We start from the raw sequence: 57,329 nt of genomic DNA on the forward strand, positions 1-57,329 counted from the left end.
GTGGGAGTGGGGACGAACTTCCGGCTACAAGTTCGGCATTGGAAACTCTCCTTTCCGTAATGCACTAAGAGAGAGCGACTTTCAGGTCGCACTAGCTGAAGAAGACGACACCGTGACTTGGCGACCCGTACAACCTTTCGATCCCACCGCCGGTCTCCTGTTCGCCGACCCCACCCGTCACCCAGGACAACTGCCGGTGAACGGCGCGGCGGCCCCACGCACCACCTGGCCAGGCACCCCGCTTCGGCGCCCAGATCACCGACTGACCCCAGCGCCTCCGTTTCTTCTCTCTCGCCGCCCCTCGATCGACTCACAAGGAACGCCAACACTCATGCGCATCCGCACAACGGCCCCGCTCGCCGCCCTCCTGGTTGCGGGCCTCACCCCCCTCGCCCTGCCCGCCACGGCTGCGAGCGCCGCGCCCGCGAAGCACGGCGACGACTTCAACGGCGACGGCTACCGCGACTACGCGTACTCGAGCTTCAGCGCCAGAGGGGGCGGCGGCGTCACCGTGGTCTTCGGGACCGCCACCGGGCCCGGCTCCAGACAGCAGCGCATCACCCAGGCGAGCCCCGGCGTGCCCGGCGCCGACGAGGCCGACGACATGTTCGGCGAGGTACGGGCTGCCGCGGACTTCGACGGCGACGGATACGGCGACCTCGCCGTGGCGGCGACCGGCGAGAACGGCTCCCACGGCACCGACCAGGGTGGCGTGACGGTCCTGTGGGGCTCCGCCTCCGGCCTGTCCAAGGGCACGACCCTCCCGAACAAGAACCCGGGCCGCAACAACTACATGGGCAAGGACCTGGCGACCGGCGATTTCAATGGGGACGGCAAGCAGGACCTGGCCGTCATCAACGAATCCATGACCTACGTCTACCGCGGCCCGCTCAAGCGCTCCGGCACCACCGGCACCGTGACCAAGCTCGACAAGACGACGTCCTTCTACGCCTCGGCCCTGATCTCCGGCAAGGTCAACGGCGACAAGAAGACCGACCTCGCGATCATCGGCGACGTGGTCAGCTCCGCGAACATCGCGTCCGACGCCTGGTTCATCAAGGGTGGCGCGAGCTCGCTCACCCCGGGCAAGAGCCTGCGCCTGGAGTCCCAGTCCGGCAACGGCGGCAGCTCCGAGCGCGGCGGCGACGGTGTCATCGCCGACTTCGACAAGGACGGCTACGGCGACATCGCCATCGGCACCTCCCTCTACTCGAAGCACAAGGGCCGCGTCAGCGTCTGGTACGGCGCCTCCGGCGGCCCGTCACGAAGCGCCCGCCTCACCCAGTCGACGAGCGGCGTCGCCGGATCCCCGGAGAATGACGACGAGTTCGGCTCATCCGTCTCGGCGGGCGACGTCAACGGCGACGGCTACGCGGATCTCGCGGTCGGCGTGCGGGGCGAGGAGATCAACGGCCAGGGCCACGCGGGCGGCGTGCACGTCTTCAAGGGGCGGGCAAGCGGCCTGCCCGGTGCCGGTTCGCAGTGGTTCGCCCGCAACACCCCCGGCGTGCCGGGCCCGTTGGAGGCCGACGACCAGTTCGGTGGCCTGGTACGACTGCGCGACACGAACGGTGACGGAAAAGCCGACCTGCATGTGAGCGCCTTCGACTCTCTGCGGCTGCCCGGCTCAGCCGGCGGCATCACCACGGCGGGCGCGACGGAATACGACGCGGCGCCCATCGACAGCTTCTTGGAATAACCGACACGCCGAGCGTCAGAAACGCGCCGGTCCGCCGTTCGCCGCGACGGCATCACGCACCGCCCGGACGAACTCCTGGAGGCGCGGGGTGCCCGCGGCGGCCGTACGCGAGATGAGCGCGACATCGGCCGACGGAACGTCGTCCAGGGGTACGAAGACGATGTCCGGCCGTGAGTAGTACTTCTCCACGGACGCGACGACCGGCGACACCCCCTGCCCCGTGGCGACCAGCGTCATCATCTCCTGGAATCCGGCGACGGACCGGCCGCGGCGGATCGGGAGGCCGCTGGGTGTGCGGGGCGGGACGTGGAAGTCCCACCAGTAGGCGGGCGCGCCGTTGACGACGCCGAAGAAGGTCTCGCCCGCGCACTCTTCGAGGGACACGCTGCCGCGACCGGCGAAACGGTGGCCGAGGGGCACGGCGAGCATGCGGGCTTCGTTGATGACGACGGGCCCGACGGTGAGGTCCGGCTCCTCGACGGGCAGGCAGGTGAACAGCGCGTCGGCCTCGCCGCTCCGGAGCGCGCCGAGCGGATCGCCGAACTGGGTCTCCCGCATCCGGACGTCGCAGCGCGGGCAGCGCGCTCGGAACGTCTCCAGGATCGCGGAGGTCAGCGAGCCCGCGCCCGACCCGAGGAAGGCGACGGTCAGCTCGCCGTCGACACCGCGCGCCATGTCCTTGGCGCGGGCGACCGCGGCCTCCATCCTCAGGTGCAGCGGCGCCAGATCGTCGTACAGCTGACGGCCCAGCGGGGACATCTCCACCTTGCGGCTCGTGCGCTCGAAGAGCGGGGCGCCGATCTTGCGCTCCAGCTTCTTCACGGTCTGGCTGACGCGCGCCTGGGAGAGGAGGAGGCGCTCGGCGGTGCGGCCGAAGTGGAGTTCTTCGGCGAGCGTCAGAAAGGTCTCAAGCTCTTGCCGTTCCATTCTCCCCCGCCACCCACCCATCTCTGACCTGCATCTATAAGCCTGAGCGTGCCGATCGTTTCATGGATCGTCGTTGATCGGGGGGTGGTGGGGGCGGATCTTGGAGGAGTCCGGTCCACGGACGTCGTCACCTCTCTCCACTTCCTTCAACTCCCCGGAGATCCAGATGCTTTCGCGCACTCACACGCGTACTCACACGCGTACTCGTACTTCCGCTGTCACCGCCGCCGCTGCCGCTGTCGCGCTCGCCCTGACGGCCGGTCTCGCCGTCACGGGAGCCCACGCATCGGGCTCGAAGCCATCGCCGGGACCCGCCTGGACCGCCGCCTGGGCGGCTTCGCCGCAGCGGCCGAGTACCGGATTCAAGCCGAACTGGTCGGAGGACGGATTCTCGGGCCAGACCCTGCGACAGGTCGTACGCGTCACGCAGGGCGGCGACAGAGCCCGCATACGGCTCTCCAACGCGTACGGCACATCGCCGCTGCACATCGCGGGCGCGACCCTCGCGCGTACGAAGAAGGGGGCCGCCGTCGAGGAGGGCTCGGTGCGGCGGCTCACGTTCGGGGGAAGACGGTCGGTATCGATCCCGGCGCACGGCCAACTCTCCAGCGACGAGGCGGGGTTGAATCTCAAGCCCTTCGAGTCGGTCACCGTCACCCTGCACCTCGCCCGCACCACGGGCCCGGCCACGTTCCACGCGCAGTCCTTCGCGACGAGCTACCGGGCGGAGGGTGACCATGTCGGGGACGCCGGGGCGGGGGCGTTCGACGCGTCGACGGAGTCCTGGTACTTCCTGTCGGGCGTGGACGTGAGTTCCGTGCGTGAGGTGAGTGGTGACCGCAGTTCCGTGCGTGATGAGAGTGGTGGCCGCGCTCGCCGGAACGACGGTGTCGTCCTCTTCGGCGACTCCATCACCGACGGTTTCGCCTCCTCCACCGACCTCGACCGCCGCTGGTCCGACGCCCTCGCCGAACGCCTCGCGAAGGCGGGCACGCCCCGCCCGGTGCTCAACGCCGGTATCGGCGGGAACCTCGTCCTCAACGACTCGGCCTGGTACGGCGAGAGGGGTACGGCCCGGTTCGGGCGGGACGCGTTGGACCTGCCGGGCGTGGGGACGGTCGTCGTCCTTGAGGGCCTGAACGACATCGGCTTCAGCGAGAGCGATACGCCCACGTACAAGCCCGCGCCGAAGGTGAGCGCGGCCGAACTCATCGCGGGTCACAGGAAGTTGATCCGGGCCGCACATGCGAAGGGGGTCAAGGTGGTGGGGGCCACGTTGCTGCCGTTGGGGGGCTCTGATCACTATGGGGAGCGGGCGGCGAAGGTGAGCGACGAGTTCAACGAGTGGGTGCGGAACTCTGGGGAGTACGACGGGTACGTGGACTTCGACCGGGCTCTGGCGGACCCGGCCGACGGGGAGCGGATCGCGCCGGAGTTCGACAGCGGGGATCACCTGCATCCGAACGATGCGGGGTATCGGGCGATGGCCCGCGCGGTGGACCTCGAAACGCTTTGATCCTCAACCCCAGCCCCGCAGGGAACGCCTGAACCTCACACCCTCGGCGAGGCAATCGCCCGCGCAGCGACCACCTCCTGACGGAGCGGCTCCAGGACGCTCTCCTGGGGCCCGGTGGTGAACGAGGCCGGGACCTCCTCCAGGGTCTCCGAGTCCCGCAAGCCGTCCGCCAACTCCCGCAGTTGGCGGGCGATCTCCCCGACCTCCGTCAGCGTCGGCTCCCCCGCCCCGTGCCCGATCCGCACCCGCGCAGCGGTAGTCGCGTCCACGATCCGCTCCACCGCGATCACCAGAGGCCACCACGCCGCTGCCCGCGCCCCCATCGGCGGCGGTTCGGTCAGGGCACGCTGGAACTCCGTCCGGATGACGGACATGTCCCGGTACAGACCCCGCCGCATCCGCGCCCGCTCACCCGCGTCCACGGCCGTGCCGAACGCGCTCTCGACGTACGACGCCGTATCGGCGACCGCGTCCGCGAGCCGGTCACCGATCCGCGTGTGCCAGCTCTCCGGCCAGAGCAGGTACCCCGCCACCAGCGAGATCCCGCAGCCGATCAGGCTGTCGACCAGGCGCGGCACGACGAGTCCGAAGCCCTGGTGGTTCAGGACGTCGGAGAGGAGCAGGATCACCGGGGTGATCGCGGCCGTCTGGTAGCCGTAGCCCCGCGGTGTGAACGCCGGGATCAGCGCCGCGAGGACCATCATCACCGGCACGTCCCACCAGCCCCGGGGCACCTGCGACAGCACGGCCGCCGCCACCACGAGCCCGGCGGCCGTGCCGAGCGCCCGCAGCACCGCCCGCGAGAAGACCGAGCCGAAATCCGGCTTGAGGACGAACGTGACGGTGAGCGCCACCCAGTACGAGCGGGGCACGTCGATCAGAGATACCAGCGACTGCGCGATGCCGATGCAGAGCGCCAGCCGCAGGCCGTAGCGCCAGGACGCGCTCGACAGGATGACGTTGCGGGCCGCCCTGCGGGCCCGGACGCGCAGGGCGGCGGGTCGGCCCAGGCCGTCGTCGACATGCACGATGCCGTGCGGGTCGGAGTCGTTGAGGAGCTCGGCGACGTGCCGCAGGGCGTGGTCAACGGCGTCGGCCGAAGGGTCGGGGGGCGGGGGCAGGTCGGGGTCGGCGATCGGGGTCGCCGCGCGGCCCGCCACCGCGTCCGCGAGTCGCCGCACCTCCGCGGGGAACTCCGGCGGCATCGGAACTCCGCACTGGTGCGCGGCGGGCGCGGCCTCGATGACCGGCGTGATCGCGTTCAACTGGGCGACCAGGCGCACCAGATCGGGGTTGCGGCCGTGCGCGCGGGTGCGCCGGGCGAGGACGAGGTCGTACGACTGGTTCAGGGCTGTGGTGACGGCCGCGCGCGCGTCGTCGTACCGCTCGGTGCCCGCGGCTTCGAGCAGCGCGGCCACGCTGCGGTAGGTCGCCGCGACGGCGGCCCGCTCCGGGATGCCGGACCGCAGCGGCCAGGCGAGGAGGGCGAGGGTGAGGACGAGGAGGCCGCCGCCGGTCATCAGGGCGGGGGCCAGCCACCACGCGCCCGGCATCGGAAGCCCCGCACCCACCACGGAGTTGAGCAGCAGGAGCAGCCCTGACACGGACGCCACGGCGCCGATCGTGGACATCATCCCGGAGACGAGGGCGACGAGCGTGACCACGCCGACCGCGACCCAGCCGTGCCCGAAGACGAGCGAGCCGATGGTGACGCCGATCGCGCCGAAGAGCTGCGGGACCGCGATGTTGAGGATCCGCATGCGGTACGCGTCGGCGGTGTCGCCGATGACTCCGGAGAGGGCACCCATGGAGGCGAGCGCGCCGTACGCGGGCTGCCCCGCCGCGAGTCCCACGAGGAGGGGCAGCGCCAGGGCGATGGACGCGCGCGCCACCGCGGCCCACGGGATCGGCGCGGGCTGCGGCTTGAGTGTCCTGACCAGCCAGGGGGGTGGGGCGAGGGCGCTCAGGGAGCGAGGGCCCGGTGGTGCGGGTGAGTCGCGGCGGCGCATGCGGCCATTTTTACCGGTCCCCTCCGTGCAGCGTCAGATCCACCACCAGGGCCCGGTGGTCCGTGTCGCCGATCTCCAGGAAGCGGGCGTCGCGCGCCGAGAAGTCCGGGGTGGCGAGGACGTGGTCGATCTGGGTGCCCAGCGGTGACATCAGGTCGGCGGGCCAGCTGGGGGTGCGGGCGGACCCGGCGAGGCGGGCGGCGTCGCGTACGCCGCCGGTGTCCAGGATGTCGCGGAACGCCGCGTGGTCCTGGGTGGCGTTGAAGTCGCCCGCGATGATGGTGGACCGGTGCGCGCGCTTGCCCTTGGCGGCGTAGTCGCGGAGTTCGGCGAGTTCGGTGCGCCAGGTGCCGAGTTGCTTGGGCAGCGGCGGCATCGGGTGGGCGAGCTGGATGCGGACCTGGTGGCCGTCCTCAAGCTCGGCCACGGCGCCGGGCATGCCGAGCGTGCCCGCGAGGCCGCTCGCCTTCTTCAGGGGCAGCTTGCTGACGATCACCGAGCCCTCGGCGCCGCCTGCCTCGCTCGCGGTGCGGTACGGGTAGTCGGCGCGGGGCAGTTCGTCGCGCAGGGTGTCCGAGCAGGTGTAGTCGCACTCCGGGACGAAGAGGAGGTCGGGTTTCTCCTTGCGGACCGCCTTGAGCAGGCCGTGGGTGGCCTGGCCGAACTGCACGTTCGACGCCATGACGCGGATCTCGGCGACGGCGGGGCCTTCCGGGTCGTCCGTCTTGCCGTACGGCTCCAGGAACCAGGCGACGCCGCCGAGCACGATGACGCCCCAGACGAGGCCGACGCGCCAGCGGGCGAGCGCCGCGAGCAGAAGAGCGGCGACCGCCGGGGCGAGGAGGAACGGCAGGAAGGCGAGGATCTGCGGTACGGGGGTGAAGCCGTCGGAGTCGGCGACGCGGAAGCCGAGGATGGCGGACACGCCTGCAAGGAGGAGGGCGGCAAGCCATGCGGCGGGCCGTCGCCGGGGTCGCCTCTTCGCCTGCGGCTCGGGCCAGTCGTCCTGGGAGGCCGTCCTCGCTGCCGTTGCGCTGTCCAAGGCCGGCCTCTCCGCTCTGGGGTCTCTCCGTCTGGGGTCCGTGCGCGAATCTTCCCTCAGAGACGGCTTGAGCGGGGGGCAGGTTGCATTCCCCCTCGGCTTCCTCGACTTCCCACCCCGCAGTTCTCCTCAGTCCTCCTCAGTCCTCCTCAGACACCTCAGGCCCTCTAGTCCTCCTCAGACCCCTCAGTCCCCTCAGGCGCCGGACGCACCGGGGTTTTCGGCCGAAGTCGATGATGCCGGAGCCGGTGACGCCGAAGCCGGTGATCCGCGGCGTCCCAGCAGCCACGCGGCGAGCGCGACCGCGATCCCCACCCCCAGAATCACCCACGCAGCCACACTCAGCGACGACGTCAGCGCGTCGTACACCGCCTCGGCCGCCGGGCGGGAGACATCCTTCGGCAGATCGTCCAGGGTCAGGCCCCGGCCCACCGCGATCGCGACGGCGAGTACCGCACCGCCGAGGGCCGCACCGAGCGCCGTGCAGATGATCGCGCGGCGGCGGCGCACCGCCAGGAAGATGCCGGCCACGGCGAGGAGTACCGCGGCGACCGGGAGCCAGAGGCCCGCCACCTGGAGCATGTGGAATCCCTTCCCGAAGGGACCGAGGTCCGAGGACTGCATGAGCGTCACTTCGGTGTGCTCGACCGGGATGCGGTTCGCGAACGGCACGCCGTCGTCGGCCAGTTGCTTCTTGACCTGCTCGGTGATCGGCGCGAGGTCGATGGTGACGGCGCCCCCGTCGGCCTGGTCGGTGAGAGCGTCCTGCACCGCGGCGTGCGCCTCGCGGTTCGCCGACTTCCAGGCCGTCCTGAACGCCGCTGTCCCGGTGAAGGACCGCACCGCGTCCCGTACGAACGACTCGACCGTGCCCTGCAGCGGCCCGACGTCGATCTCCTTCATCACCCCGTCCGTGACCGCGTCGGCCACCGCGTCCCGCACCGCGGAGTCGGAGGCGAGCGGCGCCATCGTGGCGACGTACTGATCGGCGTCCTGGATCTCGTACTTCGCCCAGGTGGAGAGCGCGCCGAGCGGCACAAGGACGCAGGCGAGCACGAGCAGCAGGGCGGACAGCGGACGTCTGAGCATGAGCACGTCTCAAGCCGAAGCCCCGGTCACGCCGGGCGCGACCGGGACGAGTGCATATGGGGCAAGAAACTCCTACCTGCGGTTGAGGAACTCCAGCCTGCGGTTGAGGAGCCTCGTGGCTACTCGCGGCTGTAGAGCCGCACCGCTGCTTGCAGCCCTAGCTACTTGCGGTTGTAGAGCCGCATCGTCACCGGCCCGAACACCGCCACGAGCAGCACCACCCAGGCCAGCGCCCACGCGAGCGACGACCCCGGCGCCGTGCCCGCCATCAGCTCGCGGACCGCCGACGCGAGATGCGTGATGGGGTTGTTGTTGACGAAAGCTTGCAGCCAGCCCGGCATCGTCTCGGGCTTCACGAAGATGTCGCTCAGGAACGTCAGCGGGAAGATCACCATCATGCTGACCCCCATCACCGACTTCTCGGTGCGCAGCAGCAGACCGAACATCGTCCACACCCAGGAGAAGGCGAAGGAGAAGACGAGCAGGAGCAGTACGCCGCCCACCACGCCGAGTACGCCGCCGTCGGGGCGGAAGCCCAGGATGATGCCGACGGTCAGCATGACCACGGACGCGATCGCGTAGCGCAGGGCGTCGCCCAGGAGATAGCCGACCATCACCGACGGGCGCCAGATCGGCAGCGTACGGAAGCGGTCGAAGACGCCCTTCTCGATGTCGGTGTTGACCGAGACGCCCGTGTACATCGTGATCATGACGACGGACATCACGAGGATGCCGGGCAGCAGATACTGGATGTACTCGCGCGGCGATCCGGCGAGCGCGCCCCCGAAGAGGTACGTGTACATCAGCACCATCATGATCGGGAACGCCGTCACGTCGAAGAGCTGCTCCGGCACATGCTTGATCTTGAGCATGGCCCGCCAGCCGAACGTCAGGGACGCGGAGACCGCGCTGGGGCGCGGCGGCCGGTCACCGGCGATGAGCAGTTCGGCGAGGGACTCGGTCCTTACGGGCGCCAGGTCCTGGGCCTCGGATGTGGTGGTCGCGGTGCTCATGCCTCTGCCTCTTCCTTCGCCGTGTCCGCCGTGTCCGCCGTGTCCGTCGCGTCCGTCGCGTCCGTCGCGTCCGTCGCGTCCGTCGCGTCCGTCGCGTCCGTCGTGTCATGGGCCGGGGCGCCGGTCAGGGCGAGGAAGACCTCGTCCAGGCTGGGCTGGCCCAGGGAGAAGTTGTCGACGGTGATCCCGGCGCGGGCCAGCTCCGCCAGGGCCCGGGACGCCTTCTCGGCGGCGCCCACGCCGTCGCCCTCGCCCTCACCAACGCGCTCGCCGTTGCGCTCGCCGTTGCCGACGCGGGCGGTGAGAGCGACCGGATCGGGCTCCAGCTGGACCTCCGCGTCGAGCGCGAGCCGCAGCAGCGACGCGGCGTCGGCCCGCTGCCCCGGGTCCCGGAGCCGCACGTGCACCGAGCCCGCGCCGACCGACGACTTCAGCTCGCCCTTGGTGCCCTCGGCGATGACCTTGCCGTCGTCGATGACGGCGATGCGGGACGCGAGGTGGTCGGCCTCGTCCAGGTACTGCGTGGTCAACAGGACCGTCGTGCCGTGGGCGACGACCGCGCGGACGATGTCCCAGACCTGGTTGCGGCTGCGCGGGTCGAGGCCGGTCGTCGGTTCGTCGAGAAAGAGCAGGTCAGGGGTGTTGAGTATGGACGCGGCGATGTCGATGCGGCGGCGCATGCCGCCGGAGTAGTTCTTCACCTGACGGGCGGCGGCGCCGCTCAGCCCGAAGGCTTCGAGGAGCTGTCCGGCCCGTCCGTACGCCGCCTTCTTGCCGTGCCCGGTGAGGCGGGCGAGGAGCACCAGATTCTCGGTGCCCGTCAGGTCCTCGTCGACCGAGGCGTACTGACCGGTGAGGCTGACCCTGCCGCGTACGGCGTCGGCCTCGCGGACGACGTCGTGGCCGAAGACATGGGCGTCGCCGCCGTCCGGGCGCAGCAGGGTGGCGAGCATCTTCACGGTCGTGGTCTTGCCCGCGCCGTTCGGCCCGAGCAGGCCGTAGACCGTACCGGCCGGGACGGTGAGGTCCACGCCGTCGACGGCGCGGTTGTCGCCGAAGGTCTTCACCAGGCCCGCGGTCTCGATGGCCACACTGTTCATGTCGTACGCCCTCTCCACGTCAGTGGTTCATCACGAAGGCAGACCGCCCCTGAGGCACAAACTCATCGTCCGGTGGAGCGTTCGCCCGAACGGGTGTTTGCTAGAAGAGGGAAAAGGGGGAACGAGGAGGTCGATCATGCGGACCACTCCGGCCCTGAGAACCACTCCGGCCGCCCTGGGAACTCTCGCCGCCGCACTCATGACCGCGGGCGCGCTGTCCCTCGGAGGTGCCTCGCCGGCATCCGCCTCGGCGCCACCCACGCACAACGACCACGACGTGGTCTGGGGGACGATCGTCGCCCCCGTCGACCTGAAGATCCGGGACATGCCGTCCACCAGCGCCACGATCGTCGCGAAACTGCCCGCGGAGAGCCAGGACCGCGTCGAGTGCGAGACGCAGGGCACGAGTGTCTGGGGCGACACGACCTGGTACTGGCTCGGCGGGGTGCAGGGCTGGGCCAGCGCCGCGTACGTCGATGTCGGCGGGCAGCATGTGCCCAGCTGCGGGTCCGCGGATCCCTGCAAGGAGTACAAGCCGTGCTGGGACACGTGCCAGGGCGGCTACAACCGTTACCACTGAACCTGAAGGCCGGAACCCGGAACCCGGAACCCGGAACCTGAAAGCTGGAAGCTGGAAGCTGGAGGAACCGTCATGGCTCATGTGGCACCCACCTCATCAGCGCCCCGCGTGCTCGGCGGCTCCGCCGTCAGCAGGATCGCGACGGCCGCCGTGCTCCTCGGCCTCGTCTACGGCATCTGGGCGGCGGGAATGGCGCGCGACGCGGGGCCCATCACCACCGGCAACGTCCTGCTCGGCGTCGTGGCCGGAGTCGTCGTCGCCGCGGTCTTCATGGGCCTGCGCAGGATCGCTCCGGGGCTGCCGCGCGAGCTGCGCGCGGCGGCCTGGTCGGGCTTCGCCGGAATCGCGTTCGGCTACCTGTACAGCCTGAGCGACGCGACCGTCCTGCGGTCCACGATCATGGCGCTCGCGGTGGCGGCCGGGGTGTTCGCGGTGATGTTCTACCGCTACTACACGAGCGAGTGAAGGATCCCCGGCCCCTGAACACCACTGTGCCCGTCAGCGCCGAGCGCGCTGACGGGCACAGTGAGGGGAAGGCAGGTGAGGCAGGTGAGGCAGGTGAGGCAGGTGAGGCTCAGCCGACCTTCGCCTTCTCCGCTCTGTCCAGCTGCTTCATCGCCTTCGCGAGACCGTTGGCCCACAACTGGTTGACCTGGGCCTTCTCGTTCGCGTCCGGCTGCGAGTTGGTGCACGAGGTGCCGGGGCCGCCGCCGGACATCAGCTCACTGCACGGCCCTTCGTAGTGGTCCGGAAGGCCGAGGACGTGCCCCGTCTCGTGCGCCGTCACGCGCGTCGAGTCGTACTGCTGGTTCTGGGCGTAGTCCAGGAAGACGTACCCGTTGCCGTGGCCGTCCGTGCTCGCGTACGAGCCGCGCGAGTCGTTCCCCTCGCGGTACTCGAAGCTCGCACCGCTGCTCCCCGCCTGGAGCTTCACGTTGGACACCGCGCTGTTCCAGATGGAGGTGCTGCTGGCTATCTGCTGTGCGAAGGTCGGGGCACCGGAGGCGTCGTACACCACCGTGACCTGCTTCGTGCCGGGGTTGGCGGCACGCTTCTCGGCGACCGACTTCAGGACGGCCTCGAAGAACGCCTTGTTGGCCGCGGCTTCCTCGCCGGAACCCGCGTACTTGGCGTACGAGGCGGTGGTGGACGGCGCGGTGGGGGTCGCGGCCGTCGCGGTCGTCGAACCGAGGCCTGCGGCGGCAAGGCCGAGGACGGCGACGGCGGACAGGTAACGCTTGTTCATGTGGGGGGCTCCCTACTCGTTCTGTGAAAGGTGAACGGTTCGGTAACGGGAGTGTCGGGGAGCCGGGGGCGTCTGCGGATGATGGCAAGTCGCGATAGCGCCGAGCTATCACCCGCCCTCCGGCCCCCTCCCGGATGAGTTCTGGCCGACTCCCGGGCGAGCCCCGGCCGACTCCCGGACGACTCCCGGACGAGTCCCGGCCAACCTTCCGACCGGCTCCCCCTGTGCCCAAATCAGCCGGTTCCCATGGGGTTTGTGAGTCTGGTGCGCCGCCGCCCACCGCTCTACGCTCACAGCCATGGAGCTCGAGGTGAGGCACCTCCGCGCACTGTGCGCCATCGCCGATACCGGCAGCCTGCACAAGGCTGCACGTCAACTCGGCATGAGCCAACCCTCGTTGACGACTCAGCTGCGCCGCATCGAGCAGGAGATCGGCGGCCAGCTCTTCGCCCGCGAGCGCACCGGCTGCCGCCCGACCCCGCTCGGCCGCGTCGTCCTCAGCCGCGCCCGCCCCCTCGTCAGCGAGATGCGGGCGCTGGTCAGCGAGACCAAGGCCGCCGCCGCCCGCGCGTCCGAGGGCCCGCAGCTGCGCATCGGCTCCACGGCGAACGTCGCCATACCGGGCTGGCTGCGCCGCCTTCGCGTACGCCTGCCCGCCACCGAGACCTCGCTCCAGATGGACGTCTCCGCGAACGCGCTGCTGCGGATGGTCGCGGGCGGCCAGCTCGACGTCGCCTTCGTACACGAGGTGGAGGGGAGCCCGCTGCGGCTTCCGGAGGGGCTGCGGCGGCGCGTGCTTGTCGAGCGGGAGCCGCAGTTCGTCTTCCTCTCGGCCGACCACCCGGCGGCGGCACAGCCCGTCGTCCACCTCACCGACCTCGCCGCCGACCGCTGGATGGTGGACCCGACGGTGGACGGCGAGTGGGACGGGCTGCTCCGGGTCCTTCGCGCGGCCGGTCTCAACCCCCGTGTCCTGCACGGCGATTACCTCACCGCCTCCTCCCTCGTCGCCACCGGCGAGGTCGTCACGGTCTGCCAGCCGACCTCGCGCGCGCGACCCGACATGGTGGTCCGGCCATTGCACGGCGACCCGCTCGGCGTACGACTCCTCGTGGCCGCCCGTACGGAGAAGGCGCTCGACGCGGTGTACGGGGAACTGGAGGCCGCGTACTGGGAGGCGGCGCGCCAGGCGCCCGCGTACGGGGAGTGGCTCGCGGGGCAGGCGGCAGCGGCGTGATCCCAACGCAGGAGCGGCGGTAAGAAAGAGAATGAAGCACCCCCTTGGAGAGGGGGCGCCCCATCATTCAGGTACCGCTCAGACAGGTGCCACTCAGCCAGGCACCGCTCAGACGCCGATGTCGCTGCCGTCCTTGCGCCAGACGGAGATGACCGACGGACGGACGATCTTGCCCGGCCCGTCGGGCCACGCGCTCGCGGGCTTCTCGACGGACGCGCCGTCGACCTCGCCCGGGTGCTGCACGGAGACGAGCACGCGGCGGTCCTGGACCAGCGGACCGCAGGTCTCCGCGCCGGTCGGCATGGTCAGGAACTGCTTGAGCTCACCGCGCCGGTCGCCCTTGGTGGCGACGCCGAACAGGCCGTCATGCGAGCCGAGTTGGTTGCCGTCCGTCGAGATCCACAGGTTGCCGTGCGGGTCGAAGGCGACGTTGTCCGGGCAGGAGATCGGGCTGACCTTGTCCTTCGGGAAGCCCGCGAAGTACGTGGCCGGGTCCTCGGGGTCGCCCGCGACGAGGAAGAGCGACCAGGCGAAGGTGGTCGACTCAGGGCGGTTGCGGCGCTCGGTCAGTTCCAGGATCTGGCCGTGCTTGTTGAGGTTGCGCGGGTTGGCCTCGTCGGCAGCGGCCTTGCCCGCCTTGCCGCGGTCGGAGTTGTTCGTGAGCGCGACGTAGACCTTGCCGGTGTGCGGGGACGGCTCGATGTCCTCGGGGCGGTCCATCTTCGTGGCGCCGACCTTGTCACCGGCCTGGCGCGTGAAGACGTACACCTCTTCGGCGGTCATGCCGTCGACGTGCGAGACGGCGTGGCCCTTGGGGCCCGCCGTGGCGAGCGGGATCCAGACGCCGCTGCCGTCGAACTCACCGTCGGCGGGCAGCTTGCCGGTGCCGTCGATGTCACCCGCCGGGGAGTCGCCCGTCAGCTTGGCGACGTACAGCGTGCCCTCGTCGAGCAGCGTGAGGTTGTGCTGGTGCGCGGCGCGGGACGTGCCCTTGGCGACGCGCTTGCTGCTGACGAACTTGTAGAAGTAGTCGAACTTCTCGTCGTCGCCCATGTAGACCACGGGGCGGCCGTCGTGCGTGAGGCGCGGCTGCGCGGCCTCGTGCTTGAAGCGGCCGAGCGCGGTGCGCTTGCGCGGGGTCGAGTCGGGGTCGTAGGGGTCGAGTTCCACGACCCAGCCGAAGCGGTTGGCCTCGTTGGGCTCCTTGGCGAGGTCGAAGCGGTCGTCGAACCGCTCCCACTTGCGCTCGGATGCGGTGCCGATGACGCCGTAGCGCTTGAGGCGTGCGGCGGCGGTGGGGTCGGTGACCTTCTCCGCGTTGGCGAAGTACTGGTTGAAGTTCTCCTCGCCGTGCAGGGTCGTGCCCCACGGGGTGGTGCCGCCGGCGCAGTTGTTGAGGGTGCCGAGGACGGTGGTGCCGCGCGGGTCTGCCTTCGTACGGACGTACTCGCTGCCCGCGGCGGGCCCGGTGAGCCGGAACTCACTGGTGACGGTGAGGCGGCGGTTGAGCTGGTGGCGGCTGACGGCGCTCAGCCTGCCGCTCTTGCGCTCCTCCTCGACGACCACGACGGAGAGGCCGTGGGCGGCCCAGGCGATCTCGACCTGGTCGCGGGTGGGGTTCGCGGCGTCGTATCCCTTGAACATCAGAATTTCGTCGGTGTACTCGTGATTGGCCACGAGGACCTGGCGCCCGCGCTCGCGGTGCAGCGGCAGCAGGGAGAGGAAGTCGTTGTTGTACCCGAACTGTCCGGCCTGCGCCTTCGCGGTCTGCCTGTCCGGGTCGAAGGCGGGAGCGCCGCGGAGGATGGGCTCGCCCCAGCGGATGACGACGTTCTGGACGTAGCCGTCCGGGATCGTGACGGTGTCGGTGGTGTTGGGCGCGACGGGCGTGAAGCGGAGACCGCGCGCCCCTTTTTTGCTTTTGTGCGACGAGGGTTTCCGGGACCCGGACACGGCCCCGGCGGCGGCTTCGGCCTCCGGGGCGGCGGGGCCCGCGATGACGGCGCTGCCCGCGGCGGTGGCCACGGTCACGACCGCGGCGGCCCGCATCATCGAGCGGCGGCTGAGCGCACCGGCTATGACGTCGCCGACGTACTCGTTGTCGCTGGTGTTGGGCACCTCGTGGAAGCAGGCATCACCACAGCGGAACCGGCAGGTCATGGCGGAACGGCCGCCGCTCCCCTGATGCGAGGTGATGATCGGCAGCAGCTTGCGCACGGTTCCTCCGTTGTGTGGTCGTATCTCTCGGCGTGGCTTGTTTCCGCCGTGACGCTAGGCGCGGAGGTCGGCAGGGCGACGGCCTGAGAGTGAACGGGAGGTGAACCGGGAGCGCACATAGGGCAGTTGAGCTGCGGGTGCGCGGTAAGGGTGATCGTTGGGCGACCCTCACCAAGATCGCCTGTCGCGGCGGCTAACCTTACGTGTCCGCCCTGGCCAGGGGTTATCGGGAATCAACTCACGCGAAGGGGTGCACCCATGGGCATTCTGAGTGTCCTGCGGAACGCGTTCGGACGGTCGTCACGCAAGGGGAACCAGGCTCCGGAGCCTGAGTCAGTGTCCTCGGAGGCTCCGGAGTCCCCGGAAGCCACGGAGGCCACGGAGACTCCGAAGACTCCGGAGGCGAAGCCCGCCTCCGCGACCGTACCGGCGCCCTCGTCCGAGCGGGTGCCTCCGGCGGCTGAGCCGAAGGTGACGGTTCCGGGACCGTCGTCCGAACCTTCTCCTTCGGAGGTGGACGACCTCGTCGCGGCGGCGTTCGACCGCGACCGGGTGACGGTGCCATCACCTTCGCGGGAGCGGGATCCGGAGCCGGAGCCGGAGCCTGCGGCTGAGGCTGAGCCCACGCCTGAGCCTGCGGCTGAGGCTGAAGCTGAACCCGCGGCTGAGCCTCAGCCTACGGCTGAAGCTGAGCCCGCAGCTGAGCCTGCGCCCACGACTGAAGCGGACGCCGTCCCCCCGAAGCCGAAGCCGGAGCCCGAGCCGACAGCGGCTGCCGAAGCTGCGACCGAGGCCCCCGAGCCGGAGCCGGCGAAGGAGGCCGCTGCCCCCGCCCCTGAGCCGGAAGAGGCGCCCGCCGCCGCTGCGTCCCCTTCCGAGGCCGGGCCAGACGAGCCCGCCACCGCCGTCTCCCCCTCCGAGGCCAGGCCAGACGAGCCCGCCGCCGCTGTGGGCAATCGTCCCGCTGGGCGGGACGGGTGGGCACAGCCCTCGACGCCGGGTGCCGATGGAGAAGCGGAAGCCGCAGCATCCCCGGCGGAGCCGGACGCGCCGGATACCGCTGAAGAGGCCGAAGCGCCCATGCCCTCGGCGGAGCCGGAAACCCCCATCGCCCCCGCAGAAGCAGAAGCAGAAGCAGAAGCCCCCGTCGCCCCGGCAGAGGCGGAAGCCCTCGCCACCCCGGCGGAGCCGGAGACTCCCGTAGCCCCGGCAGAGGCAGAAGCCCCCGCACCCCCGGCGGAGCCAAATGCCGCCCCGACCGAGCCGGACGCCACGGCCAAGGGCAAGCCCGCCCTCTCAGCAGCCAAGCTGAAGACCCGGGCCCCGGGCCTGGCCACCGCCTACAAGGCGGCAGGCGCAGCCCTCCAGGAGCGGGACCTCACCGGGGTCCGCGCCCCCGTATACCTCGTACTGGACCGCTCAGGATCCATGCGCTCGTACTACAAGGACGGCTCCGCCCAGAGCCTGGGCGAGCAGGTCCTCGCCCTGGCGGCGCACACGGACCCCGAGGCGACCGGCCCCTCCGTACACGTCGTCTTCTTCTCGACGGAGATCGACGGCACCGGCACCCTCACGCTCCCCGAGCACGAGGGCCGTATCGACGAGCTGCACGCGGCAGCGGGCCGCATGGGCCGTACCAGCTACCACCGCGCCATCGAAGAGGTCGTGACCCACTACGAGAAGTCGGAGCACAAGGGAAGCCCCGCCCTCGTCGTGTTCCAGACGGACGGCCCCCCGGACGCGAAGGGCCCCGCCAACCAGGCCCTCGCGGACGCGGCCAAGCACCCTCTCTTCTTCCAGTTCGTCGCGTTCGGCGAGCACGAGGCGAAGGGCTTCGACTACCTCCGCAAGCTGAAGGCGGAGAACGCCGCCTTCTTCCACGCGGGCCCGACCCCCCGCGAGCTCACGGACGCCGAGCTCTACGAGGGCCTGCTCGCGGCCTGGCGCCCGTAACCTCCACGGGGTGGGCCCTCTGGGGTCCACCCCCTGGAATCGAGGTGAATCGCCCGCTCCATGGCCGTTAGGATTTCGACCATGGCGGCCACTGGATCCGAGAAGCAGGGGACGAGCGAAGGCGCAAAGGCGTACTACGTATCGACCCCCATTTACTACGTCAACGACGCTCCTCACCTGGGCCACGCCTACACGACCGTTGCAGGGGACGTGCTCACGCGCTGGCACCGTCAGCGCGGCGAGAAGGTGTGGTACCTCACCGGCACGGACGAGCACGGTCAGAAGATCATGCGCACTGCCGAAGCGAACAACGTCACGCCACAGGAGTGGTGCGACAAGCTCGTGGATGAGGCCTGGCGGCCCCTCTGGGAGCACCTGAACATCGCGAACGACGACTTCATCCGCACGACGGAGAAGCGCCACACGGACCGCGTGCAGGAGTTCGTCCAGGATCTCCACGACAAGGGCGAGATCTACAAGGGCGGCTACGAAGGCCCGTACTGCGTGGGCTGCGAGGAGTACAAACTCCCCGGCGACCTGATCGACGGTGCGGACGACGGCGAGTTCGCGGGCCAGAAGCTCTGCCCCATCCACAAGAAGCCGGTGGAACTCCTCAAGGAGGAGAACTACTTCTTCAAGCTGAGCGAGTACGGCCCCAAGCTCCTCGAGCACTACGCGGCCAACCCCGACTTCATCCAGCCGGAGTCGGCGCGCAACGAGGTCGTGAACTTCGTCAAGCAGGGTCTGCAGGACCTCTCCATCTCGCGCTCGACGTTCGACTGGGGCGTCAAGGTCCCGTGGGACGACAAGCACGTCATCTACGTCTGGGTCGACGCGCTCCTCAACTACGCCACGGCCGTCGGCTATGGAGCGGACGAGGAGAAGTTCAAGACAACTTTCCCCGCCGACGTCCACCTCGTCGGCAAGGACATCCTCCGCTTCCACGCGGTCATCTGGCCCGCGATGCTGATGGCGCAGGGCCTCCCGCTGCCGGGCCGTATCGCGGCGAACGGCTGGCTGATGGTCGGCGGCGAGAAGATGTCGAAGTCGAACCTGACGGGCATCAAGCCGCAGGACCTCACGTCGCACTTCGGCGTGGACGCGTACCGCTGGTACTTCCTGCGGGCCATCGCGTTCGGCCAGGACGGCTCGTTCTCCTGGGAGGACTTCTCCGCCCGCTACACGAGCGAGCTGGCGAACGACTACGGAAACCTCGCCTCGCGCGTGGCGGCCATGGTCGGCAAGTACTTCGGCGGCGCGCTTCCCGAGGCGACGTCGTCCGGTGCCGCGGAGCAGGCGGTCCAGGAAGGTCTGGCCAAGGCGGTCGCGACGGCCGACCTGAAGATCGGCGAGGAGCTGGACTTCCAGGCCGGCATCCTGGCGGTCTTCGCCTTCGTCAAGCAGGTCAACGGCTACATCACGGAGCAGGAGCCGTGGAAGGTGGCCAAGGACGAGTCCCCTGAGGGCAAGGCCCGCCTGGCGACGATCCTCTACACGGCGGCGGATTCGCTGCGCGCGGTGGCCGTCCTGCTGAACTCGATCATGCCGGAGACCTCGCAGAAGCTGTGGGACTCCCTCGGCGCGGAGGCCTTGCTCGGCGCGCTCGCCGAGCAGAAGGTCCAGGACGCGGGTACGTGGGGGCAGCTGCCGGTGGGGGCGACGGTGACGAAGGGTGCGGTGCTGTTCCCGCGCCTGGAGGAGCCGAAGCAGTCGTAAGCAGTCGCAAGCAGTTGTAAACAGCTGTAAGCGGCTGTAAGCGGCTGCAATCGGTCGACGCATCGACTTTCAACTGCACCGAACTGGACTGAACTGCACTGAACCACGCTGAACCACGCTGAACCACGCTGAAGGGGCTCGCGATTCATCTCGCGGGCCCCTTCTTCTTGCCCAACTTGGCTGATTCATGCGGGTCAAATAGCGATACCGATCACATTCGACCAGAACTCACGTCGTCTTCACATCTTCGTACGTACGCTTCACTCTATGACCACGACTCCCGACACCCCGGACCGGCCGCGCTCAGCGGCCGAGGTGAACGAGGAGATACGCGCGCTCTGGCTTCGTACGGGCGGGTATCTGCGCCCTGAGCAACACCTTGAGTACGAGAAGCTCGTGGCGGAGTGGGCCGAGGCGACGTCAGCCGCGGCAACACACTCCCCGGCCGCGTGACCTGCACCCCACGCCCGACCGCAGCGACCTCACCCTCGTACGACCCCACGACCGACCGCAGCGACCTCACCCTCGTACGACCCCACGAGCCGCGCCAGCTGACGCCCCACCGCCCGTAGCGGCTCCTCGCTGCGGGTGACCTGGGCGGTGACCTCGGCCCCCTCAAGGGCGCTGATCACCGTGGTCGCCAACTCCCGCGCGTCCCCCGCGGCGAAGCCGGACCCGAGCAGCTTCTCCTCGACGAGCCGCTCCCAACTCCTCAGCGCGGCAGCACACACCCGCTGGATCTCGGAGTCATCCGCGCCCAACGTCTCCAGGGCCGCGGCGGTGACGGGACACCCATCGACCCACCCGGACTCCCGCAGCCCCACGGCGAGTTCCGCGACGCAGGCCTGGATCGCGGTGCCCGGGTCGTCGGCGGCAGCGAGTCCGTCCCTCAGCACCTCGGCGAACTCCTCACCGCTGTACGTGATCGCGGCCACGGCGACGGCCTCCTTCCCGCCAGGGAAGAAGTGGTAGACGGAGCCGAGCGTGGCCTCCGCGTCCTTCGCGATCTGCTTGATGCCGGTGCCGACATACCCCTGCCGCTGCAGCAGCCGTGCGGCGGCGATGACGATGCGGTCGCGGGTTCCACGGGTTTCGCGGGTTCCATCGGTTCCACGGGTTCCGACGGCGTTGGTCTGAGCCATGGAGCGCAGCCTACCTCCCGGACTAATTAGAGCGCTCGTTCCAGAGCCGTGCTACGTTTCCGGCAAGCACTAGATAGAGCGCTCGTTCTAGTAACCGGATCCGGCCCACCTGGAGACGCTCCATGACCACGACCACCCCAACTACTTCCGCCACTTCCACCACTTCCGCCGCTACTGCCCCCTCCCGCACCTCCCCCACCTCCCCCACCCCCCTCACCCTCATCGGCCTGGGCCCCATGGGTCACGCGATGGCGACGACGCTGCTCGACAAGGGCCACCAGGTCACGCTCTGGAACCGCACCGCGTCCCGCGCGGACGACCTGGTGGAGCGGGGCGCGATTCTCGCCACCACCCCCGAGGAGGCGGTGGCCGCCAACGAGCTGGTGATCCTGAGCCTCACGGACTACGACGCGGTGTACGAGGTCCTCGAACCGGCAACAGCCGCGCTGCCCGGCCGCGTCATCGTCAACCTCAGCTCGGACACCCCGAAGAAGGCCCGCGAGGCAGCGGCCTGGGCCGCCCGGCACGGCGCCGCCCACCTCACCGGAGGCGTGCTCGTCCCGCCGAACGGCATCGGGAAGCCGGAGGCCTCGACGTTCTACAGCGGCCCGCGCGAGGCGTACGACAAACACCGAGCGACGCTTGAGGTACTGACGGGCGAGACGGACTACCGGGGCGAGGACGCGGGCCTGGCGGCGCTGATGTACCAGCTCAACATGGTCATCTTCTGGACGAGCGTCTCCAGCTACTGGTACGCGGTCGCCCTCGCGAAGGCCAACGGCCTGTCGGCGACGGACATCCTCCCGTACGCCTCCCTGAACATGACCGGGATGCCGGAGTTCCTGTCCTTCTACTCGTCACGCATCGACGCGGGCAACCACGAGGGTGACGTGGACCGCCTCGCCATGGGCCTGGCCAGCATGGAGCACGTGGTGGACACCCACACCGACTCGGGCGTGGACGCGGCGCTGCCGTCCGCGGTGGCGGACCTGTTCCGGCGCGGGATGGAGGCGGGACACGCGGCGGACAGCTTCTCCAGCATCGTGGGGCTGCTGGGCGCGGCAGCCCCTCGAAACAGCTGACACCGCGATACGACCTCCCTCCCCCTCACCCCCTCCCTCCCTCCCACTCACCCCCCCCTCTGTGTTCGAGGCCGACTACCTCACTGTCGAGCATGCGTAAATCTACGTTGGCGGGAGTAGACATTGGTTGATGGTCTGGCTATGGTTTCTCTTGTAGCCGAGATCGAGCAGGGCCCGGCAGGAACGAACTGCCGGGCAGCAGTATCCGCAAGTGCAGTTCGCAGGACGGTGCGGTGGTGGAGTTTCGAAGCCAGGGTTGTCGCAGGACGGCGACGGGACTGACGACCGGACCGGGTGGCCCGCAGTGATCAGGGGCCGCCATGAGCAGCGCCGCAGTACGCACAATTGCAGTACGCAGTACGCAGTCCCGTAAGTGAGCAAGTGATCCAAGAGGGAAGAACGGAGGAGCCAGGCGCCATCAGGATCGCCCGGGCGGAATTCTTGAGTCCGGGTACCGCAGGACATCGATAGTGAGGTGGTCTCCGGTCAAGCAACCGCGATCCCCGCAATCCCGACGCCTTCCAGGTCGGGCCGGCGGAAACAGAAGGCCGACGCAGTATCAGAGTCGGCAGATGGTGTAGCAGTTCCTTCGGGGCCCGGGTGCCATACAGCACCCGGGCCCCTCCATGCGTGTTCGCGCCCCCGAGCCGAAGGCGGCTGTCAGTCACGAGCTGAAGGCGGCGACTGTCAGTGCGGACCGCCAGACTCGCGCACATGACGGAAAACGGCAGCGATCCGATCTCGCCCACTCCCCAGCATTACGCACCCCGTTGGAGCAACGACACCCGCGAGCCCCCGCCGAACACGGGCGACGAACGCGAGGCGTTGACGACGTCCCTGGACTGGCACCGAGCGACGTTCGAGCTGAAGTGTGCGGGCCTGACGCAGGAGCAGCTGTCGGAGCGCGCGGCGCCTCCGTCCGGGTTGTCGCTGCACGGCCTGGTCCGGCACCTGGCGGGAGTGGAGCGCTGGTGGTTCCGCATCCAACTGACGGGTGAGAAGGTCCCGTTGCTGTACTACTCCGACGAGGACCCGAACCAGGACTTCGACACGCTGACCGGCGACGCGGGGGAGGCGTTCGCGGTGTGGCACGAGGAGTGCGAGCGCTCGCGCCGGATCGTGGCGGCGGCGGAATCCCTGGACGTGACGGGCATCCGCAGAGCGACAGGTGAGCCGATCTCTCTCCGCAGAATCCTGATCAACATGATCGCGGAGTACGCGCGGCACAACGGGCACGCGGATCTGCTGAGGGAGCGGATCGACGGCACGACGGGGATGTAGGCGGCTCGGCGGCTCTCGGCAGCTCCCGCCTTGAACATGCAGGCAAATGCCTGCATGATGGAAGGGTGAGTACGAGCAGGAGCCCGAACCCCGAGGTGGCCGGCGGGGTCGACAAGGTCTTCAAGGCCTTGGCCGACCCGACCCGCCGCTACCTCCTGGACCAGTTGCACGCCCACAACGGCCAGACGCTGGGCGAGCTGGCCGAGCGCGTGTCGATGACGCGCCAGTCGGCGACCCAGCATCTGGCCCTCCTGGAGGCCGCGAACCTGGTCAGCACCGTGCGGCGAGGACGCGAAAAGCTCCACTTCCTGAATCCCGTGCCCCTGCACGAGATCCAGGAACGATGGATCGACAAGTTCGAGGACCCACGTCTACGAGCACTCAGCACCCTGAAACAACAGGCGGAGGCCGCCATGACCACGAACCCGACGCACCCAACGAAGCCGACGTACGTCTACGTCACCTACATCGAGAGCACCCCGGAGAAGGTCTGGCACGCCCTGACCGACGCGGAACTGACGGCGGCGTACTGGGGCCACGCGAACGTCTCCGACTGGCAGCAGGGTTCGACCTGGGAGCATCAGCGGACGGACGGCTCGGGCATCGCGGACGTGGCGGGCAAGGTGGTGGAGGCGACGCCGCCGAAGCGCCTGGTGACGACATGGGCGTACCCCTCTGCCTCCTCGAACTCGGCCTCCGCCTCCGCCTCCGCCTCCGCCGAACCCTCCCAGGTCACGTGCGACATCGAGCCGTATGGCGGGATCGTGCGCCTGACGGTGACCCACGAGAACCTCGCGGACGAGAAGGAGCGGAACGACGTGGGTTCGGGCTGGCCCGCGGTCCTCTCCAACCTCAAGTCCCTCCTGGAGACGGGCTCCCCCCTCCCGGAGAAACCGTGGCTGGTCCCCGACCACTGACCGGCCCGCGACTTCGCCCCGCACCGCCTGCACACCGAGCGTGGCCGTAGCGGTCGCGCTGTGCGGGCGGCGATTGCAGAAAAGTCCCGCGATACGAGCCGAAAAAGGCAGGATCGGCGGGACTTTTTTGAGATCTGTGCGGGTGCTTGGTTTTGTGACGGGGGGGGAGGGCTGACGCGGGCGGGGGTCAGGCCCTCCGGGCCTGCACGTGGCGTATGAGCGCCGCGAGGCCCTCCGGGGAGGCCTTCAACACCTGGGAGGGGGCGTCGCTCTCGCGGAGGAGCAGCGCGCCCCTAGGGGAGGCCAGTTCTACACAGTTACTGCCGTCGCTACCACTGGAGAACGACGACTTCTGCCACTGGACCACGTCTCACAGCTCCTTCGCCAGGCGGTGGTTATAGTCTCGCGGCCCAGCGGGCTCAAGGGCTACCGCCTCCACACGGCACCCCTGCGAGCGACCGACAAGGAGTCCGCCGAGTACTACGGCGACCTCGTGGATGTCGGCCTGGGAGACACCCCGGCCGCGCCGGAACCCAGTGAGTAACCGCGCCTTCGTCATCAGCGATGTGAACGACCTGTCCGTCGCGGAAGAAGGCTGACCACATCCCCAGCGGGCCCCTCCCGGCGACGGCCCGGAACCGAATGGCTCCGGGGCCCCCGCCATTCCACCCGCCCCGCTGCTACGTCCCGTCCTCCGTCTCGTCCGGGTCCACCCCCATGGTGATCGACCCGATGACACCCTTCTCGATGTGCCCCTTGCGGTACTTCAGTTTCAGGAGGCCGTCCTGTGTGCCGCCGCCTCCGTAGATCGTGTCCTCTTCCAGCGTCGTGCGTGTCGTCGTGCTCGTGGAGTACGGCGTCACCTCCGCCGATGCGAGTACCGCCGTCTCCGCGAAGAAGAACTGGCCCGTGTGGCAGGCGTGGCCGCCCTCGTAGCCGGTGTCGGTCATCTTGCCGTCCACGTGGACCTTGGTGTGGATGTGCACGGCACGGCCCTGGTACCAGCCGGGGAAGACGGTGCGGAACTCCACGTAGCCGTGCTTGTCCGTCAGCTGCGTGCCCCGCAGATAGCGCTCGTCGTCCGTGGGCTCCTGGTGGCCACCGCCGCCACCCGGTCCGCCCGGGTCGCCGGACGGCGGGGGCCCGGTCGGTGCGCCCGTCGGCGGAGTGCCGCCCCCGCCCCCGCCCCCGCTCATCGACTCGTACCCCGAGTAGATCCCCAGCGCGTCGCAGTGCCAGATGTCCACGGCCGCCCGCTTCAGCGGCTTGCACGTGTCGGCGTCGATCACCTTGAGGCGCAGGGTGAAGGGGATGCCCTCCCTGTCCTCGGTGATGTCCTTCCGGATCTTGTCGGCGTCTATGTAGTACGGGCCCTCGGTCGTCTCGCCGGTCAGGCGGTAGCAGGTCCCCGCGGACGAGGCGTCGGAGGTGGCGGAGTCGTCCGAAGCCCCCTCCGGCGACGCCGACGCGCTCGCCGCCACCGCGCCGCCCACGCCGACCGCCGCCACCGCTGCCCCGGTCGTGAGCAAGACCTTACGGCGCGTCAAGTCCCGTTTGTGGGCGGGACCTTGGGGTTTCTCCGGGTGCGTATCGCTCTTCTCTGTCATGCCCCGGACGCTAGGCAGTCCGCCTGTCAGGAACATGTGCGTCGACTGTGCCCACGCACAGCAAAAAGGGCCCGGAATCAACTTGATTCCGGGCCCGACTCGCCTACTGACGAAGGAACTCGACGGGACTCGACGGGACCCGACGAGACCCGACGGGACTACTTGTCCGTCTCGCCCTTGCCGGAGGCGACCGGCTTGCGCAGCGTGAGGTTCAGCTCGCGCAGTCGGCTCTCCTCCAGCTCGGAGGGCGCGCCCATCATCAGGTCCTGCGCGTTGCCGTTCAGCGGGAACGCGATCGTCTCGCGGATGTTCGGCTCGTCCGCGAGGAGCATGACGATGCGGTCGACGCCGGGGGCGATGCCGCCGTGCGGCGGGGCGCCGAGGCGGAAGGCGCGGAGCATGCCCGCGAACTCCCGCTCCACCGTCTCGGCTTCGTAGCCCGCGATCCCGAAGGCCTTGAGCATGACCTCGGGCTCGTGGTTACGGATGGCGCCGGACGACAGCTCGATGCCGTTGCAGACGATGTCGTACTGCCAGGCGAGGATGTCGAGGGGGTCCTTCTCCTCCAGGTCCTTCATGCCGCCCTGCGGCATCGAGAAGGGGTTGTGGGAGAAGTCGATCTTGCCGGTGTCCTCGTCCTTCTCGTACATCGGGAAGTCGACGATCCAGCAGAAGCGGAAGACGCCCTCTTCGAAGTGCCCGGCGCGCTTGGCGGCCTCGACGCGCACCGCGCTCATGATCTTCGAGACCTCGTCGAACTCGCCCGCGCCGAAGAAGACCGCGTGCCCGGGGGCGAGGGAGAGGCGCTTCGTGAGCTCCTCTACGTTCGCCTCCGTCAGGAACTTCGCGATCGGACCCGTCAGCGAACCGTCCTCGGCGACGCGCACCCAGGCCAGGCCCTTCGCGCCCTGCTCGACCGCGTAGTCACCGAGGCCGTCGAAGAACTTGCGGGACTGCGACGCCGTGTCCGGCACCGGAAGGGCGCGCACGTGCTTGCCCGCGAACGCCTTGAACTCGGAGTCCGCGAAGATGTCCGTGATGTCGCTCAGTTCGAGCTTCGCGCGCAGGTCCGGCTTGTCGTTGCCGTACTTCAGCATCGACTCGCGGAACGGGATGCGGGGGAACGGAGACGTGACCTCGCGGCCACCGCCGTACTCCGTGAAGATCTCCGTCATCAGCTTCTCGATGGGCTGGAAGACGTCTTCCTGCTCCACGAAGCTCATCTCGACGTCGAGCTGGTAGAACTCGCCCGGCGAACGGTCCGCGCGGGCGTCCTCGTCGCGGAAGCACGGCGCGATCTGGAAGTAGCGGTCGAAGCCCGAGATCATGAGCAGCTGCTTGAACTGCTGCGGGGCCTGCGGCAGGGCGTAGAACTTGCCCGGGTTCAGGCGGGACGGCACGACGAAGTCGCGGGCGCCCTCGGGGGACGTCGCGGCGAGGATCGGCGTCGCCATCTCGTTGAAGCCGAGGGCCACCATCTTCGAGCGGATCGAGGCGATGACGGACGAGCGCAGCATGATGTTGCGGTGCATGCGCTCGCGGCGCAGGTCGAGGAAGCGGTACTCAAGGCGCCGCTCCTCGTTCACGCCGTCGTCCGCGTTGATCGTGAACGGGATCTGCTGGGCGGCGCCGAGCACCTCGACCTCGGCGGCCTCGATCTCGATCTCGCCGGTGGGCAGCTCGGGGTTCACGTTCTCCGTGCCGCGCGAGACGACCTTGCCGTCGATACGGACGACCGTCTCCTTGGAGAGCTTGTCGAGCGTCTCGGCGGCGGACGTGCCGGGGCGGGCCACCAGCTGCGTGATCCCGTAGTGGTCGCGCAGATCGATGAAGAGGATGCCGCCCAGGTCTCGGCGATTGTGCAGCCAGCCGCTCAGCCGGACGTCGGAGCCGACGTCAGAGGCGCGGAGCTCGCCGCAGGTGTGGGACCTGTACCGATGCATCTTCGTTCATCCAGTCTTCGCGTATAGGGGTTCGCGTATAGGGGAGAGAGCAGGCAGGGCTCAAGGCTACCGTCCGGGCGGAGATCGCTTTCCGGATTAACGACCGGGCCACCCCCCGGGCCACCCTCGGACCAACCCCGGACCAACCCCGGACCACCCTCGGACCGCTCTCCAGGCATCCCAGGGGCCGCCCTCTGACTCCTTGGGTTGCGCCGATTCCGCTCAGGCGGCGCCGCGGGCCTTGCGTCGGCGTACCGCGACGGTGATACCGCCACCAGCGACGATCAGCGCGGCAGCCGCACCGGTGATCGCCGCGGTGTTGTCGTTCGTACCGGTGTCGGCGAGGTCGGAGCTCCGGGCCGCGGTTGGCCGGGCGCTGTTGGTCTTCATGGTCTTGTCGATCCAGCCCGTGTAGGCGGGCGCGCTGGTGTAGAGGCCGGGGCCCTGCGAGCACGGCACCTTCGGGGCACCAGGTCCCGAGGTCGCCCCGATCAGCTCCCAGCGGCCGTCCCGGCCCTTTTGGACCTGCGGTCCGCCGGAGTCCCCGAAGCACGCCATGGCCTTGGGCACGGTGGTGATGGTGCACAGCCTGGTCCGGTCCGCGTAGCCGGGCGCGCACTCGGACTCGGCGCCCCTGCGGGTGTTCAGCTCCTGCAACCGGTCGGCAAACGCGAACTTGGCGTCGACGGTGGTGCCGAAGCCCAGGATCCGGGTCGGCGTGCCGGGCCGTCCGGCCTGCTCGGCGATCTTGATGGGTTGCTGGGTGACCGGGCGGTCCAGGCGTATCAGCGCGATGTCGTTCTTGTTGGCGGCCTTGTTGTCGCCGTTCACATAGCCGGGGTGGACGAAGGTCCGGTCCATCTTCCGGACAGTGCCACCGGACTTGCGGTGGTCGCTGCCGACGCGCACGGTGCCCTCCAGTTCGAGGCCGTCGCCCTGCACGCAGTGTGCGGCCGTCAGCACCCACTGCTGATCGACCAGCGACGCCCCGCACGTCCCGTCGTTCAGACCCAGCTCGGGGGCCGACTCCGGGATGGTCGCCATGAACGGGTACCTCTCGGTGGAGTCCGATCCGTTGACGATGGCGTCGGCGCTGCCGACCATGACGGTGGCGCAGGCCGCGGCGGCCAGAGCGCCGACGACAGCGGTGCGGGTAGTGCGGGCGGTACGGCGGCGCAGCGGCTTGGAGCTGAACACAGGACGTTCCTTTTCTTGCATGGTGAATCCGTATGCGTTCAGCCTTGTTGTTCGGGGCCTGCCGGACCATCCGGGCAACGGGCCGGTCGATGATGTGGCTAGCCCCCCTATGTACTGCGGAAAGCTCGTGTACTGGGGAAAGCTCGCAGCTGTACTGGGAAAGCTCGCGGCCCGGAGCGTGGCTGCTGCCCGGCAGAGGAAAACCAGTCCCCCCGGGCAGAGCGCCCGCTCCACATACGGACCGGACGCGGCCCGGCCCCACCGCCCGCGTCTGGCACTGGTTCGCGCTCCCCGCCACCCCGGCGGTGGCGACTTGCCCCCCGATCTTCCTAAAGTGGGTCAATGCGCAACGACGATCCCTTGCAAGAGGCGGGGGACGCACCCCTGCCTCCCGTACGGGACGTCCTGGCCGCCATCGCGACCGGCCTGTGGCGCTGGGACAACGCGGCAGGCACCGTCACGCTCGACGCCGAGGCGGCCCGGCTCCTCGGGCTTCCCCCGCACGCCCAGGCCCTCACCGAGGCGGGCGTGCGCTCCCGCTTCCACCCCGTCGACTGGAACGAGATCGACGGCATCGTCCAGCTCGCCGTCGCCGAGGGCACCCTGGCCGAGGCCCGCCTGCGGATCATGGACGACCAGGGCCGGGTGCTCCGCATCGTGCGCAGCCGCTCCAAGCCCGTCATCGACGAGGCCACACACTCGTACGAGCTCATCGGCACCCTGCAAGAGGTCACCGAACCCTCGCCGGGCGCCGCCGCGCGCACCCCGGTCACCGGTGACTGGCGGCGCTCCCGCGAGGCGTTCCTGCTCGACGCCGGGCGTGCGCTCGCCGAGGCGCGGTCGACCGAGGAGGTCCTTCGCGTCGCCAGTGGGCTCTCCATGCCGGGGTTCTCGCCGGACGGGCTCGGTGTCTTCGGGGTCGAGGGCGACCGGCTGAAGATCATCGGGCATCACGGGCACAAGCCCGGCGACGACGTGCCCTTCTCCGCGATGCCCCTGGACACGGACTATCCGGCCGCCGAGGTGGTGCGCACGGGCCGCGCGGTCTACCTCTCGTCGCCCGACGAGTACCACCGCCGCTACCCCGCCACCTGGCCGCTCGCCCAGCCCTTCGACCGGAAGTCGTGGGCGTTCCTGCCACTGACCGTCGCGGGCCGCACGATGGGCGCGTGGCTGGCGGCCTTCGCCTATCCCGTCTCCTTCACGCCGGACGAGCGCTCCGTCCTGACGACGGTGGCCCGGATGCTGGCCCAGGCCCTGTCGCGGGCCGGGGTCGCCGAGTCGGAGCGGGAGCTGACGGAGGGGCTTCAGCGCTCGATGCTGCCGGTGCTCGGGCCGCGCATCCCCGGGATGGCCGTGGCCGCGCGGTATGTGCCGACCGGCGGCGGGCTCCAGGTGGGCGGCGACTGGTACGACATGATCCCGCTGCCCAACGGCCGCATCGCCTTCGTCATCGGCGACGTACAGGGGCACGACGTGCGCGCGGCGGGCCTGATGGGGCAGCTGCGGATCGCCCTGCGCGCGTACGCCTCCGAGGGCCACCGCCCTGACGCCGTGCTCTCCCGGGCGACGCGCTTCCTGTCGGGGATGACGGACGGCGTCACGATCGGGTCGGACGGCGGTGTCGGAGGCGACCCCGCCGACCCGCGCTTCGCGACCTGCCTCTACGTGGAGGCCGACCCCGTCACCGGCATCCTGGAGATCGCCCGCGCGGGCCACCCGGAGCCCGCGATACGGATGAGCGACGGAACGGTTCTGCTGCGCCCCACGGCGGGCGGCCTGCCGCTCGGCATCGACCCGGACGCGGACTACCCGACGACGCGCCTCGTCCTGGAGGCCGGCGAGACGATGCTGGTCTGCACCGACGGCCTGATCGAGACCGGCGGCCACGACCTGGACAGCGGCTGGAAGCGGATCCGCCAGATCCTGGAGGAGTACGGGGGCCACGGCGACGGCGACGGCGACGATGGTCTTGAGGAGCTGGCCGACACCCTCGTACAGGCCGTGCACGGGCCCTCCTCGCACCACACCACGGGCCCCCTCGTGGACCGGCGCGAGGACGACATCGCGGTCCTGCTCCTGCGCAGATACGGCCACCCCGCCCACCGCACGCCCGCCCGCCGCACCGTCCTGACGGTCGCGCAGGCCGAGCCGGAGCGCATCGCGGGGGCGCGGCGGCACATGCGGGAGCTGCTGCACGACTGGGCGGTCGCCGATCAGGTCGACTCGGCGGTCCTGATGGTCTCCGAGATGATCACGAACGTACTCGTGCACACGGACGGCGACGCCATGCTGGTCGCCGAGGTCACCGGGGAGCCGGGATCGCGCTGCCTGCGGGCCGAGGTCTCGGACGGCAGCGACGACCTGCCGCACAAGCGCCACCCCGGTGAACTCGCCTCGTCCGGGCGGGGGTTGGTGCTCATGGAGCTCCTCGCCGACGAGTGGGGGGTGGACCCCAAGGGCAAGGGCAAGAGCATCTGGTTCGAGCTCTACGAGGGGGAGAGCAGCCCGTCCGGCGATTGAGGACGAACTCGGCGAAGCCGGTGCTCAACGGCGCGCGAAACTACCCCGCACGTTCCGCACCCTCCACGCCCTCCGCACGTTCCGCGCCCACCGCGCCCTCCACGCCCACCGCACCCTCCGGATAACGCTCCCGCAGCTCCGAAATCACCCCGAACGCCGCCGCCGTCACCGGCACCGCGAGCAGCATCCCCAAAATCCCCGCCACGGACGCCCCCGCGGTGATCGCCAGCATGACGACCGCCGGATGCATCTGCACGGTCCGCGACTGGATCACCGGCTGGAGCACGTGCCCTTCGAGGACCTGCACGGCGAGTACGACGCCCAGCGCCCACAGCGCGATGATGAAACCGCGGTCGGCGAGCGCGACGAGGACGGCGACGGCGCCGGAGATGAAAGCACCCAGATAGGGGATGTAGGCGCCGATGAACACGAGTGCGCCGAGCCCCAGCGCCCCCGGCACCCCCAGGATCAGCAGCCCGATGGTGATGCAGACGGCGTCGATCAGGGCGATGAACGTGGTCCCGCGCATGAAGCCCTCGACGGCCTCGAAGGCACGTCTGCCCATCGCCTCGACGACGTCGGCGGTGCCGTGCGGGGCGAGCGAGCGCATGGAGCTCATGGCCCGGTCGGAGTCGCGCAGGAAGAAGAAGACGAGCAGCAGCGCGAGGACGGCCATGGCGGTCATCTCGCCGACGACGCTGAGCCCGCTGAGCACTCCGGAGGCCGCGGAGCCGCCGAACTTGCCGAGCAGTTCCTTGGCGTTGGACGCCATGTCGTCAAGGGAGGTGCCCGCCGCACCGAAGTGCTCGGACAGGTCGGTCGCGGCCTGCTTCAGGGAGGCGATGATCTGGTCGCCGGTGTCGATCAGGGCCTTGACCACGATGTACACCGCGCCGCCGACGACCGCGACGACGGCCGCGCAGGTCAGTCCCGCGGCCAGCGAGCGCTGCACCTTCATCTTCAGGAGCCATCGGTAGACGGGCCCGAGGAGCGCCGTGCCGAGGAGGGCGAGCAGGACCGGCGTGACGGCCGTCTTGAAGGTGACGAAAAGCCAGATCGCCACGGCGGCCACGCCGGCGACGAGCAGGAGGACGGCGCACCAGGCGGCGGTACGACGTACGGGCTCGGGCAGAAGGGTGCTCACCCTCCTACCCGAGCATGGCCTCACCGGCCCCGCACGTCGTGTACGCCCAACAGGCGCTCACATCCCGTGCGCCCCGCACGTCGTGTACGCCCAACAGGTAAGCCCAACAGGCGCTTACATGCCGTGCACGGCAGGAACCGTACCGAGCAGACCCTTCTGGAAGTCCTCGAACGCCTGCTGGAGCTCGGCCTGACTGTTCATCACGAACGGTCCGTAGTGCGCCATCGGCTCACGGATCGGCTGCCCGCCGAGCAGCACGACCTCCAGGTCGGGGGTGTTCCCGTCCTGCTTCTCGTCCGCGCGGACGGTCAGCGAGGAGCCGGAGCCGAAGACCGCCGTCTGGCCCTGGTGCACCGGACGGCGCTCGGCACCGACCGTGCCGCGTCCGGCGAGCACGTACGCAAGGCCGTTGAAGTCCTCGCGCCAGGGCAGCGTGACCTCGGCACCGGGGCGGACCGTCGCGTGGATCATCGTGATCGGTGTGTGCGTGATGCCGGGGCCCTCGTGCCCGTCGAGCTCACCGGCGATGACGCGCAGGAGCGCGCCGCCGTCGGGCGAGGTGAGGAGCTGCACCTGGCCGCCGCGGATGTCCTGGTAGCGGGGGTCCATCATCTTGTCCCGCGCGGGCAGGTTCACCCACAGCTGGAGGCCGTGGAAGAGGCCGCCGGACTGGACGAGGGACTCCGGCGGCGCCTCGATGTGCAGGAGGCCTGAGCCGGCGGTCATCCACTGGGTGTCGCCGTTCTGGATGGTGCCGCCGCCACCGTTCGAGTCCTGGTGCACGAAGGTTCCGTCGATCAGGTACGTGACGGTCTCGAAGCCGCGGTGCGGGTGCCAGGGAGTCCCCTTCGGCTCACCGGCTCCATAGTCCACCTCTCCCATCTGGTCCATCATGATGAACGGGTCGAGGTGCTTGTAGTTGATCCCCGCGAACGCCCGGCGCACCGGGAAGCCCTCGCCCTCGAAACCGCTGGGTGCGGTCGTCACGGCGAGCACGGGGCGGGCCACGGCGTCGGCGGACGCGGCCACACGGGGCAGGGTCAGCGGGTTCTCGACGGTCACAGCGGGCATGTCGGTGCCTCCTTCTTCGTACGTCCACTTTAGTTGAACGTAGAACTTCTTGCCACCGGGAACGCGAGACGCCCGGAGGTAATTCCCTCCGGGCGTCACAACGGCATCAGTGCGGGCAGTCGCTAGCCGTACATCCGGCGCATCGCGAAATCGACCATCTGTTCGACAGCCTTGGCATCGAAGACCATACGGTGCTCGCCCTCCATGTCGAGGACGAAGCCGTAGCCGGTGGGGAGCAGGTCGATGACCTCGGCGCCCGTGATCACGAAGTACTTGGACTCCTTGCCCGCGTACCGGCGCAGCTCCTTGAGCGACGTGAACATCGGGATCACGGGCTGCTGGGTGTTGTGCAGGGCGAGGAAGCCGGGGTTGTCGCCGCGCGGGCAGTAGACCTTCGAGGTGGCGAAGGCCTGCTGGAAGTCCTCTGCGGACATCGAACCCGTGGTGAAGGCGCGCACCGCGTCCGCGAGGGACGGGGGCGACGGCTCGGGATAGAGCGGGGGCTGCTGCTGGGCGTACCCGCCCGCGCCGCCCTGCATCTGCTGCGGCGGCGGCTGCGGCGGTGCGTAATTCTGCCCGGCGCCCGCTTGTTGGTCGTAGCCGTACATGGGGGCAAGCCTACCGAGGCCGGACGGGGCGCTGCTCACACTTGGGGGATCAGGGGTTGCGTCTTATTACCGGCGGGTAGCATTATCGGTAGCTACTAACTGGTACGTGGTTTTTTCGCTTACGCGGACCCGCTCACGCAGATCCGCTCACGCGGACCCGTTCACGCGGACCCGCTTACGCAGACCCGCTTACACAGACCCGCCTGACCTTTCCGCCTCCCCGAACCAACGGAGCCGTCGCCATGGGGCACTACAAGTCGAATCTCCGCGACATCGAGTTCAACCTCTTCGAGGTACTCGGCCGCGACAAGCTGTACGGCACCGGCCCGTTCGCGGAGATGGACGTCGACACCGCGAGGACCATCCTCGACGAACTGCGCCGCCTCGCCGAGAACGAGCTGGCCGAATCCTTCACGGACGCCGACCGCAACCCGCCGGTGTTCGACCCCGAGACCAACACCGCGCCGGTCCCGGCGTCCTTCAAGAAGAGCTACCAGGCCTTCATGGACTCCGACTACTGGCGCCTGGGCCTGCCCGAGGAGATCGGCGGCACGACCGCTCCCCGCTCCCTGATCTGGGGTTACGCGGAGCTCCTCCTCGGCGCCAACCCGGCGGTCTGGATGTACTCCTCCGGTCCGGCGTTCGCGGGCATCCTGCACGAAGAGGGCAACGAGGCGCAGAAGAAGGTCGCCTCGATCGCCGTCGACAGGCAGTGGGGCTCGACGATGGTCCTGACCGAGCCGGACGCCGGTTCGGACGTCGGCGCGGGCCGCACGAAGGCCGTGCAGCAGGACGACGGCTCCTGGCACATCGAGGGCGTGAAGCGCTTCATCACGTCCGGTGAGCACGACATGTCGGAGAACATCCTCCACTACGTCCTCGCCCGCCCCGAGGGCCACGGCCCCGGCACGAAGGGCCTCTCGCTCTTCCTGGTCCCCAAGTACGAGTTCGACTGGGAGACCGGCGAGCTGGGCGACCGCAACGGCGTCTACGCCACGAACGTCGAGCACAAGATGGGCCTCAAGGCGTCCAACACGTGCGAGATGACGTTCGGCGACCGCCACCCCGCCAAGGGCTGGCTGATCGGCGACAAGCACGACGGCATCCGCCAGATGTTCATGATCATCGAGTTCGCCCGCATGATGGTCGGCACGAAGGCCATCGCGACGCTCTCGACGGGTTACCTCAACGCCCTGGAGTACGCCAAGGAGCGCGTGCAGGGCCCGGACCTGGCCCAGTTCATGGACAAGACCGCGCCGAAGGTGACGATCACCCACCACCCGGACGTACGCCGTTCGCTGATGACGCAGAAGGCGTACGCGGAGGGCATGCGCGCCCTTGTCCTGCACACCGCCGCCGTCCAGGACGACATCCAGGTCAAGGAGGCGGCGGGCGAGGACGCGTCGGCGCTCATCGCCCTGAACGACCTCCTCCTGCCCATCGTGAAGGGCTACGGCTCGGAGAAGTCGTACGAGCAGCTGGCGCAGTCGCTCCAGACGTTCGGCGGCTCGGGGTACCTCCAGGAGTACCCGATCGAGCAGTACATCCGTGACGCCAAGATCGACACCCTCTACGAGGGCACGACGGCCATCCAGGGCCAGGACTACTTCTTCCGGAAGATCGTCCGTAACCAGGGTGCCGCGCTGAACGGCCTCGCCGAGGAGATCAAGAAGTTCCTCGCGGTCGACACGGGCGGCGAGCGGCTGGCCGGGGCCCGCGAGGAGCTGGCCAAGGCCGCGGTCGAGCTCGAGGCCATCGTCGGCGTCATGCTGACGGACCTCGCGGCCACCGAGCAGGACGTGAAGTCCATCTACAAGGTGGGCCTCAACACGACCCGCCTCCTGATGGTCTCGGGCGACGTCGTCGTCGGCTACCTCCTTCTGCGGGGCGCCGCGGTCGCCGCCGAGAAGCTGGAGTCGGCCAAGGCCGTGTCCTCCAAGGACAAGGCCTTCTACGAGGGCAAGATCGCCGCGGCCAAGTTCTTCGCGGCGAACGTCCTGCCGGGCGTCGCGAACGAGCGGAAGCTCGCCGAGGGCGTGGAGCTGGACCTGATGGAGCTGGACGAGGCGGCTTTCTAGCCACCACGGCGCTCGAAGCTCGAAGGTGGCCCGCTCCCGATTCGGGGGGCGGGCCACTGTCGTCCGTCGTCACTCTCGGCCGCGGCGCGGTCCCCGCCTCGGCCGGGAGCGGACCGTGACGCGAGGCGCTCGGGTGGGCGGGAGGGAGACATTCGCCGCGAAACGGCGGTACAAGACTCCCGGTTACGGGCACGTCACGTACAGAACCTCCAGAAAAGGCCCCCCTCACCTTGAGGAACTGCTAGCTAGTCTGGAAGCCATGAGCACACCTGCCCGCCCGTCTCCCCCCGCCGCCCCCGCAAAGAGCGCTCCGCGCGCCCCTCTTGCCTTCGACCGCGGCCACTCCGACGACCTGTTGACCTTCCTGGCGGCAAGCCCCTCCCCCTACCACGCGGTGGCGAGCGCCGCGGAGCGGCTGGAGAAGGCCGGTTTCCGGCAGGTCGAGGAGACCGACGCCTGGGACGGGTCGACGGGCGGGAAGTATGTGCTGCGCGGCGGCGCGATCGTCGCCTGGTACGTCCCTGAGGGCGCGTCCGCACACACCCCGTTCCGCATCGTCGGCGCCCACACCGACTCCCCGAACCTCCGCGTCAAGCCGAAGCCGGACGCGGGCGGGCACGGCTGGCGGCAGGTGGCGGTCGAGATCTACGGCGGCCCGCTGCTCAACTCCTGGCTCGACCGCGACCTCGGCCTCGCGGGCAGGCTCTCGCTGCGGGACGGCTCGACGCGCCTGGTGAACATCGACCGGGCGCTCCTGCGGGTCCCGCAGCTGGCGATCCACATGGACCGCGGGGTGGTCGCCGACGGCCTCAAGCTCGACAAGCAGAAACACATGCAGCCCATCTGGGGGCTCGGCGACGACGTACACGAAGGCGACCTCATCCACTTCCTGGAGGAGGAGGCGGGCCTTGCCCACGGCGAGGTCACCGGCTGGGACCTGATGACGCACCCCATCGAGGCGCCCTCCTACCTCGGCCGCGACCGCGACCTCATCGCGGGCCCGCGGATGGACAACCTGCTCTCCGTGCACGCCTGTACGGCGGCGCTCGCCGCCGTCGCCACGGCACAGGACGCCGAATCCCTCGCGTACATCCCCGTACTCGCCGCCTTCGACCACGAGGAGAACGGCTCGCAGTCCGACACGGGCGCGGACGGCCCGCTGCTCGGCTCGGTGCTCGAACGCTCCGTCTTCGCGCGCGGCGGCACGTACGAGGACAAGGCCCGCGCCTTCGCCGGCACCGTCTGCCTCTCCTCCGACACGGGTCACGCCGTGCACCCCAACTACGCGGAGCGGCACGACCCGACACACCACCCGCGCGCCAACGGCGGCCCGATCCTCAAGGTCAACGTCAACAACCGGTACGCCACGGACGGCGCGGGACGCGCCGTGTTCGCCGCCGCGTGCGAGAGAGCCGGCGTGCCCTTCCAGAGCTTCGTCTCGAACAACGCGATGCCCTGCGGCACGACGATCGGGCCGATCACCGCGGCCCGGCACGGCATCAAGACCGTCGACATCGGCGTCGCGATCCTCTCGATGCACAGCGTGCGCGAGCTGTGCGGGGCGGACGACCCGTACCTCCTCGCCAACGCGTTGGTGGCGTTCCTGGAGGGCTGAGGCCGAGGGTTGGTCTCCGCTTCTCCGTGTGGGCGTGGCGCGTCCGGGTACCCGGACGCAACGCCACGACTTCACGACTTAGGGAGGCGGTCCACATGGGCCTGGGAGGATGCATCATCTTGATCGCCGTGGGCGCCATCCTCGCGTTCGCCACCGACTGGCAGATGGACGGCATCAATCTCACCGTCACCGGCCTGATCATGATGGCCGTGGGCGTGATCGGTGTCGCCGCGTTCACCAACGCGCGCCGCAAGACAGTCGTGCCGCCGGGCGCGACCGTGGTCGAGACGGACAACGACCACCACCACGGCCTCTGACAGGCATCGTCGGGCCCGGCAGCCACTCCTGTGGCCCGCCGGGCCCGACGCCATGTGGCCACTTCACGGTGAACTCCCCCGCTTCCCCTTGTGCAGAGCGCGTCGCGGGGTAGTCATGGCTGCATGAAACTTCTCGTACGCGACCGACTGCTCGGCATCGGTGACGACTACTGGATCGAGGACGACCAGGGCCAGAAGGTCTTCTTCGTCGACGGCAAGGCGATGCGCCTGCGCGAGACCTTCGAGCTCAAGGACATGCAGGGGCGCATCCTCATCGACATCCGCGCCAAGATGCTGGCGCTGCGCGACACGATGCTGATCGAGCGGGACGGCGAACCGCTGGCCAAGGTCAAGCGCAAGCGCCTCTCGCTCCTGCGCAACCACTACCGCGTGGAGCTGGTCGACGGCACCGAGCTCGACGTGAGCGGCAAGATCCTGGACCGCGAGTTCGCCATCGAGTACGACGGCGAGCTCCTGGCCGACATCTCGCGCCGCTGGTTCTCGGTCCGCGAGGCGTACGGCCTGCACATCACCCGCGACGACGCCGACGCGTCCCTGCTCCTGGCCATCGCGGTCTGTGTGATCCGCCTGGCGGAGAAGGAGCGGGGCGACGACGACTGACGAGGGCTGACGACAGGTGACGACGGCTGAGGAGGGCTGACGAAGGCTGACGGCAGGTGACGACGGCTGACGACGACTCAGCCGCCCCGTGGCCTCAGCGCCGGGGTGCCCGGGGTACGTCGAGCCCGAGCAGCCGGTCCTTCAGCGCCGGGAACTGCTCACGTGTGGCGGCCACCTTCGCCGGGTCGAGTTCGACGGTGAGGATCTCCTCGCCGTCCCCCGCCTCGGCGAGCACCTCGCCCCACGGGTCGACGACGATGCTGTGTCCGGCCTGCGGCACGCCCGCGTGCGTACCGCCGGTGCCGCACGCCAGGACGTACACCTGGTCCTCGACCGCACGGGCCCGTGCGAACAGCGTCCAGTGCTCACGCCGCCGCGCGGGCCATCCGGCGGGGACGACGAACATCTCGGCGCCCGCGTCGACGAGCCCGCGGAAGAGCTCGGGGAAGCGGAGGTCGTAACAGGTGGCGAGTCCGATCGTCGCGTCGGGCGTGCGCACCGTCACCAGTTCGCTGCCCGCCCCCATCAGGACGGCCTCGCCCTTGTCGAAGCCGAACCGGTGGATCTTCCGGTACGAGGCGGCGAGTTCGCCCTGGGGCGAGAAGACGAGCGAGGTGTTGTAGAGGTCCCCCGACGCGACCCGCTCCGGGACGGACCCCGCGTGCAGCCAGACGCCCGCGTCGCTCGCGGCCTTGGCCATCGCCTCGTACGTGGGCCCTTCCAGCGGCTCCGCCTCGCTCGCGAACAGTTCGTAGGCGAAGGCGCCCGTGGTCCACAGTTCGGGCAGGACGACGAGATCCGGCCGCTCACGCTCGGCTACTTCTCGTACCAGCGAAGAGACCCGCGAGCGGCGGGAATTGACCGATTCGCCCTCGTCTACGGCGATCTGGATGAGGGAGGCGCGCACACTACCACCGTCCTGGCATTCGAGCCGTCAATGCAGGCCTACGATCGTCACACGAAAGCACTGCCGGGGTGCCTGTGGGCAGCGTACTGTGATTTTCCGGGGGACCCCCCCGGACCCCCACGACGCGTCTCAGACACCCACCGCCCGCGTACGACCGCCGAGGGGTCCCGTGAGTCTCCATCCCAGCCTTCAAACCTACGCCGACGCCTGGACCCAATCCGTATCAGCCATATCCGAGCTGGTGTCACCGCTCGCCGAGGCAGAGTGGAACTGGGCCACGCCCTGCCCCGGCTGGTCCGTGCGGGATGTCGTCTCCCACGTCATAGGCCTGGACTGCGAGATGCTGGGCGACCCGCGCCCCATCCACACCCTGCCCCGCGACCTGTACCACGTACAGACCGAGGGCCAGCGCTACATGGAGATACAGGTGGACGTCCGGCGCCACCACACCGCGCCCGAGATGACCTCCGAGCTGGAGTACACGGTCATCCGCCGCACGCGTCAGCTGCGGAACGAGTCGCGCGACCCCTCCCACAAGATCCGCGGCCCGCTCGGCACCGAGCAGACCCTCGAACTGGCCACGCGGATGCGCGCGTTCGACGTCTGGGTGCACGAGCAGGATCTGCGGACGACGCTGCGCAAGCCCGGCAACCTGGACTCCCAGGGTGCGTACGTGGCGCGTGACCTCCTCCTGCACGGCCTCGCCAAGGTGGTCGCCAAGAAGGCCCAGGCACCGGCGAATTCAGCGGTCGTCTTCGATGTGAGCGGCCCCGTCGAGTTCCTGCGCACGGTCCGCGTCGACGCCGAGGGACACGCCACGGTCGACAGCGCCCCCTCGCTCGGCCCGCTCGCCACGCTGAGCCTGGACTGGGAGACGTACTTCCGCCTCGCGTGCGGCCGCGTCACGTACGAGTCCGTGACCGACCGGATCAAGATCGAGGGCGATCACGGCCTCGGCGAGGCGATCCTGCGGGAGTTCTCGGTCACGCCGTAGCTCCCACGGCGCGCGGGTACGTCTCAGACAGGGACGTGCACGGCCTCCACGCGGCTGGCGACAAGCCGCTCCTTCTCCCGGCGCACCGCACGCGTCCGCAGCCGCAGGATCTGGCTGAGGCCCACCGCTTCGAGGACGAAGACGGCGGAGAAGGCGATCCGGTAGTTGTCGCCGGTCGCGTCCAGGAGAACGCCGATGGCCAGCAGCGTCGTCATGGAGGCGACGAAGCCGCCCATGTTCACGATGCCGGAGGCGGTGCCCTGGCGCTCCGGCGGATTCGCGGGCCGCGCGAAGTCGAAGCCGATCATGGACGCGGGGCCGCAGGCGCCGAGCACGGTGCACAGAGTGATGAGCAGCCACATCGGGGCATGGTCGCCGGGGTAGTGGATCGTGACCGCCCACATCACGGCCGTCGCCGCGACGGTGCCGATGGCGATGGGCGTGCGGGCGGCGTGGTGCCGGGCGACGATCTGGCCGTAGACCAGGCCCACCAGCATGTTGGAGAGCACGACGAGGGTGAGCAGTGTCCCGGCCGTGGCGCGCGTAAGACCCTGCGCCTCGACGAGGAACGGCAGGCCCCACAGGAGCAGGAACACCATCGCGGGGAACTGCGTGGTGAAGTGCACCCACAAGCCGAGCCGCGTGCCGGGCTCGCGCCAGCTCAGGGCGATCTGCTTGCGCACGAAGGCACCGCCGGTGTGCCGCACCGGCTCCGGCGCGTGGCCCTCGGGGTGGTCCTTGAGGAACAGCGTCATCAGTACGAGGACGAAGACGCCGCAGAGCGCGCTGCCCGCGAAGGCCGCGGTCCAGCCGACGGAGTGCAGGAGCCGGGCGAGGACGAGCGTGGAGACGAGGTTGCCCGCCATGCCGACGAGCCCGGCGAGCTGGGCGACCAGCGGGCCGCGCCGGGCCGGGAACCAGCGGGTGCCGAGCCGCAGCACGCTGATGAAGGTCAGCGCGTCACCGCAGCCGAGCAGCGCGCGGGACGCGAGCGCCATCCCGTACGAGGGCGAGAAGGCGAAGCCGAGCTGCCCGAGCGTGAAGAGCACGACTCCGATGGTCAGCACGCGCTTGGTGCCGAGCCGGTCGACCATCAGGCCGACGGGTATCTGCATGCCCGCGTAGACGAGCAGTTGGAGGATCGAGAAGGTCGAGAGCGCGGACGCGTTGACGTGGAACCGGTCGGCGGCGTCGAGTCCGGCGACGCCGAGAGAGGTCCGGAAGATGACGGCGACGAAGTAGACGGCGACACCGATGCCCCAGACGAGGACGGCCTTCTTGCCGCCGGGAGGGTCACCGGGGAGGGAGAGAGGGGCGGAGGCCGAACTCATCGAGACCTCCGGTGACGGGTCGACGGGTGGGAGACATGCCGCGAAGCGGTGGAAGAGCCGGTACCGGCGGACGGCGAACCGTCCGCACCGGCAGACGGCGAACCATCAAAGAGCAACCTCATCGGACATCGCCCCGAGCAAGATTCTGGAACCACCCGACGTGCCGGGCGACCACCGCCTCGGCCGCTTCCACGTCCCCGGACGTCAGGGCGTTCAGGAGCTCCTCGTGCTCGGCGAGCGTCTTGGCGATCCGATCCGGATGGGAGTGCATCACGGCGACGCCCATCCGCAGCTGCCGGTCCCGGAGCTGGTCGTAGAGGCGGGCGAGGATCTCGTTCCCCCCGCTCCGCACGATCTCCGCGTGGAAGCAGCGGTCGGTCACGGCGGCAGCGGAGAAGTCGCCCACGGCAGCCTGCTCCCGCTGCTGCCGCAGCAACTCCTCAAGCCGCTCGATCAGCGCCGGAGGCGCCGGCACCGCCTTGCGCACCGAGTGCGTCTCCACCAGGAGCCGCGTCTCGACGACGTCGGCGATCTCCTGCACGGACACCGGCAGGACGAGGGCCCCCTTCTTCGGGTAGAGCCGGAGAAGGCCCTCCACCTCCAGCTTCAGGAGGGCCTCGCGCACCGGCGTGCGGGACACCCCGACGGCCTCGGCGAGCTCACCCTCGGTGAGCAGCGTGCCGCCCTCGTACCGACGGTCGAGCACGCCCTGCTTGACGTGCGCGTACACGCGCTCGGCTGCGGGTGGCTGCTTGAGGGCCCCGGCGGGGGTCCCAGCAGGGGTCCCGGCAGGGGTCCCGGCAGGGGTCCCGGCAGGGGTCCCGGCGGGGGCCCGAGTGGGCGACGAGGTGGGTGCGACAGGCATGCGCACAGCATAGATACATCACGTACCCATGAGGACGTCCATTCCACGATCCGGACATCACCCTCGCGGGCGTGCATCCATTCGCCACTCTCGTGAGTCTTAGTATCGAGCGGCACCCTCATGTGGCCGCATTCCAGGGGCATTTGGGCAATTTGGAGTATAGAACTTGAAAACCCGCATTAAGGGCATTCGCCGCGCGTCGGCCGTCATCGTCACCACAGGTGCGGTACTCGCGGGCGGAGCCCTCACGGCCCCGGCCCATGCGGCCGCGCTCCCGAAGCCGTCGATCGCCGGCAAGGGCGGCTACGTGATGAACAACGGCACGGGCAAGTCACTCTTCACCAAGGCCGCCGACACCCGTCGGTCCACCGGCTCCACCACCAAGATCATGACGGCGAAGGTGGTGCTCTCGCAGACCAACCTCAACCTCAATTCCAAGGTCAAGATCGAAAAGGCCTACAGCGACTACATCGTCAGGAACACCGCCTCGTCGGCGCGCCTGATCGTCGGCGACAAGGTCACCGTCCGCCAGCTCCTGTACGGCCTCATGCTGCCGTCCGGCTGCGACGCGGCGTACGCGCTCGCGGACAAGTTCGGCAAGGGCTCCACCCGCGCCGCCCGCGTGAAGTCGTTCATCGGCAAGATGAACGCCCAGGCCAAGAGCCTCAACCTGAAGAACACCCACTTCGACTCCTTCGACGGCATCGGCAGCGGGAGCAACTACTCCACGCCCCGTGACCTGACGAAGCTCGCCAGCAGCGCGATGAAGAACTCCACGTTCCGTACGGTCGTGAAGACGAAGTCGACGAAGCAGAAGGTCACCACGAAGAGCGGTGGCTACCGCTACATGTCGTGGTCGAACACGAACAACCTGCTCAGCAGCTACAGCGGCGCGATCGGCGTGAAGACGGGCTCAGGCCCGCAGGCCAAGTACTGCCTGGTCTTCGCCGCCACCCGCAGCGGCAAGACGGTCATCGGTACGGTCCTCACCTCGACCTCCGTGGACGCCCGCACGAAGGACGCGAAGAAGATGATGGACTACGGCTTCAAGAAGTAGCCCAGGCGCTACCCCCTGACGGGGGTACGACGAGGGGGCCCGCCGCAGCACGCGGCGGGCCCCCTCGTCGTATGTCCTCTGTGCTACCTGCGTGCCGCCTGCGCCCTGTGTGCGGCCTACGCGTTGCCCGCATCCTGTGTGCCGCCTACACGCTGCCCGCACATCCTGGCTACGCCCAGGTGATGAGCCGCTTGGGCTGCTCCAGGATCGCCGCCACATCGGCCAGCACCTTGGAGCCGAGCTCGCCGTCGACCAGGCGGTGGTCGAAGGAGAGCGCGAGCGTCGTCACCTGACGCGGCTTGACCTTGCCCTTGTGGACCCAGGGCTGGAGCTTGATCGTGCCGACCGCGAGGATCGCGGACTCGCCCGGGTTCAGGATCGGCGTCCCGGTGTCGACACCGAAGACGCCGACGTTCGAGATGGTGACCGTGCCGCCCTGCATCGCGGCCGGAGTCGTCTTGCCCTCCTTGGCCGTGGACACCAACTCGCCGAGCGACGCGGCCAGTTCCGGCAGCGTCTTGGCGTGCGCGTCCTTGATGTTCGGGACGACGAGGCCGCGCGGTGTCGCGGCGGCGATGCCCAGATTCACGTAGTGCTTCTGGACGATCTCCTGATTCGCCTCGTCCCAGGCCGCGTTGACGCCCGGGTTGCGCCGGATCGCCACGAGCAGCGCCTTGGAGATGAGCAGGAGCGGGTTCACTCGCAGCCCCGTGAACCCGTGCTGGTCCGCGTCCCGCTTCAGCTCGTCGACGAGCTTCATCGTCCGCGTCACGTCCACCGTCACGAACTCCGTGACGTGCGGTGCCGTGAAGGCCGAACCGACCATCGCCTGGGCGATGGCCTTGCGTACGCCCTTGACGGGGATGCGGGTCTCGCGGGCACCGGCCACGGGGGCGGCGGCCGGAGCGGCGGCTTCGGCGGCCACCGGCTCCTGGGCGGACACCGGGGCGGCGGGGGCCGGTGCGGCGACGGGGGCCGGAGCCACTGCCGCGTGCACGTCCTCGCGCGTGATGATCCCGTCGGCGCCGGACGGGATGACGGCCGTGAGGTCGACTCCCAGGTCCTTGGCGAGCTTGCGCACCGGCGGCTTGGCCAGCGGCCGGGTGCCCGCGGGGCTGCCGGACGGGGCGGCGGGTTCGGCGGGCGCTGCGGGCGCGGCGGGCGCTGCGGAGTCGGCAGCGGTGCCTGAGCCGTTCAGCTCGGTCTGGACCGCCGCCGCGTAGTACGTCCCCGCGGCATCGGCCTGGTCCTGTGCGGACTTGCGCGCGCGGCGCTTCGTCGAGGACTCGGCGACCCCGTAGCCGACGAGCACGGGCTGACGGCCCGTGGGCGCGGCCTCGGCCTCGTCCTCGGGAGCGGCCTTCGCCTGGGGAGCGGGTTCCTCCACCGGGGCGGCAGTCGTCTGAGCGGCTGCGGCGGGCGCGGCGGGCGCGCCACCGCCGGACACGTCCACCGCGATGATCACCTGGCCGACATCGACCGTGGTGCCCTCGGGGAAGCGCAGTTCGCTCACGACACCGTTGAACGGAATGGGCAGCTCGACGGCGGCCTTGGCCGTCTCGACCTCGCACACCACCTGCCCGTCGGTGACCGTGTCGCCGGGCGCCACGAACCACTTGAGGATCTCTGCCTCGGTGAGCCCCTCGCCCACGTCGGGCATCTTGAACTCGGCCAGTGCGGTGTCTGTCATCGTCGTCACGACCCTCTCCCTCAGAACGCCAGCGAGCGGTCGACAGTGTCGAGCACCCGGTCGAGGCCCGGCAGGTACTCCTCTTCCAACCGCGCCGGCGGATACGGCGCGTGGAAACCGCCGACCCGCAGCACGGGAGCTTCGAGGTGGTAGAAGCACCGCTCGGTGATGCGGGCCGCGATCTCCGCGCCCGTACCGAGGAAGACCGGGGCCTCGTGGACCACGACGAGCCGCCGCGTCTTCTCGACCGAGGCCTGCACGGTGTCGAAGTCCATCGGCGACATGGAGCGCATGTCCACCACTTCGAGGGACTTGCCCTCTTCTGCGGCAGCCGCGGCGGCCTCCAGGCAGACCTTCACCATCGGGCCGTACGCGGCGAGCGTCAGGTCCGTGCCCTCGCGGGCGACCTGGGCCTTGTGCAGCGGCGCCGGGATGGCTTCGGTGTCGACCTCGCTCTTGTCCCAGTAGCGGCGCTTCGGCTCGAAGAAGATCACCGGGTCGTTGCTCTGGATGGCCTGCTGCATCATCCAGTAGGCGTCCGACGAGTTCGAAGGCGAGACGACCTTGAGCCCCGCCACGTGCGCGAACAGCGCCTCGGGCGACTCGCTGTGGTGCTCGACGGCGCCGATGCCGCCGCCGTACGGAATGCGGATGACGACCGGCATCTTGATCTTGCCGAGCGCGCGGGCGTGCATCTTCGCGAGCTGCGTGACGATCTGGTCGTACGCGGGGAAGACGAAGCCGTCGAACTGGATCTCCACCACCGGGCGGTAGCCCCGCAGGGCCAGGCCGATGGCCGTGCCGACGATGCCGGACTCGGCGAGCGGGGTGTCGATGACCCGGTCCTCGCCGAAGTCCTTCTGCAGCCCGTCCGTCACACGGAAGACACCGCCGAGCTTGCCGACGTCCTCGCCCATGATGAGGACCTTGGGGTCCGTGTCGAGCGCCTTACGCAGCGATTCGTTGATCGCTTTGGCAAGAGGAAGTTTCTTTACGCCCATGGTCACTTACCGCCCTCGTCCGCGAACGACGCCTGGTACGCCTGGAACTGCGCACGCTCCTCGTCGACCAGCGCATGCCCGTCCGCATACGCGTTCTCGAAGATCGCCATCAGATCCGGATCCGGCATCGCCCGCACCACCTCTCGCACTCGCTTCCCCAACGCTTCGCTCTCCGCATCGAGTTCCGCGAAGAATCCCTCATCCGCGTGACCTTCGGACTCGAGGTGGGTCCGCAGACGCAGGATCGGGTCCTTCGCCTCCCAGGCCACGCGCTCGTCGTCGTTGCGGTACTTGGTCGGGTCGTCGGACGTGGTGTGCGCGCCCATGCGGTAGGTGAACGCCTCGATCAGCGCCGGGCCCTGGCCCGTACGCGCCCGCTCCAGAGCCCACTTGGTGACGGCGAGCACGGCGAGCACGTCATTGCCGTCGACCCGCACACCCGGGAAGCCGTAGCCCTGCGCGCGCTGGTAGAGCGGCACCCGGGTCTGCTTCTCGGTGGGCTCGGAGATCGCCCACTGGTTGTTCTGACAGAAGAACACGACGGGGGCGTTGTAGACGGCGGAGAAGGTGAACGATTCGGCGACGTCGCCCTGGCTGGACGCGCCGTCCCCGAAGTACGCGATCACGGCCGAGTCCGCGCCGTCCTTGGCCACGCCCATCGCGTACCCGGTCGCGTGCAGGGTCTGCGAACCGATGACGATCGTGTACAGGTGGAAGTTGTTGGTGTTCGGGTCCCAGCCACCGTGGTTCACGCCGCGGAACATCCCGAGCAGGTTGGTCGGGTCGACCCCCCGGCACCAGGCGACGCCGTGCTCGCGGTAGGTCGGGAAGACGTAGTCGTCCTCGCGCGTGGCCCGGCCCGAGCCGATCTGGGCGGCCTCCTGGCCGAGCAGCGAGGCCCACAGGCCCAGCTCGCCCTGGCGCTGCAAGGAGGTGGCCTCGGCGTCGAAGCGGCGGGTGAGGACCATGTCGCGGTACAGGGCGCGCAGTTCGTCGGCGGTGATGTCCGCGACGTACGAGTCGTACTCGGCGTTCTTGACCCGCTTGCCCTCAGGGGTCAGCAGCTGGACAAGCTGGGGTTCCGTGCTTTTCTTCGGCGCGGCCTTCTTCGCGCTTGCGCGCTTGCCGCCGCTGGTAGTGCTGCGGCGCGGTGTGCGCGCGGCGGTGCTCTCCACGGTCACGTGTGCTCCTCCGTCGGTCCGGCCCCCGGGATTACCGGGTAAGCCAGTGCGGCTCGCCTGATCCGTGCCCGCGCACGGGGTGGGTGCGACTCGGCCGGGAACAGGCGTGACAGGTGCCCCGGCGAGCGCCCTGCACAATGCACGTTACCCAGTGCTTCCCAATTCTGTGAAACCCCATCTGACCTGCGAATTTGCTTGGATTTCCAAGTATCTGACTGCTTGGATTTCCGAGTAAATCCAGAAAGTCGGGAACAGTTCCTGGTCACAGCACTGATCACAGCCTGGCAGGGGGCCGGAACACCGGCACGTTATCCCGGCCACCCCGCGCTCGGGAAGAGTTCAGCCAGGGCGTGAAGAGAGATCGTGTGTGAGACTGGCTCCGTGCGCGAAGACGGAAAAATTACGGTATTTCTCCTCGACGACCATGAAGTGGTGCGGCGAGGAGTCCATGAGCTGCTCTCCGTGGAGTCCGATATCGAGGTCGTCGGCGAGGCGGGTACAGCGGCGGACGCCCTGGTCAGGATCCCGGCGACGCGACCGGACGTGGCCGTGCTCGACGTGCGGCTTCCGGACGGCAGCGGGGTCGAGGTCTGCCGTGAGATCCGTTCGCAGAACGAGGACATCAAATGCCTGATGCTCACCTCGTTCGCGGACGACGAAGCCCTCTTCGACGCCATCATGGCGGGCGCTTCCGGCTATGTCCTGAAGGCCATTCGCGGCAATGAACTGCTCTCCGCCGTACGTGATGTGGCGGCCGGAAAGTCCCTGCTCGACCCCGTCGCCACGGCCCGGGTCCTGGAGCGGCTTCGCGACGGAAACACCCCCAAGGGCGACGACCGCATGTCGAACCTGACGGACCAGGAGCGGAAGATCCTCGACCTGATCGGCGAGGGCCTGACCAACCGGGTGATCGGCGAACGACTGCACCTCGCCGAGAAAACGATCAAGAATTACGTCTCCAGCCTGCTCTCCAAACTCGGCATGGAGCGGCGCTCGCAGGCGGCGGCGTACGTGGCGCGCCTTCAGGCGGAACAGAATCACTGATCTCTCATCATCACTGACCGTGATTCCGCGACACGTGTCGTGATTCGAAACGGGACTTACGTCCTCGTCCCCTAGGGGCCAGATCCCCTTCCCCGGCCCCCCGCCGGTGCCAGAGGGTGGACGTATGCCCACCGACGATCAGGAACAGGACGAGCAGGAACAGGACGAGCGGCTCGCCTTCGAACTGCTCGGCCGCACCGACTACGGCCGGGTCGCGACCAGCATGCGCGCGCTGCCCTTCCTCGCCGCCGCCCGCCACGTGGTCGTGGACGGGCGCATCCTGCTGCGGATGCACAAGGGGTACGGCTACCACGAGGCCTGCATCGGCAGTGTCGTCGCCTACGGGGCGGACAACCTCAGCGCCGAGACCGCGCGCACGGGGCAGTGGACCGTGCAGTTCGTCGGCCTCTGCGAGGTCATCGAGCCGACCAACGACGAGCTGGAACTCTTCGGCCCGGGGCCGCACTACGTGGACGGCGAGCTCTACGACCCGGTCTACATGCGCATAGAGCCGCAGCTGGCCACGGTGCACACACTTCAGGGCGGCCGGAACCGGCAGCTTCAGCGCACACGGTGACCCCGGCTCCCGCCCCGCCCCTGCCTACGCGCCTACGACTCCGCCTCCTGGGGCCCGTACGCCCCTGTAGTGCCCGTGTACCGCCCCCACTGACGACGCACGCGCGCGTGGTGCCCTTTCGGGCTCCACGCGCGCGTGCGGATGCGTAGGAGGCTTCTCGCCTCCGCTCAGCCGTTCTGCTCAGCCCTCGCCATCGGCGCCGGAGACATCCCCGCCCTCAGTGCCGCCGTTCGTCACCGGCGGGTCCGGGGTCGTCGGGTCACTGGCGTCCCCCGTGGGCGTCGTCGGGTCGTCCGACGGCTCGGTGGGCTCGTCGGTGGGATCCGTCGGGTCGTCCGACGGCTCGTCCTCGGTGGGCGTGTCAGGAGTGGTCGGGCCGGTGGTGTTCGGCTGGGACGGGCTCCAGTCACCCTGACCGCCGGAGCCGTCGCCGGGCTCAGGGCTGTTCTCGTCCGAGGTCTCCTCGTCCGAGCTCTTGCTCGGCTTCTTCGACTCCGACTGCTTCGTCGGCGACTTCGTCGGGGTGTCCGTGTCCTTCGACTTGTTGTCGTTCGCATTCAGCGCGAACGCGACACCCACGGCGATCGCGATGACCGCGAGCACGGCGAAGATCCACATCTTGCCCCGGCCGCCCCGACCGTTCCCGTCGCGGTGACTGCCGTCGAAGCCGCCGTCGTCGCCACCCGGCGGACGCAGCATGGCGCCCGGGATCTGCGCGGTGCCCGAGTCGCCGGGGTGCTGCATCGCGGTGGTGCCCGCGACGCCCATCGCCGGGGTGTTGCCGCCCTCGTGCATGCCCGCGACGCCGACGGGCCCGGTGTTCCAGGTCCCGGTGTGGCTGCCCTGCTCGTGGAGCATCTGTAGCCCGTACTGGACCAGACCGCGCATCTCCTCAGCGGTCTGGAAGCGGTCGTCCGGGTCCTTGGCCAGCGAACGCATCACCAGGCCGTCCAGCTCCGGCGGCGACCCGTCGGAGGTCTCCGACGGCGGTACGGGGATGTCCTGGACGTGCTGGTAGACCACGGAGAGCGGCGTCTCACCGGTGAACGGGGGCCGCAGCGCGAGGAGTTCGTAGAGCAGACAGCCGGTCGCGTAGAGGTCGGAGCGGTGGTCGACGGCCTTGCCGAGCGCCTGCTCCGGGGAGAGGTACTGGGGCGTGCCCATGACCATGCCGGTCTGGGTCATCGTCGACTGCGCGCCGTGCAGGGCACGGGCGATACCGAAGTCCATCACCTTCACCGCGCCGGTGTCGGTGATGATCACGTTCGCGGGCTTGATGTCACGGTGCACGATGCCGTGCTGGTGCGAGTACGCGAGCGCCTCGAGCACCCCGGAGACGATGATCAGGGCCTGCTCGGGACCCGGCGCCTCCGCGTTGAGCAGCAGATCGCGGATCGTCCGGCCCTCGACGATCTCCATGACGATGTACGGGACGACGCTCGGCCCGACGACGTCCTCACCGGAGTCGTAGACCGCCACCACGGCGTGGTGGTTGAGTCCCGCGACCGACTGGGCCTCGCGCGTGAAGCGGGCCTTGGAGACCGGGTCCTCCGCGAGGTCGGAGCGGAGCAGTTTGACGGCGACCGTCCGGCCGAGACGTACGTCCTCGGCCGCGAACACCTCTGCCATGCCGCCCCGGCCGAGTCTGTAGGTCAGCCGGTATCGGCCGTCCCCGACGAGACCGCCATTGCCCCACAACTCCGGCGCATCCGACATACCGCCGCCAGTCGCCTCGGGGTCGGACGGGCCCTGAGCGCGCTGCGTCTGTGCCATCAGTCCTCGCCGTCGTTTCTGGTCGTGGTGCTTGGTGGTACCGGGAGAGCCCCGCCGGGTCACGCTACAGCCTTCACACGCCCCGGCGGTTCGAGGTGGACCGGACATCAAACCCGCCGGGCACCCTCACACGCAAACTTGTAACGCTTCCGAGACGCTTCTTGCGCGTACGGTCACGGAACGGGCATCGAGCTTGACGTAGCAGGGCCCTCGGGCAGACTTGGCCAGGAATAGCGGGAATGGATCACCGATCGCGGAGCCGTCCGGCACACCGCGCCGATGGGGGACGCACGACATGAGCAGCCAGGACGGCGTACAGGGACGGTATGCGGGACGCTCGCTGGCCGGTGGCCGGTACCAGCTGCGTGATCTTCTCGGTGAAGGCGGCATGGCCTCCGTCCACCTCGCGTATGACTCCGTGCTCGATCGTCAAGTAGCGATCAAGACGCTTCACAGCGAGCTCGGTCGCGAGCAGTCCTTCCGCGAACGCTTCCGCCGCGAGGCCCAGTCGGTGGCCAAGCTCACTCACACGAACATCGTCTCGGTCTTCGACACGGGCGAGGAAGACCTCGACGGCGCGACGATGCCGTACATCGTCATGGAGTACGTGGAGGGCAAGCCGCTCGGCTCCGTGCTCGACGCGTCCGTCGCCCAGTTCGGCGCGATGCCGTCCGACCAGGCGCTGAAGATCACCGCCGATGTCCTCGCCGCACTCGAGATCAGCCACGAGATGGGCCTGGTCCACCGCGACATCAAGCCCGGCAACGTGATGATGACGAAGCGCAACGTCGTCAAGGTCATGGACTTCGGCATCGCCCGCGCCATGCAGTCCGGCGTCACCTCCATGACCCAGACCGGCATGGTCGTCGGCACCCCCCAGTACCTCTCGCCGGAGCAGGCCCTCGGCCGCGGCGTCGACGCCCGGTCCGACCTCTACTCCGTCGGCATCATGCTGTTCCAGCTGACCACCGGGCGGCTGCCCTTCGAGGCGGACTCGCCGCTGGCCATCGCGTACGCGCACGTCCAGGAGGAGCCGGTCGCTCCGTCCTCGATCAACCGCTCGCTGCCGCCCGCGGTCGACGCGATCGTCGCCCGCGCGCTGAAGAAGAACCCGAACGAGCGTTTTCCGACCGCCGAGTCGATGCGCGACGAGTGCCTGCGCGTCGCCCAGTCGCTCCAGGTGGCCGCGCCGAGCATCGTGCCGGGCGCCCAGACGGCGAGCGGTGCGGGCGTCGGCGCCGCGGTCTTCCCGCCGGTCGACAGCTCGATGCCGCAGAGCGGCAGCGTCCAGACTCCGTACCAGCCGGGCCCCTACGGTCCGCCCACTCCGGCCCCGGGCCCCGTGACCCCGGGGTACGGCTACCCGCAGCAGGGCGGCTACCAGACTCCGGCGCCCGCGAACGCGTACGCCCAGCAGGGCGCGCAGACTCCGCCGCCGTACTCGATCTCGCCGCAGCAGACGTCCGTGCAGGGGCAGGGCGGATCCGGGTCGGGTGGCGGCAAGCGGAACATGCCGGTGATCGTCGGCTCGATCGTCGTCGCGCTGATCGCCGTCGGCGGCCTGATCACGGCGCTGACGTTGAACAAGGACGACGAGGGCGGCAAGGCGGGCAAGGAGACGGAGTCGAGCGCGCCCGCGGAAGGGTATCGGGGTCCGGACCGGACGCAGACGGTGGAGACCAGCGTGTGCACCGAGCCCGAGACCGCGTACAACGACGAGACCAAGATCAAGGTCCCGAACTTCACGTTCAAGGACTGGCGTTCCGTGCAGAAGTGCCTGCAGGCGTCCGGCTGGCGGTACGACAAGCGCACGATCGACGAGAACACCTACGGGAAGGACACCGTCATGCAGCAGTCCCCCAAGGAGGACTCGGACATCGACCCGAAGGACGTGAAGATCGAGTTCACCCTCTCCACGGGCAACCCGGCCTGAACGGCTTCAGCGTCTGACGCGGGGCGCAGCGCCTGACGCGAAGGGCCCGGTCACTTTGTGACCGGGCCCTTCGCGTTTTTTGGTACCGCTTATCGCTTGTCGCTTGTCGCTTGTCGCTTGTCGCTTAGAGGTAGGGCCCTCCGGACCGTCCCGCGATACCGCCGTCCTCTTCCTCCTCGCCGCCGCCCGCACCGGGCGGCAACGCGCGCCGCATCGACTCGAGCTGCGCCCGCGCGGCCATCTGCTGCGCGAAGAGAGCCGTCTGGATCCCGTGGAAGAGCCCCTCAAGCCAGCCCACGAGCTGGGCCTGCGCGATGCGCAGTTCGGCGTCGCTGGGCACTCCCTCGTCGGTGAAGGGCAGGGAGAGCCGTTCCAGTTCCTCGACGAGCTCGGGGGCGAGACCGTCCTCGAGCTCCTTGACCGAACTGGCGTGGATCTCCTTGAGCCGTACCCGGCTCGCCTCGTCGAGAGGTGCCGCCCGCACTTCCTCGAGCAACTGCTTGATCATGCTGCCGATGCGCATGACCTTCGCCGGCTGTTCGACCATGTCCGTCACCGGGACCTCGCGGGATTCGTCGTCTCCGCCGCCGCCGAGCGCCATTCCGTCCTGTCCGACAACCAGGACCTGGGGGCTCTCCGGCGACCTTTCGTTCCTCGGCATCTCCATGCCGCCATTCTCTCGCACGCGTACATCACACATCGGTGGTGCCCCCATTTGCCGCTGATCCACCGTGTACGAGGGCGGCCGTGTCAGCCGCGTCGCAGCCGCACGGCGAGGAAGGCGAGACCGAGGCCGATGAGGACGAGGCCGCTGCCGAGCGGCAGGACGCGAAGGCCTGGGACGGCCGGTCCTGCGGCGGTCCGCCGGGTGGCGTCGGATGCGGTGGTCCTGGTGCCGGACTGCTGGTCGGCCTGCTCGGCGGGGGGCGGCTTCGGCCTGTGGGCCGGTACGGACACCGCCGGAGAGGGGGGCGGGGGTGGTGGCGGCACCGGATCCGCACGACCCGGCCGGACCCGGCCCTCGCCGGGAACGCTTCCGGCACGGGTTTCGCTGGGGGAGGGATCAGCGGCGTACGAGAGTGATATCGGTGAGACGGCCAGGAGCACCGTCAGGATCAGCAAGGGACGGAGCCATGGAGTCAGTGGAGCCATCGGAGTCATCGCGCTGACCCCCTCCCGCTACCGGGTCGCCAAGATCAAGATCAAGAGAGATCACTGAAGTTGCATCAAGCGTCACACAGTGACACGACTCCGGCATCTCGACCGTCTCGGCAACCTCTCTCGGCTACCTGTCACGGCAGCCTGTCTCGGCAACCCGGTGGCAGAGCGCTCAGCGGACAGCTCAGCGGACGAGCAGCACCTTCCCGATGTGCGAGCTCTCCTCCAGTACGCGGTGGGCGGTCGCCGCGTCACTCATCGGAACCGTCTGGTCGACGATCGGGCGTACGTGGCCCGCGGCGATCAGCGGCCACACGTGCTCGCGCACCGCCGCGACGATCGTTGCCTTCTCCGCGGCGGGACGGCCGCGCAGGGAGGTCGCGGTGACGGCGGCGCGCTTGTTCAGGAGCGTGGCGATGTTCAGCTCGCCCTTGACGCCGCCCTGCATACCGATGATCGCGAGACGACCGTTGGTGGCGAGGGTCTGCACGTTCCGGTCCAGGTACTTGGCGCCCATGTTGTCGAGGATGACGTCCGCGCCCGCGCCGTCCGTGGCGCTCTTGAGCTCCTCGACGAAGTCCTGCTCGCGGTAGTTGACGAGGATGTCCGCGCCGAGCTCCCGGCAGAAGTCGAGCTTCTCCTTGCTGCCCGCCGTGACCGCCACCTTGGCGCCGACGGCCTTCGCCAGCTGGATCGCCATGGTGCCGATACCGCTGGAGCCGCCGTGCACGAGGAACGTCTCGCCGGGACGGAGGTGGGAAATCATGAAGACGTTGGACCAGACCGTCGACGTCACCTCGGGCAGCGCGGCCGCCGTGACGAGGTCGACGCCTTCGGGTACGGGCATCAGCTGGCCGGCGGGGACGACGACCTGCTCGGCGTAACCGCCACCGGCGAGCAGCGCGCACACCTCGTCGCCGATCTCCCATCCGGAGACACCGGCACCGATGTCGGTGACGCGGCCCGCGCACTCGAGTCCCGGATAGGGGGACGAGCCGGGTGGGGGGTTGTAGAAGCCCTGGCGCTGGAGCAGGTCGGCGCGGTTCACGGCGCTGGCCACGACGTCGACCAGCACCTCACCCTCGCCGGGTACGGGATCGGGGACCTCGGCCCATACGAGCGCTTCGGGTCCACCCGCTTCGGGGATCGTGATCGCATGCATGCGGCCGAGGCTACTCTCTGTGGATTCCAGCCGGTCCGACTACGTGCGCAGACCGCCGCGCGGCGGATTCGACCGGGCGTCAGGGGCCATCGGTGACGTCGGTGTGGCCCGCACGATGGTGATGAGACGGTCCATCAACTGCAGCTTGCCGACGGCAGGATCGTCGTACCCGAGCACCCGATGCCCGCGTACGACACTCACGACGAGGTCGTCCGTCTCGCGGACCCCCATCCCCACCTCGGCCTTTATCACCGGCCGTTCGACGAGATCGAGCCCGCTGCCCTGCTGGATCAGGTCCTCCATGACCATGCCCGCACTGGGGCTGAGCACGGAGAGGCCCAGCAGCCGTCCCGCCGCACTGGCACTGGTGATCACCGCGTCCGCGCCGGACTGCCGAAGCAGCGGCGCGTTCTCCTCCTCGCGCACCGCGGCCACGATCTTCGCCCCGCGGTTCATCTGCCGGGCGGTCAGCGTGACCAGTACCGCGGTGTCGTCGCGCTGGGTCGCGATGATGATCTGCCGGGCGCGCTGCACCTCGGCACGGAGCAGCACATCGCTGCGCGTCGCGTCGCCGATGACACCCGCGTAGCCCTCCGCCGTGGCGGCGTCGACGACCTTCGCGCTCGGGTCGACGACCACGATCTGCTCGGGCTTCAGGCCGGTGGCGCAGACGGTCTGGATCGCGGAGCGGCCCTTCGTACCGAAGCCGACGACGACGGTGTGTTCACGCAAGTTGGACCTCCAGCGGTTCAGGCGCCATTCCTCGCGCGTACGTTCCGTGAGCACTTCGAGAGTGGTGCCGACCAGGATGATCAGGAAGAGCACGCGCAGCGGCGTGATCAGGAGAATGTTGCAGAGCCGCGCGCTGTCGCTGTACGGGACGATATCGCCGTAACCGGTGGTGGAGAGCGTGACGGTGGAGTAGTAGGCGGCGTCGAGGAAGTCGAGCGCGTCGTCCGAGTTGTCGTGATAGCCGCCGCGGTCGATCCAGACGATGAAGGTCGTCAGGGCGAGCACCGCGAGCGCCATGAGGAGCCGCTTGCCGACCTGTAGCAGGGGCCGCTCGACGACTCGGCGGGGCAGCTTGATGCGGTGGGTGACGAGGTGTTCGTCGGGGTGGCGGGCGATGGCGTCGTGGCCGGGAAGTTTCACGTGAAACACTCCCCGGCCGCCGTGTCGGCGCCCCACGGGAGGTCGAGGAACTCCAGCTCTTGGCCCTGCCGCCCGCCACCCGGCGGGACGACCGCGAGGCCGTCGGCCACCGCGATCCCGCGCAGCATGGCCGGGCCGTTGTAGTGCAGCGGCACCGCGTGGTCGGCGCGGAGGGTGACGGGGACGAGCCGGGTGTCGTGCGGGTGCCCGTGCACGTCCTCGCGCAGAGCAACGGTGTACGGCGACGGGGCGGGGCGCCCCGAGAGCGTACGCAGCAGGGGCTCGGCCAGGGTCAGCAGGCCGGAGACGGCGGCGAGCGGATTGCCGGGCAGGCCGACGAGGTGCTGGTCGGGGCGGATGCGGGCGAGCAGCATGGGGTGCCCGGGGCGTACCGCGACGCCGTCCACGAGGAGTTCGGCGCCGATGCGGCGCAGGATGGGGTGGACGTGGTCGACCGGGCCGGATGCGGTGCCGCCGGTGGTGACGATGAGATCGGCGGTCGAGGTGGTGATGGCCTCGTGGAGCGCCTCGGCGTCGTCACCGAGCCTGCGCACGCCGATGACTTCCGCGCCGAGCGAGCGCAGCCAGGGCGGGAGCATGGGACCGAGCGCGTCCCGGATGAGGCCGTCCTGGGGGAGCCCATCGGTCAGCAACTCGTCGCCCAGGATCAGCACTTCGGCTCTGGGCCGGGGCACCACGGACAGTTCGTCGTACCCCGCCGCTGCCGCGAGACCGAGCACCGCCGGGGTCACCAGGGTGCCCAGTGGCAGGAGTTGATCGCCGGAGCGGCACTCCTGGCCGCGCGGCCGGATGTCCTGCCCCTGTGTGACGTCCCGCCGGGGGTGCAGCCGCCCCTTGTCGTCGGTGAGGCCGTGCTCGCTGCGGATGACGGCGGTGGCCTCCCGCGGAATCCGTGCCCCGGTCGCGATCCGTACGGCCTCGCCGTCGGAGAGCGGGTCCGGCCGCCCGTGCCCGGCAAGAATCCCGTCGGCCCGCACGTCCCAGGGGCCTGGC

Annotated in this window: 50 protein-coding genes (1 of these 50 running past the window's edge); 22 read left to right on the forward strand and 28 right to left on the reverse strand. The window is 69.5% G+C overall.

Annotation, left to right across the window (positions count from 1 at the left end; translation table 11 throughout):
- The first annotated feature begins 331 nt into the window (after positions 1–331).
- On the forward strand, positions 332–1,699 hold the full coding sequence (locus ACZ5CR_RS35275) for an FG-GAP and VCBS repeat-containing protein (protein WP_468865250.1): 1,368 nt from the start codon (positions 332–334) through the stop codon (positions 1,697–1,699).
- Positions 1,700–1,714: 15 nt separating this feature from the next.
- Here the strand turns inward: ACZ5CR_RS35275 and ACZ5CR_RS35280 are convergent, their stop codons facing one another.
- Positions 1,715–2,626 carry a LysR family transcriptional regulator gene (locus tag ACZ5CR_RS35280; RefSeq protein ID WP_468865252.1) on the reverse strand — a complete coding sequence of 304 codons (912 nt, stop codon included), beginning with the start codon at positions 2,624–2,626 and terminating at the stop codon, positions 1,715–1,717.
- A 166-nt stretch (positions 2,627–2,792) separates the two neighbouring features.
- Here ACZ5CR_RS35280 and ACZ5CR_RS35285 point away from each other — a divergent pair, with 166 nt between their 5' ends.
- Positions 2,793–4,142, forward strand: coding sequence for an SGNH/GDSL hydrolase family protein (locus ACZ5CR_RS35285; RefSeq protein ID WP_468865254.1), 1,350 nt, complete (start codon positions 2,793–2,795; stop codon positions 4,140–4,142).
- Between the two features lie 35 nt (positions 4,143–4,177).
- Here ACZ5CR_RS35285 and ACZ5CR_RS35290 read toward each other — a convergent pair whose 3' ends face one another.
- From ACZ5CR_RS35290 to ACZ5CR_RS35310, 5 genes are all read right to left on the reverse strand, one after another.
- A complete protein-coding gene (locus ACZ5CR_RS35290) occupies positions 4,178–6,151 on the reverse strand; it encodes an FUSC family protein (RefSeq protein ID WP_468865256.1) in 1,974 nt (657 codons plus the stop codon).
- Positions 6,152–6,161: 10 nt separating this feature from the next.
- Positions 6,162–7,193 (reverse strand): endonuclease/exonuclease/phosphatase family protein, encoded by a 1,032-nt coding sequence (locus tag ACZ5CR_RS35295; RefSeq protein ID WP_468865258.1) that lies wholly within the window; start codon positions 7,191–7,193, stop codon positions 6,162–6,164.
- 195 nt (positions 7,194–7,388) lie between these two features.
- A complete protein-coding gene (locus ACZ5CR_RS35300; protein WP_468865260.1) occupies positions 7,389–8,282 on the reverse strand; it encodes a hypothetical protein in 894 nt (297 codons plus the stop codon).
- 161 nt (positions 8,283–8,443) lie between these two features.
- Positions 8,444–9,295, reverse strand: coding sequence for an ABC transporter permease (locus ACZ5CR_RS35305; protein ID WP_468865263.1), 852 nt, complete (start codon positions 9,293–9,295; stop codon positions 8,444–8,446).
- Positions 9,292–10,395: an ATP-binding cassette domain-containing protein gene (locus ACZ5CR_RS35310; protein ID WP_468865265.1), complete on the reverse strand. Its 1,104-nt coding sequence runs from the start codon at positions 10,393–10,395 to the stop codon at positions 9,292–9,294. Before ACZ5CR_RS35310 ends, ACZ5CR_RS35305 begins: the two co-directional genes overlap by 4 nt.
- Positions 10,396–10,531: 136 nt before the next feature.
- On the opposite strand from ACZ5CR_RS35310, the gene ACZ5CR_RS35315 reads away from it, so the two are divergent.
- Positions 10,532–10,975 carry an SH3 domain-containing protein gene (locus ACZ5CR_RS35315; protein ID WP_468865268.1) on the forward strand — a complete coding sequence of 148 codons (444 nt, stop codon included), beginning with the start codon at positions 10,532–10,534 and terminating at the stop codon, positions 10,973–10,975.
- 72 nt (positions 10,976–11,047) lie between these two features.
- The gene (locus tag ACZ5CR_RS35320; RefSeq protein ID WP_468865270.1) at positions 11,048–11,440 is read left to right on the forward strand and encodes a hypothetical protein; all 393 of its coding nucleotides are present in this window, start codon (positions 11,048–11,050) and stop codon (positions 11,438–11,440) included.
- Positions 11,441–11,549: 109 nt separating this feature from the next.
- Here ACZ5CR_RS35320 and snpA read toward each other — a convergent pair whose 3' ends face one another.
- Positions 11,550–12,221, reverse strand: coding sequence for a snapalysin (gene snpA, locus ACZ5CR_RS35325; RefSeq protein WP_468865273.1), 672 nt, complete (start codon positions 12,219–12,221; stop codon positions 11,550–11,552).
- Positions 12,222–12,519: 298 nt separating this feature from the next.
- Here snpA and ACZ5CR_RS35330 point away from each other — a divergent pair, with 298 nt between their 5' ends.
- Complete coding sequence (locus ACZ5CR_RS35330) at positions 12,520–13,458, forward strand: LysR family transcriptional regulator (protein WP_468865275.1); 939 nt, start codon at positions 12,520–12,522, stop codon at positions 13,456–13,458.
- 108 nt (positions 13,459–13,566) lie between these two features.
- Here ACZ5CR_RS35330 and ACZ5CR_RS35335 read toward each other — a convergent pair whose 3' ends face one another.
- Positions 13,567–15,675 carry a PhoX family protein gene (locus tag ACZ5CR_RS35335; RefSeq protein ID WP_468865277.1) on the reverse strand — a complete coding sequence of 703 codons (2,109 nt, stop codon included), beginning with the start codon at positions 15,673–15,675 and terminating at the stop codon, positions 13,567–13,569.
- 1,080 nt (positions 15,676–16,755) lie between these two features.
- On the opposite strand from ACZ5CR_RS35335, the gene ACZ5CR_RS35340 reads away from it, so the two are divergent.
- From ACZ5CR_RS35340 to ACZ5CR_RS35350, 3 genes are all read left to right on the forward strand, one after another.
- Positions 16,756–17,628, forward strand: coding sequence for a VWA domain-containing protein (locus ACZ5CR_RS35340; protein ID WP_468865279.1), 873 nt, complete (start codon positions 16,756–16,758; stop codon positions 17,626–17,628).
- 81 nt (positions 17,629–17,709) lie between these two features.
- Positions 17,710–19,344, forward strand: coding sequence for a methionine--tRNA ligase (metG, locus tag ACZ5CR_RS35345; RefSeq protein ID WP_468865281.1), 1,635 nt, complete (start codon positions 17,710–17,712; stop codon positions 19,342–19,344).
- Between the two features lie 267 nt (positions 19,345–19,611).
- Entirely contained in the window at positions 19,612–19,797 is a 186-nt protein-coding gene (locus ACZ5CR_RS35350) for a hypothetical protein (protein WP_468865284.1), read from the forward strand.
- Between the two features lie 29 nt (positions 19,798–19,826).
- Here the strand turns inward: ACZ5CR_RS35350 and ACZ5CR_RS35355 are convergent, their stop codons facing one another.
- Positions 19,827–20,486, reverse strand: coding sequence for a TetR/AcrR family transcriptional regulator (locus ACZ5CR_RS35355; RefSeq protein WP_468865287.1), 660 nt, complete (start codon positions 20,484–20,486; stop codon positions 19,827–19,829).
- Positions 20,487–20,608: 122 nt separating this feature from the next.
- Here ACZ5CR_RS35355 and ACZ5CR_RS35360 point away from each other — a divergent pair, with 122 nt between their 5' ends.
- The 3 genes from ACZ5CR_RS35360 to ACZ5CR_RS35370 all read left to right on the forward strand — a co-directional run bounded on the left by ACZ5CR_RS35360 (position 20,609) and on the right by ACZ5CR_RS35370 (position 23,766).
- The gene (locus ACZ5CR_RS35360) at positions 20,609–21,568 is read left to right on the forward strand and encodes an NAD(P)-dependent oxidoreductase (RefSeq protein ID WP_468865290.1); all 960 of its coding nucleotides are present in this window, start codon (positions 20,609–20,611) and stop codon (positions 21,566–21,568) included.
- Positions 21,569–22,282: 714 nt separating this feature from the next.
- Positions 22,283–22,849 (forward strand): DinB family protein, encoded by a 567-nt coding sequence (locus tag ACZ5CR_RS35365; protein ID WP_468865291.1) that lies wholly within the window; start codon positions 22,283–22,285, stop codon positions 22,847–22,849.
- A 65-nt stretch (positions 22,850–22,914) separates the two neighbouring features.
- The gene (locus tag ACZ5CR_RS35370) at positions 22,915–23,766 is read left to right on the forward strand and encodes an ArsR/SmtB family transcription factor (RefSeq protein WP_468865293.1); all 852 of its coding nucleotides are present in this window, start codon (positions 22,915–22,917) and stop codon (positions 23,764–23,766) included.
- A gap of 187 nt (positions 23,767–23,953) precedes the next feature.
- Here ACZ5CR_RS35370 and ACZ5CR_RS35375 read toward each other — a convergent pair whose 3' ends face one another.
- The gene (locus ACZ5CR_RS35375; protein WP_468865295.1) at positions 23,954–24,133 is read right to left on the reverse strand and encodes a DUF397 domain-containing protein; all 180 of its coding nucleotides are present in this window, start codon (positions 24,131–24,133) and stop codon (positions 23,954–23,956) included.
- Positions 24,134–24,157: 24 nt separating this feature from the next.
- On the opposite strand from ACZ5CR_RS35375, the gene ACZ5CR_RS35380 reads away from it, so the two are divergent.
- A complete protein-coding gene (locus ACZ5CR_RS35380; protein WP_468865297.1) occupies positions 24,158–24,310 on the forward strand; it encodes a hypothetical protein in 153 nt (50 codons plus the stop codon).
- 136 nt (positions 24,311–24,446) lie between these two features.
- Here the strand turns inward: ACZ5CR_RS35380 and ACZ5CR_RS35385 are convergent, their stop codons facing one another.
- From ACZ5CR_RS35385 to ACZ5CR_RS35395, 3 genes are all read right to left on the reverse strand, one after another.
- The gene (locus ACZ5CR_RS35385) at positions 24,447–25,373 is read right to left on the reverse strand and encodes an intradiol ring-cleavage dioxygenase (RefSeq protein WP_468865299.1); all 927 of its coding nucleotides are present in this window, start codon (positions 25,371–25,373) and stop codon (positions 24,447–24,449) included.
- Between the two features lie 158 nt (positions 25,374–25,531).
- Positions 25,532–27,316: an aspartate--tRNA ligase gene (gene aspS / locus ACZ5CR_RS35390; protein WP_468865302.1), complete on the reverse strand. Its 1,785-nt coding sequence runs from the start codon at positions 27,314–27,316 to the stop codon at positions 25,532–25,534.
- 222 nt (positions 27,317–27,538) lie between these two features.
- Entirely contained in the window at positions 27,539–28,513 is a 975-nt protein-coding gene (locus ACZ5CR_RS35395) for a S1 family peptidase (RefSeq protein ID WP_468865304.1), read from the reverse strand.
- 342 nt (positions 28,514–28,855) lie between these two features.
- Between ACZ5CR_RS35395 and ACZ5CR_RS35400 the strand changes: the two genes are divergently transcribed.
- Positions 28,856–31,036, forward strand: coding sequence for a SpoIIE family protein phosphatase (locus tag ACZ5CR_RS35400; protein ID WP_468865305.1), 2,181 nt, complete (start codon positions 28,856–28,858; stop codon positions 31,034–31,036).
- A 40-nt stretch (positions 31,037–31,076) separates the two neighbouring features.
- On the opposite strand, the gene ACZ5CR_RS35405 is transcribed toward ACZ5CR_RS35400, so the two are convergent.
- From ACZ5CR_RS35405 to ACZ5CR_RS35415, 3 genes are all read right to left on the reverse strand, one after another.
- Complete coding sequence (locus tag ACZ5CR_RS35405; RefSeq protein WP_468865307.1) at positions 31,077–32,180, reverse strand: AI-2E family transporter; 1,104 nt, start codon at positions 32,178–32,180, stop codon at positions 31,077–31,079.
- Between the two features lie 114 nt (positions 32,181–32,294).
- On the reverse strand, positions 32,295–33,251 hold the full coding sequence (locus ACZ5CR_RS35410) for a pirin family protein (RefSeq protein WP_468865309.1): 957 nt from the start codon (positions 33,249–33,251) through the stop codon (positions 32,295–32,297).
- Positions 33,252–33,373: 122 nt separating this feature from the next.
- Positions 33,374–33,859: an SseB family protein gene (locus ACZ5CR_RS35415; protein WP_389902451.1), complete on the reverse strand. Its 486-nt coding sequence runs from the start codon at positions 33,857–33,859 to the stop codon at positions 33,374–33,376.
- A 242-nt stretch (positions 33,860–34,101) separates the two neighbouring features.
- Here ACZ5CR_RS35415 and ACZ5CR_RS35420 point away from each other — a divergent pair, with 242 nt between their 5' ends.
- From ACZ5CR_RS35420 to ACZ5CR_RS35435, 4 genes are all read left to right on the forward strand, one after another.
- Positions 34,102–35,937: an acyl-CoA dehydrogenase gene (locus ACZ5CR_RS35420; protein WP_468865311.1), complete on the forward strand. Its 1,836-nt coding sequence runs from the start codon at positions 34,102–34,104 to the stop codon at positions 35,935–35,937.
- A gap of 259 nt (positions 35,938–36,196) precedes the next feature.
- Entirely contained in the window at positions 36,197–37,552 is a 1,356-nt protein-coding gene (locus ACZ5CR_RS35425; protein ID WP_468865312.1) for a M18 family aminopeptidase, read from the forward strand.
- A gap of 95 nt (positions 37,553–37,647) precedes the next feature.
- Positions 37,648–37,869, forward strand: a complete 222-nt coding sequence (locus tag ACZ5CR_RS35430; protein WP_468865314.1) for a DUF6458 family protein — start codon at positions 37,648–37,650, stop codon at positions 37,867–37,869.
- A 123-nt stretch (positions 37,870–37,992) separates the two neighbouring features.
- The gene (locus ACZ5CR_RS35435; protein ID WP_468865316.1) at positions 37,993–38,490 is read left to right on the forward strand and encodes an LURP-one-related/scramblase family protein; all 498 of its coding nucleotides are present in this window, start codon (positions 37,993–37,995) and stop codon (positions 38,488–38,490) included.
- 94 nt (positions 38,491–38,584) lie between these two features.
- Here the strand turns inward: ACZ5CR_RS35435 and ACZ5CR_RS35440 are convergent, their stop codons facing one another.
- Complete coding sequence (locus tag ACZ5CR_RS35440; RefSeq protein ID WP_468865318.1) at positions 38,585–39,397, reverse strand: carbon-nitrogen family hydrolase; 813 nt, start codon at positions 39,395–39,397, stop codon at positions 38,585–38,587.
- A gap of 169 nt (positions 39,398–39,566) precedes the next feature.
- Between ACZ5CR_RS35440 and ACZ5CR_RS35445 the strand changes: the two genes are divergently transcribed.
- On the forward strand, positions 39,567–40,391 hold the full coding sequence (locus tag ACZ5CR_RS35445; RefSeq protein ID WP_468865320.1) for a maleylpyruvate isomerase family mycothiol-dependent enzyme: 825 nt from the start codon (positions 39,567–39,569) through the stop codon (positions 40,389–40,391).
- A gap of 23 nt (positions 40,392–40,414) precedes the next feature.
- Here ACZ5CR_RS35445 and ACZ5CR_RS35450 read toward each other — a convergent pair whose 3' ends face one another.
- Complete coding sequence (locus ACZ5CR_RS35450) at positions 40,415–41,722, reverse strand: MFS transporter (protein WP_468865322.1); 1,308 nt, start codon at positions 41,720–41,722, stop codon at positions 40,415–40,417.
- 118 nt (positions 41,723–41,840) lie between these two features.
- Positions 41,841–42,587 (reverse strand): GntR family transcriptional regulator, encoded by a 747-nt coding sequence (locus ACZ5CR_RS35455; protein WP_468865325.1) that lies wholly within the window; start codon positions 42,585–42,587, stop codon positions 41,841–41,843.
- A 166-nt stretch (positions 42,588–42,753) separates the two neighbouring features.
- Here ACZ5CR_RS35455 and ACZ5CR_RS35460 point away from each other — a divergent pair, with 166 nt between their 5' ends.
- Entirely contained in the window at positions 42,754–43,644 is an 891-nt protein-coding gene (locus ACZ5CR_RS35460; protein WP_468865327.1) for a D-alanyl-D-alanine carboxypeptidase family protein, read from the forward strand.
- A gap of 169 nt (positions 43,645–43,813) precedes the next feature.
- Here the strand turns inward: ACZ5CR_RS35460 and ACZ5CR_RS35465 are convergent, their stop codons facing one another.
- Genes ACZ5CR_RS35465 through pdhA form a run of 3 tightly spaced genes read right to left on the reverse strand, consistent with a single transcriptional unit; the run spans position 43,814 to position 47,516 of the window.
- Positions 43,814–45,343 (reverse strand): dihydrolipoamide acetyltransferase family protein, encoded by a 1,530-nt coding sequence (locus ACZ5CR_RS35465; protein WP_468865329.1) that lies wholly within the window; start codon positions 45,341–45,343, stop codon positions 43,814–43,816.
- An 11-nt stretch (positions 45,344–45,354) separates the two neighbouring features.
- On the reverse strand, positions 45,355–46,335 hold the full coding sequence (locus tag ACZ5CR_RS35470) for an alpha-ketoacid dehydrogenase subunit beta (RefSeq protein WP_468865331.1): 981 nt from the start codon (positions 46,333–46,335) through the stop codon (positions 45,355–45,357).
- 2 nt (positions 46,336–46,337) lie between these two features.
- Entirely contained in the window at positions 46,338–47,516 is a 1,179-nt protein-coding gene (pdhA, locus tag ACZ5CR_RS35475; protein ID WP_468865333.1) for a pyruvate dehydrogenase (acetyl-transferring) E1 component subunit alpha, read from the reverse strand.
- 381 nt (positions 47,517–47,897) lie between these two features.
- On the opposite strand from pdhA, the gene ACZ5CR_RS35480 reads away from it, so the two are divergent.
- Positions 47,898–48,560 carry a response regulator gene (locus tag ACZ5CR_RS35480; protein ID WP_468865336.1) on the forward strand — a complete coding sequence of 221 codons (663 nt, stop codon included), beginning with the start codon at positions 47,898–47,900 and terminating at the stop codon, positions 48,558–48,560.
- A 124-nt stretch (positions 48,561–48,684) separates the two neighbouring features.
- Complete coding sequence (locus tag ACZ5CR_RS35485; RefSeq protein WP_468865337.1) at positions 48,685–49,137, forward strand: pyridoxamine 5'-phosphate oxidase family protein; 453 nt, start codon at positions 48,685–48,687, stop codon at positions 49,135–49,137.
- 180 nt (positions 49,138–49,317) lie between these two features.
- On the opposite strand, the gene ACZ5CR_RS35490 is transcribed toward ACZ5CR_RS35485, so the two are convergent.
- Positions 49,318–50,910 (reverse strand): protein kinase domain-containing protein, encoded by a 1,593-nt coding sequence (locus ACZ5CR_RS35490; protein WP_468865340.1) that lies wholly within the window; start codon positions 50,908–50,910, stop codon positions 49,318–49,320.
- 295 nt (positions 50,911–51,205) lie between these two features.
- Here ACZ5CR_RS35490 and ACZ5CR_RS35495 point away from each other — a divergent pair, with 295 nt between their 5' ends.
- Positions 51,206–52,843, forward strand: coding sequence for a protein kinase domain-containing protein (locus tag ACZ5CR_RS35495; protein ID WP_468865341.1), 1,638 nt, complete (start codon positions 51,206–51,208; stop codon positions 52,841–52,843).
- A gap of 124 nt (positions 52,844–52,967) precedes the next feature.
- On the opposite strand, the gene ACZ5CR_RS35500 is transcribed toward ACZ5CR_RS35495, so the two are convergent.
- From ACZ5CR_RS35500 to ACZ5CR_RS35520, 5 genes are all read right to left on the reverse strand, one after another.
- Positions 52,968–53,510 (reverse strand): bacterial proteasome activator family protein, encoded by a 543-nt coding sequence (locus ACZ5CR_RS35500; protein WP_389902486.1) that lies wholly within the window; start codon positions 53,508–53,510, stop codon positions 52,968–52,970.
- An 83-nt stretch (positions 53,511–53,593) separates the two neighbouring features.
- Positions 53,594–53,800 (reverse strand): hypothetical protein, encoded by a 207-nt coding sequence (locus ACZ5CR_RS35505; protein ID WP_468865344.1) that lies wholly within the window; start codon positions 53,798–53,800, stop codon positions 53,594–53,596.
- 385 nt (positions 53,801–54,185) lie between these two features.
- Positions 54,186–55,163 carry an NAD(P)H-quinone oxidoreductase gene (locus ACZ5CR_RS35510; RefSeq protein WP_389902491.1) on the reverse strand — a complete coding sequence of 326 codons (978 nt, stop codon included), beginning with the start codon at positions 55,161–55,163 and terminating at the stop codon, positions 54,186–54,188.
- 39 nt (positions 55,164–55,202) lie between these two features.
- A complete protein-coding gene (locus tag ACZ5CR_RS35515; protein WP_389902493.1) occupies positions 55,203–56,315 on the reverse strand; it encodes a potassium channel family protein in 1,113 nt (370 codons plus the stop codon).
- Positions 56,312–57,329, reverse strand: the 3' portion of a protein-coding gene (locus ACZ5CR_RS35520) for a molybdopterin molybdotransferase MoeA (protein WP_468865347.1). It continues 518 nt past the right edge of the window; only the last 1,018 of its 1,536 coding nucleotides appear in the window; its start codon lies beyond the right edge, outside the window; its stop codon occupies positions 56,312–56,314. The genes ACZ5CR_RS35515 and ACZ5CR_RS35520 overlap by 4 nt, the downstream gene beginning before the upstream one ends.

It is taken from the genome of Streptomyces sp. NPDC031274, assembly GCF_055570235.1.

Coding starts and splice junctions, on each gene's coding strand:
- ACZ5CR_RS35430 (WP_468865314.1), top strand. CDS start 37,648: ATGGGCCTGGGAGGATGCATCATCTTGATCGCCGTGGGCGCCATCCTC.
- ACZ5CR_RS35400 (WP_468865305.1), top strand. CDS start 28,856: ATGCGCAACGACGATCCCTTGCAAGAGGCGGGGGACGCACCCCTGCCT.
- ACZ5CR_RS35425 (WP_468865312.1), top strand. CDS start 36,197: ATGAGCACACCTGCCCGCCCGTCTCCCCCCGCCGCCCCCGCAAAGAGC.
- ACZ5CR_RS35280 (WP_468865252.1), bottom strand. CDS start 2,626: ATGGAACGGCAAGAGCTTGAGACCTTTCTGACGCTCGCCGAAGAACTC.
- ACZ5CR_RS35420 (WP_468865311.1), top strand. CDS start 34,102: ATGGGGCACTACAAGTCGAATCTCCGCGACATCGAGTTCAACCTCTTC.
- ACZ5CR_RS35500 (WP_389902486.1), bottom strand. CDS start 53,510: ATGGAGATGCCGAGGAACGAAAGGTCGCCGGAGAGCCCCCAGGTCCTG.
- snpA (WP_468865273.1), bottom strand. CDS start 12,221: ATGAACAAGCGTTACCTGTCCGCCGTCGCCGTCCTCGGCCTTGCCGCC.
- ACZ5CR_RS35490 (WP_468865340.1), bottom strand. CDS start 50,910: ATGGCACAGACGCAGCGCGCTCAGGGCCCGTCCGACCCCGAGGCGACT.
- ACZ5CR_RS35360 (WP_468865290.1), top strand. CDS start 20,609: ATGACCACGACCACCCCAACTACTTCCGCCACTTCCACCACTTCCGCC.
- ACZ5CR_RS35510 (WP_389902491.1), bottom strand. CDS start 55,163: ATGCATGCGATCACGATCCCCGAAGCGGGTGGACCCGAAGCGCTCGTA.
- ACZ5CR_RS35485 (WP_468865337.1), top strand. CDS start 48,685: ATGCCCACCGACGATCAGGAACAGGACGAGCAGGAACAGGACGAGCGG.
- ACZ5CR_RS35275 (WP_468865250.1), top strand. CDS start 332: ATGCGCATCCGCACAACGGCCCCGCTCGCCGCCCTCCTGGTTGCGGGC.
- ACZ5CR_RS35330 (WP_468865275.1), top strand. CDS start 12,520: ATGGAGCTCGAGGTGAGGCACCTCCGCGCACTGTGCGCCATCGCCGAT.
- ACZ5CR_RS35450 (WP_468865322.1), bottom strand. CDS start 41,722: ATGAGTTCGGCCTCCGCCCCTCTCTCCCTCCCCGGTGACCCTCCCGGC.
- ACZ5CR_RS35300 (WP_468865260.1), bottom strand. CDS start 8,282: ATGCTCAGACGTCCGCTGTCCGCCCTGCTGCTCGTGCTCGCCTGCGTC.
- ACZ5CR_RS35435 (WP_468865316.1), top strand. CDS start 37,993: ATGAAACTTCTCGTACGCGACCGACTGCTCGGCATCGGTGACGACTAC.
- ACZ5CR_RS35310 (WP_468865265.1), bottom strand. CDS start 10,395: ATGAACAGTGTGGCCATCGAGACCGCGGGCCTGGTGAAGACCTTCGGC.
- metG (WP_468865281.1), top strand. CDS start 17,710: ATGGCGGCCACTGGATCCGAGAAGCAGGGGACGAGCGAAGGCGCAAAG.
- ACZ5CR_RS35410 (WP_468865309.1), bottom strand. CDS start 33,251: ATGCCCGCTGTGACCGTCGAGAACCCGCTGACCCTGCCCCGTGTGGCC.
- ACZ5CR_RS35355 (WP_468865287.1), bottom strand. CDS start 20,486: ATGGCTCAGACCAACGCCGTCGGAACCCGTGGAACCGATGGAACCCGC.
- ACZ5CR_RS35320 (WP_468865270.1), top strand. CDS start 11,048: ATGGCTCATGTGGCACCCACCTCATCAGCGCCCCGCGTGCTCGGCGGC.
- ACZ5CR_RS35365 (WP_468865291.1), top strand. CDS start 22,283: ATGACGGAAAACGGCAGCGATCCGATCTCGCCCACTCCCCAGCATTAC.
- ACZ5CR_RS35340 (WP_468865279.1), top strand. CDS start 16,756: ATGCCCTCGGCGGAGCCGGAAACCCCCATCGCCCCCGCAGAAGCAGAA.
- ACZ5CR_RS35290 (WP_468865256.1), bottom strand. CDS start 6,151: ATGCGCCGCCGCGACTCACCCGCACCACCGGGCCCTCGCTCCCTGAGC.
- ACZ5CR_RS35415 (WP_389902451.1), bottom strand. CDS start 33,859: ATGTACGGCTACGACCAACAAGCGGGCGCCGGGCAGAATTACGCACCG.
- ACZ5CR_RS35495 (WP_468865341.1), top strand. CDS start 51,206: ATGAGCAGCCAGGACGGCGTACAGGGACGGTATGCGGGACGCTCGCTG.
- ACZ5CR_RS35305 (WP_468865263.1), bottom strand. CDS start 9,295: ATGAGCACCGCGACCACCACATCCGAGGCCCAGGACCTGGCGCCCGTA.
- aspS (WP_468865302.1), bottom strand. CDS start 27,316: ATGCATCGGTACAGGTCCCACACCTGCGGCGAGCTCCGCGCCTCTGAC.
- ACZ5CR_RS35385 (WP_468865299.1), bottom strand. CDS start 25,373: ATGACAGAGAAGAGCGATACGCACCCGGAGAAACCCCAAGGTCCCGCC.
- ACZ5CR_RS35455 (WP_468865325.1), bottom strand. CDS start 42,587: ATGCCTGTCGCACCCACCTCGTCGCCCACTCGGGCCCCCGCCGGGACC.
- ACZ5CR_RS35350 (WP_468865284.1), top strand. CDS start 19,612: ATGACCACGACTCCCGACACCCCGGACCGGCCGCGCTCAGCGGCCGAG.
- ACZ5CR_RS35470 (WP_468865331.1), bottom strand. CDS start 46,335: ATGGGCGTAAAGAAACTTCCTCTTGCCAAAGCGATCAACGAATCGCTG.
- ACZ5CR_RS35285 (WP_468865254.1), top strand. CDS start 2,793: ATGCTTTCGCGCACTCACACGCGTACTCACACGCGTACTCGTACTTCC.
- ACZ5CR_RS35315 (WP_468865268.1), top strand. CDS start 10,532: ATGCGGACCACTCCGGCCCTGAGAACCACTCCGGCCGCCCTGGGAACT.